This window comes from Exiguobacterium sp. s138 (assembly GCF_018618775.1).
Classification (GTDB): Bacteria; Bacillota; Bacilli; order Exiguobacteriales; family Exiguobacteriaceae; genus Exiguobacterium_A; species Exiguobacterium_A artemiae.
Genome location: NZ_JACSMW010000007.1, coordinates 56,458 through 114,128, shown reverse-complemented (window position 1 = coordinate 114,128; position 57,671 = coordinate 56,458). Strand labels below are relative to the sequence as shown.

Genomic DNA, 57,671 nt, shown 5'->3' with positions numbered 1-57,671 from the left:
TACAGCCATCCGTCTCAGCGAACAAACGATGAAGAACATTCGGCAGAACCTGTTTTTCGCCCTCGGTTATAATGCAATCGGGATTCCGGTTGCCTGCCTCGGACTGCTTGCCCCTTGGGTCGCAGGTGCCGCGATGGCATTCAGCTCTGTCTCTGTCGTCACAAATGCGTTACGCTTAAAACGTATTCCACTATCCAAAGGAGGAAACCAATCATGAAAGAAACAACTTTAACTGTCGTCGGAATGACGTGCAATCACTGTAAAGCAAGCGTCGAATCGGCGTTAAACGAACTCGACGGTGTCACGAATGCAACCGTCTCACTGGCAGACAACAATGTCACCGTCACACACGAAGACGTCGCGACAGAACGTCTTGTCGAAGCGATTGAAGAAATCGGCTATGACGTTCCGACCGCATAATTTTTTAGCCAAACTGCGTGAAACATGCAGTTTGGCTTTTTTATTTTGAAAAAAACGGGAATGGTTCTACAAGGAGGGGTTCGTATGGTACCGAAAATCGAATTCGTAGAACACTTCGATGACAACAAAGGAAAACGATTTAAAATCGAACTTTGGAATCTCGGAACCTTCACATTCAGTGCTGAATCAGCCAAAGGACCTGTCACCCGGTTTACGTCCATCGACATTCAATTCGTCCAGACTTGTGTAAGTCGGATGCGATCAATTGTCGATGCCCAAAAAGCGTTTCAGGAAGATCAACCTGTTTAATTCATCGCGTGACACATATAGCATGTACCCTTCATTTCAGAAGCGGTCATTCCACTCATGATCCCCGATCATGAGTTTTTTGTTTTTAAGTCAATGATTTTGTCTGTCGCTGTACTTTTTGAAGAAAAAGATTATCGGATTTCTGAAAACAACCGATAACAAATAAGACACTAAAAATCTTAATTCCAAGAAAATCGGGGGCATATCGTGCGCAATCCATTTAAAGCTAAATCATCGATGTCGGCCTATCAGGCGACAATCGGATTTCCAGACAAACGACTCATTACAAAAACAAGTGATCCGAGCTTAACGGGACGCTTAGAATACATGGGCTACACGGAAGAACATCTGCAAACACTAAAAGCAATGGCGCCTGTCGTCAACAGCATCCTCGATGAAGTACTCGAACAAGTCCTTGATCATTTACTGCTTCACCCTGAAATGGTACAGATTGCTCAAACTTCTTCGACACGTGAACGTCTGAAAAAAGTCTTCGCTGACTACTTCGGCAGTTTACTGACGGGAAACATGGATGATAAATTTCTTGCGATGCGGACACGGATGGGTAAAACCCATAACCGTAACTTTGTCCCGGTGACCTGGTTCATCGCTTCCTATGCGGCGTTCAATACGTTATTGATTCCGAAAATCGTCGAACATTTTCAACATGAACCGGCACAATTGACGAATGCGATTCTTGCACTGAACCACGCGATGAATCTTGATGCTCAAATCGTGACGAGCCAGTATGTCGATGCCCGCTTACACGAAGTCAGTGCAGCAAATGAATCCCGGAGCCGGCTCTTGCAGGATGTCGTACGCGTCAGTCAGGAAGTCGCAAGCACTGTCGAACAGACGGAAGGTGCAATTTCTGAAACAAGCCGTCGGGCAACACAAATCTTATCTGAAACGGACCAGACGGAAAAAACAAGCCGCAATCTGGTCGGACTGACCTCGGAAAACGAGACCCAGATGGAAAAGATGGAACATCAATTTGCTCAAGCCACGTCACAAGTCAGCACGTCATTGACGAGTCTCCAGCAACTGAAAACGACGTCAGATGAAATCGTCAAGATGACACAAGGTATCGAAGACATCGCCAATCAAACGAACCTGCTCGCCCTAAATGCTTCTATCGAAGCTGCTCGTGCCGGAGAGCATGGGAAAGGTTTCTCCGTCGTTGCGATTGAAGTCCGGAACCTGGCGGAAAACGCAAAACTGCTCAGCAGCAGCATCAACAGCCTGATCCAAAAAAATAATGGCAACATCAATGAACTCGTTTCGCAAATGGAAGACATCACACGATCAAACTCCGCTTCGCGTAACGAACTGCAACAAGTCAAGAGCGGCATCCATACCGTCAAACAGGAAATGGAGAACTACTTGGAGATGTTCGGCCGTAATAAAAATGATTTAAGCCAAATCGTACAAACGATTCAAGGTATCAGCCAGACGACGCAAGGGTTATCTGCCTTAACGACGGATTTGGTCGCCGCTTCTGAAGTGAATGCTTAAAACCAATAGCACATACAAAAGGGACCTGTCCGTCAGCGGAGAGGTCCCTTCGTTTATTTTTCCTGTTCAGCCGTCACAACCAATCGCTGATCGTATCCTTTTGATTGGGTAAACGTTCCGACACAGGTAATTAACGTCAAACGTTGCGCCAATGTCGCTCCGAAAATAGAGCCGACCGGTGCCTGATCAACGGGATAAGACATTACGTTCGTCACCACGTATGAAACCTGCTCTCCCGTTTTAGCGCTTACTTCAATCCGTTGTCCCCGTTTCGCTTTTGCCAAGTCATAAAAGACAGCCGGACCGTTCGTATCATCTAAATGTCCTGCCAAAATGACATTGCCGGTCTGATTAGCTTTGGCGCCATATCGGTACCAACCGACTTGATCCGTCTGCTCCGGAACATTCATCCGTCCTTTAGCATCTTTTCCAACGACTTCAATTTTTGCATTCACATCGATCGCCGGGATCTTCAAACGATTCGGGATGAATGTTTCGACTGCTTCTGTCTTTGCGTCAGACTTTAGTGCCGGTGACTCGACGACAGGTGTTGCCGGTTCCACAGAGCGTGGAGGCGAAGTTTCCTCCGCTCCGCCGCATCCTGCAAGCAACACGGTGAGTAACAATAAGAGATTACGCGTTTTGTTTACGACGGACGACATAAGCTGTCCCAACCAGCGCTGCTCCAGCAAGTGCTACGAGTGCCCAAGTTGTTGCCATTGATGACGTTTCCGTTGTTCCGCCAAGACCAGTGTCAGGCATTGCTGCCATTTCACCGCCGTCCGGAATCAAGAGAACGTCAAATGCCGGTTCTCCTTCAAGTAAACCGATTGCGAGTGCTGTATAGTTTTTACCGCTGTCGAGCTTGATGCCGTCGAGTGCTTTGACGACATCCGTCGCACCGGCTGGTCGTACTTCAAGGTCATACGTTCCGGCATCGAGTGTGCCGTAGTCTGAGACTTTCGAGAATTCAAGGTCGCTGAAGAGTGGATCTCCGCCTTTTGGTGCGACGTCAACAGCTGGTGCATCCGGTGCAAAGTGAGCGACACGGACCATTGATTTGCCGTCTTCCCCTTTGCCGTTATCTTCCATGACGGCGAGTTTGATATCTGCCAATTTACCGATTGCAGCTACAGAATAGAATTTTCCAGCTTCGATATTGAGTGTTTGAGAAAGTACAGGATCCTTTGTTGTACCGGCTGCGAAGACTTCTACTTTATGTTCTCCGGCTGGGAGTGTGAGATAGTCAGTGACTGCTTTGAATTCTGCTCCGGATACCGCTTTTTTGCCATCGACGGCGATATCCACTGCTGGAGCATCAGGTGAAGCATGAATTACACGAACCATTGCATCGTCCGCCGCGCCTACCGGGAGCACAAAAAGTGCGAATAGCAAAGCAGCTGTGACGAAAGATAAGAGTTTCTTCATCTTTTTTCCACCTTTCATGTCATGATGTATTCCGCTCTCAAACCAACAAATCCGTTTACTGCAGAACTATTACTTCTGTCCAAAAAATATTTTTATCGTGGTGACATCTTAAATTTAAAATAATATTTTTGGGCTGTAAATATCTGAGTGTGCTGATGTTGAGGACAACAGCACATTGCGTTTTCGCTTGAACTGGATGGAATAATCGCTGCCCGGAAAAAAAAGGTCAGATTCCGCAAAAACGGATCTGACCTTTTTGTTATCGTTTATTTAATGAACCCGATCATCATTTCACGCAAGACTTTTGCAGCTGCGATTGCCGTCATATCCGATTGATCGTACGCCGGACAAACCTCGACGAGATCGGCTCCGATAACGTCGACATCGGCACGGGCGATCATATGGACGACTTCAAGTAATTCCTTTGTCGTCACGCCGCCGATTTCCTGCGTGCCTGTTCCCGGTGCCGCTGACGGATCAAGGACATCGATATCGATCGTCACGTAGACCTTTTTACCGGCAAGCTTTGGTAAAACGGCTTTCAACGGTTCAACGATTTCGTATTTGAACAGGTTGTAACCGGACGTTTTCGCCCATTCAAACTCTTCTTTCATCCCTGAACGAATCCCGAATGAATAACAGTTTTCCGGTCCAATTAAGTTCGCAATCTTTTTAAGCGGTGTCGAGTGTGACAACGGTTCGCCTTCATACGAATCGCGTAAATCCGTATGCGCATCAAAATGCAGAACGACAAAATCATCGTAATGTTTATCAAAGGCTTTGACGACCGGCCACGTAACGAGGTGTTCGCCGCCCATTCCAAGCGGGAACTTGCCTGCCGTCAATAACGAGTCGACGTATTCTTCAATCATATCAAGTGATTTTTGCGCATTCCCGAACGGCAACGGGATGTCACCGGCGTCAAATAATTTTGCATCGGCGATATCACCGTCAAGATACGGACTGTATTCTTCGAGTCCGAGTGACACTTCGCGGATCCGGGCCGGACCAAACCGTGAACCTGGACGGAAACTGACCGTCCAGTCCATCGGCATACCGTACAACACACCTTTTGCATCTTCGTGAGTCGGTTGACTCGCGATAAATACCTTACCTGAGTAAGCTTCATCAAACCGCATGATTATTCCTCCATTCATAGAAAGGAGTGCCCCTGAAAACGGAACACTCCTGATGTGTAATTAGATCGTTAAATCTTTGACAAACTTCGGTAGCGCGAATGCAGCTGTATGAAGTTCCGGTGTATAATATTTCGTTTCGATCTCGTGGAAACGCTCTGGTGCGACTGCGAGCGGATCATGTTTTTTTGATCCGATCGTAAATGTCCACAGACCGCTCGGATACGTCGGAACGTTAGCGATGTAGAGTTTTGTAATCGGGAAGATTTCTTTCACGTCACGTTGTACATCACGGATTAACTCCGGTGTGAACCATGGGTTATCCGACTGAGCGACGAAAATACCGTCTTCTTTTAATGCTTTCGAGATTCCAGAATAGAATCCTTTTGTGAACAGGTTGACGGCCGGACCGACCGGTTCTGTCGAATCGACCATGATGACGTCATACTCATTGACCGCTTCTGCAATATGCATGAACCCGTCTCCAACGATGACTTCAACACGGGCGTCATCGAGACCACCTGCGATGTTTGGTAAATATTTTTTCGAGTATTCGATGACTTTTCCGTCGATTTCGACAAGAACAGCCTTCTCAACAGATGGATGCTTCAAGACTTCACGGATGACTCCGCCGTCTCCTCCACCGACGACCAAAACAGATTTTGGATTCGGGTGTGTGAAGAGTGGGACGTGTGCGACCATTTCGTGATAAACAAACTCATCACGATCTGTCGTCATGACCATTCCGTCAAGTAACAACATTGTACCGAACTCGTCCGTCTCAACCATCTCCAGGCGTTGAAACTCCGTTTGTTCGCTCTCATAAACGTGGTTGACACGGAATGTGATACCGTAATCTTCCGTTTGGTGTTCCGTGAACCATAACTTTAATTTTTGTTCCATTTGCGATAGAACCCCTTTCTTTCATCAAGACAAAAGTTGTTCGTATGCGAGTGGCGTTTACGGCGCTTCTTAATCATACAAATGCGAGTATACCGGACTTTGAAAGAAACTTCTATATAATTCGAAAAGATTCGACTGTTTTTTTAGTCGACGAACGTGACGATTTCATCCAGGCACCGACGCTGCTTCGACCGTTTTGGTTCATCCGCTCGGTAGCCGAATGCGACCATGACCGGTACGGTGAAAACAGACCGGTCGAGCACACCGTGCCGTTCGAGAATCTGTTCCACCGCCTGCTGATCGAATCCTTCAATCGGACACGAGTCGATGCCGATTTGCGCTGCTGTCGACATCATGTTTCCGAGCGCGATATAGGCTTGTTTCGCCGACCAATCGGTCATCGCCTTTTCATTATCCCCAATCTTGAAATCTTCTTCGAGGAACAGACCATACCGTTTTGTCCGGCCGGCTTTTGCTTCATCCGACAGACCGAGTACATCCATCATATGTTTCACGTGCGCCCCGTCCGGTTGCATCTGTCCACCTGTCCGGGCGAGGAAGATGACGTAGTGGCTCGCTGTCGGCAATTGACCTTGTGCGCCCCATGAGACGTCCCGAATATCATTTCGAACGGCTTCATTTTGCATGACAAGCAGATTCCATGGTTCGTATCCGAAAGAACTCGGTGAAAGACGGGCTGTTTCGAGGATAAATTGAAAATCATCCGCCAGTATTTTTTTAGTCGGATCAAATGATTTCGTCGCATGACGGAACTGAAAAGCATCGATAATCTGTTGTTTTGTCTGATCGTGATTCATGACTGATTCCTCCTGAGTAATATGATGACTACCTGATACGATATCAAACCCGTTTCACTCCGTCTGTTTTTTTGCTTCATCAATGTATCTTAAATGCATGTTACAAAATAGAAGAACCGGGAAATAATAAATAATCAAACTTTTTCATTCTGTCTGTTTCATCAATTCAAAGGCTTTATTCCAGGGTTTTTCTAGATTACAACGCTTTGTTTCTTGACCCCTCCCTTCCCATCATTACCCATTTTCGTTTGCCAGTCCGCTCCAACTTTGTTACGGTTAGAACTTGCGTGATAAGGTTTTGTTTTCAAATGACACGGGTATTACTAATGTCGTTGTCTAAAAGAGTTACAAAACTACATGTAAAATTCGAAAGAAGGTGTTGATCACGATGGAAAATAAACGAAAAAGTAAAATTACGAATGTCTTTATCATCTCTGTCATTTTCTGTGTGCTCTTTACCATATGGGGAATCTTGCCTGAATCACTCATTGGTGCCGCAAATCTCGGAAATGTCACAGGCATCGCCCAAAGCTTTGTTTCGAACGGCTTCGGCTGGCTTTATCTTTTTGGTATGAGTGCCTTTTTATTAATTGCTATCTTTCTCATTTTTTCCCGTTTCGGCTCAATCCGACTCGGTAAAGATTCCGATCGTCCGGAATACGGTTTAATTTCCTGGTTCGCGATGCTGTTCAGTGCCGGTATGGGGATTGGTTTAGTCTTTTGGGGTGTCTCAGAACCACTGACCCATTTTCATACCCCCCCGGTCGCGACAAACGACCTGACAGATGCTGCTCCACTCGCCATGCGTTATTCCTTTTTCCACTGGGGTCTGCATCCGTGGGCACTCTATGCGGTCGTCGCCCTCGCCATCGCTTACTCGACGTTCCGTAAAGGACGTCCGGCCACAATCGGTGATACCGTTGCTTCCCTGATGAAACCGAAGTACGAAGCGGCCGGTAAAGGAACGGTTGAAGTACTTGCGATTGTCGCGACAGCGTTTGGTGTTGCCACATCACTCGGACTTGGTGCCCAACAGATTTCCGGTGGTCTTCATTTCCTCGCCGACGGAATTCCAAACTCTTTCTCCACTCAGTTAATCATCATTTTGGTCGTGTCCGTTCTCTACATGATCAGTGCCGCTTCCGGTCTTGATAAAGGAATCGTCCGCTTGAGCAACGCCAATATTGTCTTGGCGATCCTCTTGATGGTTGGGGTTCTGTTCCTCGGACCGTTCAGCTTCATCATGGATCTGTTTGTTCAAACGACAGGTGCTTACTTGCAAAACCTACCGACAATGAGCTTCCGGGCGTCAGCCTTCAATCCCGATGAACGAGGATGGATCAATGACTGGACAATCTTCTACTGGGCATGGTGGATTTCCTGGTCGCCGTTCGTCGGAACGTTCATCGCCCGTGTCTCAAAAGGACGGACGATTCGTGAGTTCGTTCTTGGTATCATGCTCGTACCGACGATTTTCGGTTTACTGTGGTTCTCCGTCTTCGGTGGATCCGCGATCTGGAACGAACTGTTCAATAATGTTGATCTCATTTCAACGGTCAACGAAAAAGGGGTCGAAACCGGTATGTTCGCCTTGTTCGAAACATTCGGTGGTCTCGGAACATTCCTCAGTATCATTGCTGTCTTCTTGATCACGACGTTCTTCATCACGTCTGCCGACTCCGCGACTTACGTTCTCGGTATGCTGTCTTCCGGCGGTAGTCTGTTGCCGAGTCTCCGCATCAAGTTGACTTGGGGAATCATCCAGTCATCGATTGCAGCTGTTCTCCTGTACTCAGGTGGACTCAGCGCCTTGCAGGCCGCAGCCGTTCTTGCCGCCTTCCCGTTCATCTTCGTCGTCGGGATGATGGTCATTGCCCTGTTCATGGATCTGTCCAATGAACCGGACGCTGCGAAATCAGCCGACGAGTTGAAAAAAGAAGCCTAACTGCAGTCAGACCCTGTCTTCCGTCATGCGGAAGTCAGGGTCTTTTTGGTATGCTGAATATAAGAAAAGGGGTGAGGACTTGCGCGTCAAGAAAAAATGGTTTATTCCCATCGGCATTCTCGCTCTCAGCAGCTGGTTTTTGTACCGGGAAAATAATCAAATCGACACGACGGCAGTAACGGTTCAATCGGATAAATTACCTGCCGCGTTTAATGACTATAAGATTTTACAGATTGCCGATTTGCATGGTAAATCCTTTGGTTCCCGTCAAAAGGTTCTTTTGAAAAAAGTGAATAAACTGCAGCCGAATGTCATCTTAATGACGGGTGACTTGATTGATTCCAGACGAAACGGAGAAGAAGAAGCCCTCCTGCTGATGAAACAACTGACACCGGACTATCCGGTTTATTTCGTGACAGGCAATCATGAAGTCCGTCTGAATTTGACGATTTTACCGAAGCTTGAACGACTTGGTGTCACCGTTCTTCGCAATACGTCCGTTCCGCTTGAACGAGACGGTCAGTTCATTGAGTTGCTTGGAATTGACGATCCGACGACGACCCGTTGGAGTGAAGGACTGCAGGAGCCGGACGGCATCCGTCAAAGTCTCGATCAAGCCCAGTCGACTGCCGAGACCCGTTCCTTCCAGCTGTTGATGGCGCACCGTCCGGAATATTTGCCGTTATATGCGGAACGCAAGGTGGACCTCGTATTATCCGGTCATGCCCACGGCGGACAGATCCGCCTGCCGTTCACGGACGGGATGTATGCCCCCGGTCAAGGGTTTTTCCCTGACCTGACCGCCGGACAACATACGATGGAGAACACACGGCTGATCATCAGCCGCGGTCTCGGTAACAGTTTATTTCCGTTCCGAATCTTTAATCACCCCGAATTGATTGTCGTAACGTTACGCAAATAATCAATCAAAAAAAAGTGCCAACTCTTTCACAGAGTCGGCACTTTTATTTTAAGCGAGTGCTTCATGCAATTCCGGTTCAGCATTTTCCCACATCTCCGGTTTATGTGTCTGCAGGAAGTCACGCAATAAGTGTTTCGACGTTTCGTCCATATGATCGACGACAATCCGTCCTTTTAACGATTTATCCATCTTATTGACATGATCCGCCAAGATCTTAAAGCCGCGACGTGCTTCGACATCGACTAACAGGTCACACGCTGCGACGCCGCCGTAATAAAATCCTTCCGGTTTCCGGCCGACCGTCACCCAAACGATCCAGTACAGCTTTCCGTTTGGTGAATCCGCCTTGTCCGTCGTGAATTTAATCCGTTTCTCGATGGCTGCTTTCGCATGCATCGCACCCATATCGATATAGGCTTCACCGTCTTCCGGTGAGATGATGACCGGTGACATGCTGTTCAGACTAAGTGTTCCGACACCAAATCCACCATGCCCGTCCGTTGAGTTATCTGAAATGATATTGAAGTTAATTTTCTTTTCCATCGTTTACTTGTCCCCTTTTACTACTGTTGCTTCTATCATACCGCATCCAACAGTCGGTGCAAGCCTTCGTTTACCGTTTGAGTATCTCGAGCTGCTCCCGGGTGACACGACGGATCGTTGGTAACCGCAGACATTCGAGGGACGTGAGCTCTTCGTGAGCGGGTGGATTCAGCTCTTCCAGTTGCACCAATGCCCGGTCATACAATGTTTGCGAGGCACGACCGAACAGAACAATCCGCTCCAGTGATGAACATTTCGAACGAATCGCCCGTAATTGCTTGGCCAGTTCCCGAATCCGCTCTGCCAACTCGTCTTCGATGTCAGGTGTCGGTTTACGATTTTGAAAAATCGGTTTGAAGCGGTCCTCATCCCGAAGCAACGTCAACATCCCGTAGCGTTTTGCTTCTTCATTTCCGACAAGCGCTGCCAATTCCTTATCCGTTACGAGCCGTCCAAATGGAATATTTTGATCAAACAAAACATCTGCGACTTCGAGACCTTTTGCGCCTGATAACGGGTATGTGTTGTCTTCTGGTAAAGCGCGGTCAAAAATCAGTAGCGTATGGATTTTTTTACGAATCACCGGTTCCATTTCCATGCTCTCACCTCATCCTCATCATTTCTTAAGTACCTATTTCTTGCTTCCGACAGACTACTCCTGTTCTATACCCATCTTTTCCAATTTCCATGTACGGTTTGACGGAACCCGGGTGACGTACGGTATACTGATGGCGTATTGTACTTATGCCAGAAGGAGGAATTTTACATGCCTTACGTTACCGTAAAAATGTTAGCCGGACGCACGGTGGAACAAAAACGCGCGTTGATCGAGAAAGTCACAGCGGCCGTTTCTGAATCCGTCGATGCACCAAAAGAAAATATCACCGTTTTCATCGAAGAGATGGAAAAAACCGATTACGGTCAAGCCGGCGTCATGTTTTCTGACAAATAAACACTCTTCAGGAGGAATGATCTAATCCATCGTTCCTCCTGTTCCATATACTTATGACAGAAAGGATGAATCATCATGGCAACCTTCAGCTTACTGGGTGCGACAGGACGAACCGGTCGACCGTTGCTTGATCTTTTGCTCGAAGAAGGGCATAAGGTCCAAGCCCTCGTCCGTTCAAGACAACACGAATTACCGCACCATCCCAACCTGACAATTTTGGAAGGTGATGCGACGGATGCTGATGCTTTGGAACGTGTCATTCAAGGGACGAGCGCCGTCTTCAGTTGTTTAGGAACGGATCAAAAACAGATTCTTTCGGTCGCCGTACCGCATCTCGTCACGAAGATGAAAGAACAGCAGATCGAACGAATTGTCTTCGTCGGGACAGCCGGCATCCTTGATGCTTCGGAAGAGCCGGGAAAATACCGGTTCCAGTCCAGTGAATCCCGCCGGCGCTCGACGATTGCGGCTGAAGACCATCTGAAAGCGTATTTAACGTTAAAGGATGCGGATGTCGACTATACGATCATTTGCCCGACACAACTCGTCGAAGAAGATGCAATCGAGGACGTCTTGATTGAATCCAATCGATTCACGCATGAAACCGGACCGATTCCAAGAATGAATGTCGCCCGCTTCGCTTACGAAGTGTACGCCGAAGGACTGTTCCATCATGAACGGGTCGGTATTGCTTCACGCGGCTAAAAATAGTAGAAACCAAAAGCAGGACCCGATTTCTAGTCGGGTCCTGCTTTGTTTAAGAAATGACAGCTCTGCCAGTCGTATACGATTTAGAGTAAGATACTGACGACGATTGCCGTCAAGACACTGACGAGTGTTGCTCCGTAAAGTAATTTCAGTCCGAAGCTCGCTGCAACACTTCCTTGACGATCGTCGAGTCCTTTGACAGCACCCGCGATGATCCCGATTGACGAGAAATTGGCGAATGAAATCAAGAAAACGGAAACGATTCCAAGTGTCCGTGCCGAGAATTCTTTTGCGTATTCAGGCAGGCTGAGCATCGCGACGAATTCGTTTGTAATCAATTTCGTGGCCATGATACTACCGGCACTGACTGCTTCCGCCCATGGAATCCCCATGATGAAAGCGAATGGTGCGAAGATGTAACCGAGAATATCCTGGAACGAGATACCGAGAACCATCAAGAAGATATCGTTGACCATGCCGATCAAAGCATTGTATCCGATCAACATCGCACCGACGATGATGGCAACTTTGAATCCATCCATGATGTATTCGCCGAGCATTTCGAAGAACGTTTGTTTTTCTTCAACGATTTCCAAAATGTCTTCTTTTGGATCAACTGTATACGGATTGATGATTGAAACGATCATGAATCCACCAAATAAGTTCAAGACGATTGCTGTGACGACATATTTCGGTTCGACCATCGTCATGTATGCACCGACGATTGACATTGAAACCGTCGACATCGCCGACGCACATAATGTATACAAACGATTCGGCGGTAATTTACCGATTTGCTTTTTAACCGTAATGAAAACTTCTGATTGACCGATTGCTGCTGATGCTACGGCGTTATATGACTCAAGTCGTCCCATTCCGTTAATTTTCGAAAGGACGAACCCGACTCCGCGCATTAAGAGCGGCAGGATTTTCGTGAACTGCAAAATTCCGATTAAAGCCGAGATGAAAACGATTGGCAACAGGACGTTGATGAAGAATGGTTGCGCGCCTTCATTCGCTAATCCACCGAAGACGAAGTTGATGCCGATCGCGGCATAACTGAGCAATTTTTCGAACACTTGAGCGATCCCTTTAATGACGATATAGCCGAATGACGTGTTCAACAGAATATATCCCAGGACAAGCTGAAGCACTAGCATGACCGCAAGCGGTTTCAATTTGATGCTTTTACGATTACTGCTGACAAGGTATGCCAAACCAAACACGATGACAAGTCCCAGTATTGCGATTAAATATTTCACGAACTATCCCTCAATCCATAGTTTATTTTATCAGTTGTACATAAGTACGAGGTCTGACGTTCAATCTCTTTCCCAAGTACTACAATAATCAACATTCGAAAGAACTGCAAGGGGTAAAGTTCATTTAGTAACCGCTTTCGTCATTTTCATAAACTTTCAATACAATGTTTTCCATCCGTTCCCGAACATTGCCCTGACTGATGTTTGCCTTCCCATATGCTTTCCAACCGGGATAAACATTGAGGGTGTCCGGTTCAAAGTCAAAAACAGCTGTTAAATCCCATTTCCGATCGTACGAAAATCCACTGTATGCAATATATTCAGATAAAAATTGATCTGCTGCTTCGACCGATTTAAGCAACGCCAGATTTAATCGGCAATGGGCGACATCTGCTTCAATGGGTCCAACACAGCCACTAATCCAATCGACTACGTTATACTTTTCAGTTGATTCGTATAACACATTGACCGGATGAAAATCACGGTGGATGAATCGAACTTGTTGACTCGTTGCTAGCGGTTCTGCCACAGCCCGTTGCCACATCTCCTTTTGAACTGCCTAAAAAGGAACCGTTCGCTTTGTCACGTATGATGCATACTGGTACCGGGCTTCTGGAACCGGCAGTTGATGAATCGCAACTAACGTTTTTGCCAATTGTTTGAGATACGCTCGATTTAACGGTTCGAGTCGGACTTCTCCCGGTAAACACGTCATTTGAATCCATGGGGGAATCTCCCCCTCCCACGTCAATTGATAATTTTCGACATCCGGTCCTAATCTACCTGTCGCCCGTAACGCAAAGACCTCGTGCGCGACGAGGTCCGGTTCCTGCTCTAGCCAGGCAGGATATGAATTCGAAAAACACTATCCCACGCTCGAAACACGTACGAGGAAGTCGCTCCTTTTAAAGGGATAACCGCTTTCCCTTCCAAGCCGGCATACTTTAAGATGGTTGCGATGATATTGTTCATATTTCTTCTCCAAGTAACAATTGATCGATTTGCATCTTCTCGTTCGCAAATTCCCGTAAGTCATGCAGGATTTCCTGCGGGAAAAATAGCTTTTCATCCGTTTGCCGTGAGTTGGCAATCGCTTGAACAAGCGGTGAGACTTGCGAAATCTCTTTCATCTGACCATTTTTCATCTGCAGCATGATCGGTTGTTTACTGATTTCGCCATTATCTCCATATAAGTCGTACGGCAGACGGCTGAGCTTGTCTTCGAGCAGATAATAAGTGGGATCGAGCCCGATTTTTTCAAATAACGTACACAGTTTCTCATGGACAAGGGCGCGTTTTTCTGCCGGATAATCGACGTATTTAAATAATTTCCGGTCAACGAACCGTCGCGCCAGATCACTTAACACCGTATCCTCTTCTTCCGCCCACTGTTGGAAGTAGAAATAGACGATGGTTTCGTCTAGTGCCAGATAGTTTTTTAAGGACATCTCCTTCGTAAAGAGCGGACTTAAATGAACCGGATCAATCGTAAACGCGTACTCGCTCGTATACAGTTCTTTTGCCCGTTCAAGAATCGCTTTTAATAAATAGTCGCTCGACCGTGTGACCGGATGGAGATAGACCTGCCAGTACATCTGATAACGGCGCATGATGTAATCTTCGATCGAGTGCATCCCGGATTGCTTGACGACCATCTGATTCGGTGCCGGACGCAGGACACGCAGCATCCGTTCGAGATCAAACTTTCCGTAGCTGACACCGGCAAAATGGGCATCCCGCAACAAGTAATCCATCCGGTCGACATCAAGCTGGGAACTGATCATCGTCACAAGCAATTGATTCGGATGGGTTTTATTGATGATTGAGGCGACTTCTTCCGCAAACCCTTCCCCGACCTGATCGAGGACCTGTTTGATTTCCGTATCCCCGAGGATGATTCGTTCTGTCCATTCTTCGTGATCGACACCAAAGACGTTTTCGAAAGCATGGGAGAACGGTCCGTGCCCGACGTCGTGTAACAGGGCCGCGACCAGTGTCAGCTCCCGGTACTGGTCGTCCCAGTCCGCCCGGCCGTTAAAGACGTCAATCAGTTGCCGGGTAATCTCATATACACCAAGCGAATGATGGAACCGTGTGTGCTCCGCTCCATGAAATGTCAAAAATGACGTTCCCAGTTGTTTGATCCGGCGCAAACGCTGAAATTCCTTCGTTCCGATCAATTGCCAGATCAATTGGTCGCTGACATAGATATAGCGATGAACGGGATCTTTGAATACTTTCGTTTCCTTTAATTGTCCCAGTGACTGATACATACACTCTCTCCTTTAATGGCTCGTTCTCTGTCGTTATAGTTCATAGTTCGGTTTGAAACGGTCCGTTCCTGTTGCTTCACTGGCTTCTTATTAAAAAGTTTACATTGTCGTATGCTATAATAATGTCGCAAATCTAGAAAAAAAGGAACGAGCCTATGGGAATCGAACTCTTAAAACAAGAACATTATCGTATTTTTGATCAAACGTCACTCGGAAACACCTTTCATGCCACACAATCGTTTGCGATGGACGATACATTGTGCGCCTCCGTCGCTACAGAAGGTGCCGCCATCCGTTCCTGGGTCCACCACGAAACGGTTGTCCTCGGGATTCAAGATGCACGCCTCCCTCACCTCGATGATGGGATCGACGTCTTACACGCCCATGGTTTCCAGCCGGTCATCCGCAATTCCGGCGGGCTTGCCGTTGTCCTTGATGCCGGTGTTCTGAACATCTCGCTTGTCCTTCCGGAACGTGGCGGAATCGATATCGACAGCGGTTATGAAGCGATGCTCGCACTTGTCCGTCGGATGTTCGCCGAAGAGACCGATGCTATCAATGCCGGCGAAGTCGTCGGATCCTATTGTCCGGGATCGTATGATTTATCGATTGCCGGCAAAAAGTTTGCTGGGATTTCACAGCGGCGTGTCCGCGGTGGCGTCGCCGTTCAAATTTATCTCTGCGTGAACGGCAGTGGCAGTGCCCGGGCGCAACTTGTCCGTGATTTTTATGCTGCCGCCCTGCAAGGGGAAACGACCAAGTTCGTGTATCCGACAGTCGTTCCGGAAACAATGGCCTCTTTAGAAGAGCTATTGCAATGTCCTTTGACGGTCGAAGACTGCTTGGTACGTGTTTACCGCTCTTTGATGGAACTTGGCGCGACACTCACGCCGTCTGTCCTGAGCAAAGTCGAAAACGAACGCTTCGGTGTAAACCTGGGTCGGATGTTGGATCGAAATGAAAAAGTCCTAGGTTGATAAAGGAGAGAACGAACATGGTACGTTTTATTACTGACAGCGGTGCCGATGCACCCAAAGAATTACTCGACGCGTACGGCTTCACGGTGATGCCGTTCGGCGTATTGATTGACGAAGAAACATTTTTCGACGGCGAATCGATTTCACCGGTCGAACTATATGAAAAAATGCGGAACGGGGCGGCACCAAAGACGTTTCAGGTCGAAGTGTCACGGATGGTCGAAGTCTTTACAGAACACTTTAAACAAGGTGAACCGTTTCTCTATCTGGCATTTTCCAGTGAATTGTCCGGGACGTATCAAACGGCGACGATGCTCGCAGCAGAACTTGCTGAAACGTATCCGGATGTCCCCTATGCGATCATCAATACGAAAACAGCCTCGACCGGTCAAGGACTGTTCGTGTTAGATGTCGCTGAGTTTTCAAAGACACACAACTTCGAAGAAACCAAAGCGTATGCCGAGCAAAAAGTAAATACAATCCGTCATTTGTTTACGGTTGAATCGCTGGAATACCTGATGCGCGGCGGCCGTGTTTCGCGGGCCAGTGCCTTCATCGGCGGTCTGCTGTCGATTCTTCCGCTTTTGACGGTCGAAGACGGGAAACTGATTCCGAAAGAAAAGATCCGCGGTCAGAAAAAAGTCATGAACCGGATTGTCGAATGGATGGAAGAAGCACGTCCATCCATTGATGGACACCGGATCATCATCGGTCATGGCGATTCAATCGAACGGGCGGAACAACTGAAACAGTTGATCGAAGCCCAATTCTCACCGAGTGAAGTCTTGATTACGATTGCCGGAGCGGCGATCGGTTCTCACACTGGTCCCGGATTAATCGTCATCGGCTATGATTTACCGGCCTGATTCGTCATTAAAAAAATCCGAATGTCCCCACCTCTTCTTATTGACAGAGGGATGGGAGCATTCGGATTTTTTTGTACTTTATTCATAATCTATGATTTACGAAACCTGTTAAATTATGTTCGGTTTCATTCAGATTTTCCTGATGCGACCGGCTCTCCTTGATTCAAGTTGACCGTCAATGGTTTCGCCGTTCCTTTACCCGAGAAGTTTTCAATCAAGTCTTTTACATCGATGCCGGATGACGCTTTAAGCGTCTCCTGTAACGAGGCCATCAAGTCGGTCGCGTATCCGGTCACCCGGTTTGCACCGCCGCCCTCGCCGCTCCCTGTATCAACGACTGTAATCTTGTCGATGTTGCCGAGTGGTGCCGCGACTTGTTTCGCATATTCCGGCATCATCCGGACGACCATATCGAGAATCGCCGCTTGTCCGAACTGTTCGAACGCTTGCGCGATTTTTTCTTTTGCTTCGGCCTCTGCAAGACCTTTCAGACGGATGATATCGGCTTCTGTTTCCCCTTGTGCCCGCTCTGCTTCCGCTTTGGCCAGACCATCAAGACGAATTCGTTCAGCGTCGGCTTTCGCAGAAGCTTCAATCCGGTATTTCGTGGCATCGGCTTCCGCATATTGTTTCGCCCGGTCGGCCTGGGCCGCCTGCTCGATGGAGTAACGGTCCGCGTCAGCTCGTTTTTTCACTTCCGCATCGTATTGTTTCTCACGGCGGAGAATTTCGCGTTCTTCGAGTTCAATTTGTTTCTGACGTTCGATGATTTTGATTTGCATTTGTTGTTCCGTGACTTCCTGCTGAGCGCGGGCATTCTCAAGATCATACGCTTGGTCGGCTTTTGCTTTCGCGATATCCTGCTCACGGCGGTAATCGGCCATCTTCAGCTGGTTTTCCTTTTCCGCTTCCGCAATTTCCGTCGCCCGTTCCAGTTCAGCTTTTTTCGCATCTTTTGAGGCTTCTGCCCGTTTAATCCGTGTTTCTTTTTCTGCATCGGCTGTTGCTATATCGGCATCGCGGCGGACCTGGGCAATGCGGGGTTTCCCGAGTGATTCCAAATAACCGTTCTTATCGCGGACGTCTTTGATCGTAAACGATACGATGATCAGTCCCATTTTCGCTAAATCCTGTGACGCGACCCGTTGGACTTCCTGCGAAAACTTATCACGGTTTTTGTAAATCTCTTCAACTGTCATCGAACCGAGGATTGACCGTAAGTGCCCTTCAAGGACTTCCCGCGCTTCGCCTTCGCGGTCTTCTTTTGATTTCCCGAGAAATTGTTCGGCTGCCGTCGCGATTTCCGAAATCGAGCTGCCGATTTTGATGATGGCTGTCCCGTCTGCCATGACCGGAACACCCTGCTCTGTATAGACTTCCGGTGTCGTCACTTCGAGCTTGCTCGACAGCAGACTGAGCGGGGATGCTTGCTGAAAGACAGGTAAGATAAACGCTCCGCCGCCACGGATGATTTTGACCCGGTTGCCGGATTCATCCGTGTTGACGGTCGGACTGTTCCCGAGATAACTCCCGGACACGATCAACGCTTCTTCCGGTCCGACTGTGCGGTACTTTGTGACGAATAAGGCGATCAGCGCTAAAATCAGTGCACCGGCTATGATTGCTACAATAATAATCGGATTCATGAAAACATCTCCTCTTTCCACTGCGTAGGGTAGGTCATGACATGCGCCACGCCTTGTTTAATTTCAATGATGATGACTTTTGTTCCTTGTGCCAGAGCCGGACCTTCAAAAAGAACGGCGGATTTGGCAATTCGTCCTGACACATCATCGACGAGAATTTCACCGTAACCGTCCTCCGGAATCGGGAGGATGACGATGGCACTGCGTCCCTCAAGCGTCTGTTCCGAAAAACTGATGGATTGCTCCGCTTTCGCAAGCGGTACAAAAATGAATAAATGCAACAAAGACGTCAAGATGAGACTGATACCGGCACTGATTAGCAAAATAACAAGCGAACCAAGTAACGTCAGGTGTTCCAGCCCGAATCCGAAAGCGGACGTCAAAATGACAAAGGACAGGATTAACGTCGGATGAAAGATTTGATCGATGCCCGGAATCAAATCGGAAAAGACGACAGACAATAAAACGCCGCAGGCAGCAGCGGCAAGTGCATACAGATAAAGCGTACTAACGTCCATCTTCGGTCACCTCGATAAACGGATTCGATCCATACAGTTGCCGATAGGCTTGAAGATACGCATGTCGATTTTCTTCATATAACAATTCGGCTAATTCTTTCTCCCGTGGACTGTCTGCTTCCTGATACCGGCGGGCATACTTTTTTTGTGCCGCATAATGCCGCGCGAGCAAACTTTCGAGTGTCCGAGGGTTGTTTGATTCAGATACCGGCCGTGTATCTGAAAAAGATCGTTTTTTCATCCGACTGCTCCTCTCTTCTGTGCTGAGCTCCTCTTTATTTACGGTTTACTTTTGGAAATAGTTTCAAAATGACTGATTTTTTCTGACAACATTTTTTCCAAATACGGTCTTCAACAAAAAAAACCGATTCCCTCAAAGAGGAATCGGCTTCAGCGAATCTATCTTTTTATTGTGTTCTGCGCACAATCAGTAATGTATAGACGAGCAGTGCCAGACAATCGAGCGTCATGATGATCAAGCCCATCGGTAACGCCGACTCTTCCCCCATCACGCCGACAAGCGGTGAGACAAGTGAGCCGACAAGCATCGGTAACAAACCGAGCAACGCGGACGCACTTCCTGCTGTCGAACCATAATTCTGCATTGCCAAGGTAAAACCGAGCGTCGAAATCATCCCGACACTCGAGACGACGAAGAACAGCGGAATCATGACGAGAATCAAGGAATCGGATAACGTCAGGGCAAGAAACAGACAGATTCCGGCCATAGCGACGACTGTCAAGGCAATCCGCATCATCTTTTCACTGTCGACGCGTCCGGCCAACCGTCCGGCAGTTTGTGCTGCCAAAATGATTCCGATGCCGTTCAGACCAAACAGGAAACTGAATTGTTGCGGGCTTGCGCCGTAGATGTTTTGTAAGACGAACGGTGAACCGGAAATATAAGCGAACATCGCGCCCATGGCAAAGGCTTGGGCAAAGGCATACCCGATGAAGGTCCGGTCCGATAACAGCCGTCCAAACGTTTGGAACGTCGTCTTCAAATTCCCTTCAACCCGGTGATGGACAGGCAGGGTTTCCGGCAACCGGAACGCCACGGCAATCAGCATTAACGTACTTAAGACGGCCAGCAGATAAAAGACGATACGCCAATCGCCGAACCGTAAAATCTGTCCGCCGATGATCGGTGCCAGAATCGGTGCCGTTCCGTTGACCAGTGATAATGCCGCAAAAAACTTCGTCAGTTCGGGTCCTTCGAATAAATCGCGGACAATCGCCCGTGAAATGACGATCCCCGATGCACCGGCTGCGCCTTGGACAAACCGCAGTGCAATCAGCACTTCAATCGTTGGCGCAAAGGCACAGGCAAGTGATGCCAGTAAATACGCAGATAACGCCAGGAGCAACGGACGTTTCCGTCCCCGGACATCACTGAGCGGACCGACGATGATCTGCCCGAGTGCCATCCCGAGCATACAGGCCGTCAAGCTGAGTTGAATCGAGGACGCACTGGCGCCAAATGAACGCGACATATCGGGAAATGCCGGTAAATACATGTCAATCGACAGTGGACCGAGTGCGGCGAGTGATCCTAAAATCAGGATTAGAGTCAATCGTTTCGTTTGAATCGGTGAAGTGTTCGTCATGATTTTCCTCCTTTATTTAAGATGTCACATAATCCAAATCGTGTAAGACATACGCCAGGAAAAAGACGACGGATGGATTTTCATAGACCGTTTGGACTTTCTTCAACTGGGCCCGGTAACCGGTCTCATATTCCACACCATTCAATTTCCGTTCCATATTCATCTTGATCAACGCATCGAGCTTATCGACGACATCAACCATCTGTCCTTCGTACGTCTCGTCTTTCGCTTCGACGACGAACCGATGAAATTCTTTTCGCATTGAAGACGGCAACAGATTAATCAACGCTTCGCCTTCCGTTCGCTCATAGGCTTCAAAAGCCGCTGCCGTGACCGGCGTCGCATGCTTGACGGGACCGAGGACGTCACCTGTCGTCCCTTCGACCAAATCATGACATAACAGACGCGACACGACTTCTGCCGTATTGATGTTGACTCCGTACTTTTTGGACTCAATCAAGCCGTTAAACAATCCGAGTGACGCTGCGCGAAACGCATGGGTTGCATCATTGTCATCAATCGTATTGAATCGTCCTTTCCAGCGGCGGATCGTATCCATCATCAAGACGTTATCGATGAAACGCGACATATCATCTTTTGCCCAAACTGATGCGGTTAACGTCCGGATGGCAGGCGACGGATGGATTTCGAGTGCCGCTTTGAGCTCATTCGTCTTCGCAAGGAAAAATGCGGATCCCGTTACTTCCGCTTCCCTCTTCGCAAACAACATCGCATCAAATGTATCAATCGCTTCGACAAGCTGTCCTTCCGGCGAGTCATCTTCTGCGAACACCAGATAATTCGTAAAATCCGGTTGAAGGGACTTCGACAGCAACGCTACGAGTTTTTCACTCGCCTGCCGCTCCATCGCCTGGATGTGCGCATGCAAGGTCGGTTCTTTTTTTGTCCGGTGTTTAATCGGTCCTGTGATGACCTCATTCATATCGTGGAACAGGGCTTTCCCGAGTAACGTCAACCGATCGTATTTGATGTCTGTCGCCTCTTCTTCAAGATAACTCGCCATCAAACTGAATAACGCGACGCGGAAGCTGTGACTTGCCGCATTATCTGGAAAACGTGGTGCGTATTCATCCCAGCGCGGGACATTTTGCATCCGTGTCAGCATACGAATAAAATTACCGTTTTGCATTGTCATCTCTCCTCATAAAAAACGGACAGAGGAATGATGACCCTGTCCGTTTCGAATTATTATTTGTCTGTTTTCGGACCGCTTCTGAACCAACCGAGTACTAAAATCAAGGCGAGGACGACCCAGAAAATCGTCTGCCAAAGCGTACTTTCCGGAAATTCATGCGGTAAAACGTGAATCGACGGATGCGCAAGCGTCATAACGACCAACTTGACGCCGACCCAGGCAACAAGCCAAAAGGCCGCTTCTTCGATACCTGGTCGTTTTTGTAACAAGACAACAAACCAGCTGGCAAAGTAACGCATGATGACAAGTCCGATGATTCCGCTGAAGAAGACAACCCAGAATTGTCCTGTGTTCAAACCGCCAATTGTTCCGCCAATCATCGGTAACGTCGTTGCCATCGCAACGGCTGCAAGCGTTGAATCGACCGCAAACGCCAAGTCGGAGAATTCGACTTTGACGACTGTCCACCAGAAATTCGGTGATGCTTTTTTAGCAGAAGCGGACTCCGGAATCTGATGTTTGTTCGAACGGGCTTCAACAATCCCCTTGAACGCCACATAGAACAAATAAATGGCGCCGAGCGCCTGCAACTCCCAAATCGTCGCTAAGTACGACGCAAAGAAAATCGCCACGAAACGCAGGACAAGTGCTCCGATCAATCCATAAAACAGTGCTTTTTTACGTTGATCGTCCGGTAACGGACGCACGAGAACAGCCATGACCATGGCGTTATCGGCTGACAGCAGACCTTGTAAGATGATTAAAACAAGTCCAACCGTCGCATACTGTGTAATTAATCCAATATCCATAAAAACGAATCCCCTTTTTGTTCAGTAAGTTTATTATAAGGCCGCTTATCTAAAAGCAAAAGACTGAACACTTGAATCTGACTGTTCTTTTTACCCGAACTTCCGGATGATTAGACAAAAAAAGACTCCCCCGGAAGGAGAGCCTGATGAAGATTACAGATTTTTTTCGACTTTCTTTTCAGCATCGGGATTTGATTTCGTCTTTGGAGAAGAGAACCAGCCCCAAAGTGCGAGACCGACCATGACGGTCCAGAAGAAGATCTGCCACGGTGTACTGTGGGCGAATCCTTCCGGGAGTTTCATCGCTTCAAAAATCGTTCCTTCGATGGATGCATGGTATTTCGGATGCTCGAGCGCGAGGACGGCAAGCTTGACCCCGACCCAGGCGACGATCGCGAAGGCTGCCGTTTCAAGACCCGGACGTTCCGCCAGTAACTTGACGAAAACGCGGGCTGCAAAACGCATCAGGACGACACCCATCAGTCCACCTGTCAGGATGACGACGAAGTGACCCGTGTTCAATCCACCGATTTCACCGGTTCCCCAGTTCGGAAGGGCGACGGCAAGGGCGACGGCTGCCAAAATCGAGTCCACCGCAAACGCAAGGTCAGCGAATTCGATCTTCGCGACTGTTTTCCAGAACTCGCCTTTCGAGACCGGCTCCTCTGATTTCGGCTCAGCGTCGAGCTCGTTTTCTGCTCCGTGATTCTCACCGATCCGCCGGGCCTTAACGGTTTTATAAATATGCCGCAGCCCCATGATCAACAGATAGGCGGCACCAAGTGCTTGGATCTGCCAGATATCGACGAGGAATGAGATCGCGAACAATGCTGCAAATCGAAGAACGAATGCTCCTGCCAATCCATAAAATAAAGCCTTTTTCTGCTGTTCGCCCGGTAAGTGTTTGACCATGACGGCCAGGACGAGTGCGTTATCCGCCGAAAGTAGTCCCTCTAAAGCGATTAAGACGAGGACAACCCAGGCATATTGAAGTACTAACTGCCAATCCATCTACTTCATTCCTTCCTGTTTACGATTTTTCATTGAAAATCAATTTTCATTAGATACGTCATTTACACGTTCACATGAACACATACTATATTATAATATACCCGATTGCAAGCAAGTTATACCTGTAAATACGTAAACTGTTTCTTCCGAGTCTTGTAAGTTTTATTTTTAGGAAGGTTCGTGATAAAATTCATAGCAACGATACGTCGCGACAACACATTCACGGAATCACCAGACTTGCTCGTCTCTAGCATTCCTGTCATGTTATTACTACTTGCACTACTACAAAAGGACAAAGGGGCCGATACGAATGTCTACCTACCCGGTTACACTGCCAACCAAAGAAGAGCGCCACAAGCTGTTTGGCTCTGTTCCTCCTATTAAAGGAACGAAGCCGACTGAAAAAGATAAAATGATCGACTTGCAGAACACACCGAAGAACTTCCTCTTCGCACTCGATGCTGTAGGAATCTCAAACGTCAAACACCCGGTCGTCATTCAAGACGGCGAAACAACACAAGCAACGATTGCGACATTTGAACTTTCGACTTCACTTGTCCAGGACCGTAAAGGGATCAATATGAGCCGTTTGACGGAACAACTGGATCAGTACCACAACGAAGGTTGGGTCGTCACAAACGAATCACTCATCCAATTCGCCCGCGAACTGGCGGAGCGCATGGAACAATCCGAAGGACAACTGACAATCCGTTACCCATGGTTCTTCACACGCAAAGCGCCGGCAACAGGACTCAGCGGATTGATGAACGCGGAAGTCTGGCAGACGGTCAGCGTCAACACAGAAACAAACGAAGCAACTTTATCAGTCGGTCTGACAATCAACGTCACGACACTCTGCCCATGTTCAAAAGAAATCAGCGAATACAGTGCACATAACCAACGCGGTTACGTGACAATGGAAGCTTCATTACGCGATGAAGCCGATGATTTCAACTGGAAACAGGAACTTCTTGATGCAGCGGAATCCAATGCATCAGCACCTCTGCACCCGGTCCTGAAACGTCCGGATGAGAAGCGTGTTACAGAGATGGCTTATGAAAACCCGCGTTTCGTAGAAGATATGGTGCGCTTAATCGCTGCCGACCTTTACGAAATGGACCCGATTGCATCGTTCTTCGTCGAATGCCGTAACGAAGAAACGATTCACCAGCATGATGCGATCGCTCGAATTACATTCGATAAAGATGCTCAATAATAACTAACGAAACTCCAGACGATCTTCGGATCGGTTGGAGTTTTTTTCGTTGTCCTCCTTTTCGGTAACGTTTACACTTAGGACGAATGGAGGGATGTCATGTTTGAACTCATACCCTTTTTACTGGAACGGCTCGGCATCATGATCATTTTAGCGTTCATCCTCGCCCAGTGGGGACCGACGCGGCGTTTACTGAAACAGCCGGAAGCCGGCTGGCAGTTTGGGTTGCTGATTCTAATTTTCGCCACCTATGGGATTTTGAGTAATTACACGGGAGTCAAGGTCGATTTAGCCAAGTTCTTACCGCACACTTGGCTCGAACAGGTTGACGGTACATCAGCAATCGCCAACACACGGACGATGATTGTCGTCATCAGCGGATTGCTCGCCGGTCCGATCGGTGGAACGATCACCGGTCTCCTCGTTGGGATTCACCGCTATACACTTGGCGGGTTTACCGCTTTCGCCTGCGCCCTCTCGACCGTCGTCGCAGGCGGTGTCAGTGGATTACTCCGTCCCTACTGGCGCGACCGTCTCGGCAGTCGGGCATTACTGCCGATTTGCCTGACGGGTTTTTTAATGGTTTTCGAAATGTCATTGATTCTTCTGTTTTCCGACCCGTTCCCGGCCGCCCTCGAACTGATCCAGTTCATCTTTCTTCCGATGACCGTCGTCAACGTCCTCGGCGTCTGGCTGTTCTTATCGATCATCCGTCTCGCCGCGCGGGAAGAGGAACACGTTCGGGCCCGTGAAGCGGAACGGTCCCTGCATATCGCGGATTTGACCTTACCTCATTTGACACGCGGCTTAACTATCCAAACCGCGGAAGCCGTGGCAGATATTTTATTACAACAGACACGCGCCGATGCGGTCTCCTTGACGGATCAATCAGTCATTTTGGCACATATAGGTGTCGGCAGTGACCATCACCAATCCGGCGGGCACTGGACGACCCGTCCGACGGAGCATGTTTTGACAGACGGACAACTGAGGCTTGTCACCGATCGGGATGAGATCGGTTGTCCAAAAGCAGATTGCCCGTTACAGGCGGGCATCATTGCTCCGTTAACAATCGGCGAAACGACAATCGGGACACTCAAAGTGTATTATCCTCATCCTGAATTGCTCGACGCCGTCGAAGTCGAATTGATCGAAGGACTGGCCAAGCTCTTCTCGACCCAACTCGCCCTCGGGAAAGCCGAGCGGCAAGCCGGTCTGTTAAAGGATGCTGAAATCCGGGCCCTCGAAGCACAGATCCATCCACATTTTTTATTTAATGCCATCAATACGATTTACGCGTTATGTCGGACAGATGTCGAACAGGCACGGACCTTATTGCTCAAACTGTCGACGTTTTTCCGCAGCAACCTGCAGGGTGCCCGCTCGACGAAAATTCCGCTCCAAAAAGAACTGGAACATATCGAAGCCTATATCTCACTGGAAGCGGCCCGTTTTCCGAGCCGCCCGTTCGTTGATATTGATTTAGAGGACGGGACGGAACAATTACTTGTTCCGCCTTTCGTACTCCAACCGTTGATCGAAAATGCCTTCCAGCATGCGTTTAGTCCTGGTCAAACCGGATATGTCGGCGTCACGGCCTGGTTAACCGCGGATCAACTCGTTTTGGAAGTCGTCGATAACGGACGCGGGATCGACGCGGAACGCCTGACACGCCTCGGTCGGGAAGTCGTTGAATCCAACGGTACCGGCACTGCCCTTTTCAATACAGCCGAACGGATTAAAAGTCTGTATGCTGAAAACGGGTCGTTCCGGTTGACTAGTCAACCGGGAGAAGGTACGACCATCACCATCCATCTGCCCATCGAAACAGGAAAGGAGGTTTCCCATGCGCACGATCCTAATTGAAGATGAGCCGCTTGCCCGGGACGAGTTGCGGTACCATGTCGTCCGGGCCGGACTCGACGTCATCGCAGAAACGGGCCACGTCGGTGAAGCCGAGCAACTCGTTCGGACGTTGCAGCCGGATCTCGTGTTTTTGGATATCGAACTGATTGACGGGAGCGGACTCGATGTCGCGAAACGCCTGCAATCGATGCCGCACCCACCTGCGATTTTATTCGTGACAGCGTATGATACCCACGCCCTCGAAGCCTTCGAACTGAACGCTTACGATTACATTCTCAAACCTTACGATCCGTCACGGATCAGCCGGGCCATTGAAAAAATCATGCGCAAACCGGCGCCGAAAACACCGCGGATTGAACGATTGGCCGTTGAATCCGGGGATCAGTTAAAATTACTTTCCCCTGAAGATGTCGACTACATTGTCGCGGAAAACGGAAAAACGAAGCTTGTGACGCGTTCCGACGCCTATCCGTCGAACGATACGTTGCAGGAACTCGAAAAAAAATTATCGGGTCACCGCTTTCTTCGTGTCCATCGTTCCTACCTCGTCAATTTGGCAGCCATCGAAGCGATCGAACCGTGGTTCAACGGGGCCTATACAATCAAGATCCAGCAGATTGATGTGCCGGTCAGCCGGACGTATGTCAAAGTCTTAAAGGAAGCTCTCGGGATTTGAGAGCTTTCTTTTTTCCGTTCACCGCTCTTTTTCGACATGTCATCGGTCAAAACGAACGGTTCATCCGACAAACAAAAGAAAGCGCTTCCAAATCAAGTACACTTTTCTCATACCAGTTTATGAGGAGGTCCACGCATGAGCGCTACACCTATTGTTATTGCCGTCATTTGTATTTTATTGATCGTTTATCGTCTCTATGGCACATTCATGGCTGTCAAAGTCTTAAAAATTAAAGAGGACCGGGAAACACCGGCCCATAAGTTTGCGGACGGAAAAGATTACGTCCCGACCAACAAATGGGTTTCGTTCGGTCACCACTTTGCAGCAATCGCCGCTGCCGGTCCGCTCGTCGGTCCTGTCCTTGCCGCTCAGTTCGGCTATTTACCGGGCCTCTTATGGCTTTTGATCGGTGCTGTCATCGGTGGTGCCGTCCACGATATGGTCGTTTTGTTCGCTTCCATGCGTCAGGATGGGCAGTCGTTATCGGAAGTCGCTAAAAAAGAGCTCGGGCCGGTTGCCGGTTTTTGTGCCGGTCTCGCTATGCTCTTCATCATCACGATTACGATGGCCGGACTTTCAATGGTCGTCCTCCATGCTTTGGAACATAATCCATGGGGCACGTTCGCTGTCTTCTCGACCATTCCGATTGCCATGGGTGTCGGTATCTATTTACGAAAAGGCGGCAATCTCGCCTTGGCTTCCGTCGTCGGTTTCCTATTGATTCTTGCTGCAATCGGTTTCGGTCCCCAGTTGACTGACACGTTCATCGGAACATGGTTCGACCTGTCGTCACGTCAACTCGCGATTGCGTTACCGATTTATGCCTTCTTCGCTGCAGCACTGCCGGTCTGGTTGTTGCTTGCACCGCGTGATTACTTATCAAGTTTCATGAAAATCGGTGTTTTCTTTGCCTTGATCGTCGGTGTCTTCATCATCAATCCGGATATCCGTTTCCCGGCGTTCACGAAATTCGTCAACGGTGGCGGTCCGATCATTGCCGGTCCGGTCTGGCCATTCATCTCGATCACGATTGCCTGTGGCGCGATTTCCGGTTTCCACGCTTTCGTCGGCTCCGGAACGACACCGAAGATGATCAATCGTTGGAGTGATATCAAACCGGTCGCCTTCGGTGCGATGCTTGTTGAGTGTCTCGTCGCTGTCATGGCGTTGATTGCCGCAACGTCTCTTGAAGTCGGAGATTACTTCGCCATCAATTCGACACCGGAAGTCTTTGCGACACTCGGTATGAGCACCGTTTACCTTGATGAATTATCACGGGAAATCGGACTCGATCTCGCCGGACGGACCGGTGGAGCCGTTTCACTGGCCGTCGGTATGACGTTCATCTTCCGGGCCATTCCCTGGTTCCGTGAAATTGCCGGCTTCTTCTTCCAATTCGTCATTCTGTTTGAAGCGGTCTTCATTTTGACGGCGATCGATGCCGGAACACGCGTTGCCCGCTACTTGATCCAAGATTTCTTCGGTGAATTCTACAAACCGTTAAAACGGGTCGACTGGATCCCGGGTGCGATTTTCGCCAGTGCGCTTGGTACGTTCTTCTGGGGGTACCTGCTCTTCTCCGGCGACATCGGTTCGATTTGGGCCTTGTTCGGTGTCTCCAATCAGTTGATGGCGTCGATCGGCTTAATTATCGGAACGACAATCATCCTGAAGATTGCCGACAAAAAAGTGTATGCCTTGACGACATTCATTCCGCTTGTCTACTTGCTTGTAACAGTGACGTTCGCTGATATCTGGATGGTCGCCAATGTCTATGCGAATCCGGCTTCTGCCGGCTTCAGTATCCTGAATACGATTCTGTCGGTCACGATGGGGATCTTAGCTATCGTCATCACGATTTCAGCGGTCCGGAAATGGATTGAATTGCTCAACTCACCGCGTTGGGAAAAAGTGAAAAAATCAGCTTAATTAAAACCGCCTGGATTGTACATGGATTTCGTGTATCCATCCAGGCGGTCTTTTTATCAAAATCAGACGAGAATACTCCCACTTCTAAACGTTCAGGGCGAGGCCCTAGTGCAAGTGGGGGATGAATCGTCTTCGGGCAAGGCGTGTCTTGCGACACGTCAATTGCCCGACACTCTTGGTTTGAAAACAATTAAAATCAGGAATAAAAAAATAGTCATGTTCTTTGAAAACTGAAGATATAGGGTTGTGACAGGAAGTTCGTCTGTCACGTAAAATCTTCAACGTTCACCTTGCGGATGACCGAAGTAGCGAAAACCAAGCAGAGTAGGCATCCGCATAAAAGAAACGGACAAGATCAACGTTCAACCGTCGGGACGACGGGGTTAGCCTGATAAATTTTTGACCGCTAGGTTGAATAACTCAGGAATCCTCCACCTCTTAGCGAAGCGTAGGTGGAGGTAGTTCAATTTCGAACACTCAAATCGGTTGCCCGAACCGTACCCCACGGCGAGACATCGGCTTTGACGACTAATTTTTTTGCATCCTCGTACCCTTTTCCTGTTCCCTGTTCCACATAATACTGGTTTAATTGGGGAATCGTGACGTACTTGTCGTAATAATCTCCGGCAACGGAACCGAAAAAGCGGTCATTTGAGATACGGTCGATCTTGGCATAACCATCAGAATCCGTTGTAAACGTAACGTAGACCAATCCTTTTTTGACGGAATCCGCAGGTTTCAAATCAGGATACTGCAACATGACATATTCACCATAGACCGGGCTGAACGGATCATACGGTTCCGCCCGAAAGCGGTAACTGTCACCGAACCAGGAAATGGAGTAAAAACTGAGGATCACACCGAGGACGACGATGATTTGCAGGACTGGAAACAGATACCGTTTCATGACGGAACCCCTCCTTCATGACGTTTTCGAATCCACCACAGGACACCGGCAATCAGGAAGACGAGCAATGCACCAACGAGGAAGAACAACGACATATCGAGGCGATCCCAGGCATAGATGAAATAAATCGTCAGTTGGACGGCGATGAAGTAAACGAATGGAATCGTCAGGCGACGACCTTGGCGCTCCTGCACAATCAAATAAACAAAGGCAATGATTTCGACGAGCGCAGCAATCAAGATGGCCTGTTCGTCCAACCAAAGGAATCCGAACAAACCGAGCGGTAAAATCCAAAGTAACGGACGGAATTTTTGGTAAATCAAGTAGCCGATTGCGAGACCGAAAACAGCAAGTGCGACGGCTTCTCCTAAAGGAATGACGGAGTCCGTCGTTTCGGCACGGACCGTTAAATAAACCAGTGAATTGATGGCAGCGACAATCAGATACAGATGGTATAGAAAATGACGATCGCTGTCTTGTTTAACGACGAGTAACAGCGGGACAAGCACGAATAAGGTCCAGATTGGCCAAAGGACACCGTCGTAAGAGACAAGGGCAAACAACTCAAGTCCCGACAGATAAAGAAATAACCAACTGAGAATCAGGGACGGGAAGGACTGGCTGAAATAGAACCAGGCAAGCGATACGATCACGACGAGGACAATCGATGTCCAGTCGAGAAACGTGGCATGCTCCGTTCCAAATCCGCCGACTCCGGTAAAGATATTCAAACCTGAGATGAAGGCAACAATCGCATAGGCCGGATGACGCCACGTAAAGAAATGGGCGAGCGCGGCGAGGAAGACGGCCCAACCGATAAACGAACCTTGCATGGACATATGAAAACTCTGGACGGTGACGATGAGCGCTCCGGCAAAGGCAACCAGTCCAAGAATCCGAAAAGCAACCGGATTCCAAATCGTCCGTCGTTCCGATACATCGGCCAACACATAACAACTGACCATGATGACCAACACTAAACCAATTTTAATGAGGGCAGGAATCGCTTGCCAATTGGCAGCCAAGAAACTGAGCAAAGCTAACCCGACAAAGGTCAATCCGACAATCAACAACAACGGCACACGTTTCTTTTTTTGACGGTGACCTTCATACGCTTTAATCCGGTCGACTGTCTCTGCATCAATCAAACCCGCCTGTTGCCACTCCATTAATTTCGTCTGTCGTGCCATCACCAACACCTCCCGATTACAAGCTGCCAGTCTACACTTGTATTTTCCCGTTTCTTATTTTATTCAAGCAACATTCATTAGAAATCTGGTTGAAGATCGCGTCTTTTTCCAAAAAAGACGACCATCCTCGAAAGAGGACGGTCGTTTTTAAAATCATATTTTGAATCGTGATACGAGGACTTGCAATTCTTCCGCCATATCAGACAAGGTTTTAGCCGATTGTGAAATATCTTCCATCGAGCCAAGCTGTTCTTCCGTCGTCGCTGCGACGCGCTCGGATGCTGCAGAATTTTCATCTGCGATATGAGCGATTTCCGTTGCGGATGCCGAGACTTCCTGGACGTTGGCAGCAATCTCTTCGACCGTTGCCGTGACATCTTCGATCCGCGGTGTCATTTCTTGCGTCCGCAACATGATTTGTTTGAAACGAACGGCTGAATCTTCCGTCGTTTCGAGTCCCGCTTTCGTATGATGCGAAACTTCTTTCATCAGGAAGACCGAACGTTCCGTTTCCTGTTTGATGTTTTGAATCAGATGGGAGATTTGTTTCGTCGATTCCTGCGACTGTTCCGCAAGCTTCCGCACCTCACTGGCAACGACGGCAAACCCTTTTCCGTTCTCACCCGCCCGTGCCGCTTCAATCGCCGCATTTAAGGCCAGTAAATTCGTCTGGGTCGCAATGCCGTTGATGACATCAACAATTTTCCCGATTTCGTTCGAACGATGGGCCAGCGACTGGATGACCTCACCAAAGTTCTCGACCGATGAATCGATTGCTTTCATCTGTTCGACGTTTTTTGTGACCGCGGCCGTTCCGTCTTCTGCTTCTGAAGCGGTCGCCCGTGATAGTTCCGACACATTCGTCGAGCTCTCGGCAATCCGCATGACACCCGATGTGATGGCTTGCAGCGAAACCGCATTCCCGTCGAGCTGGCGTTTCGATTGACCGGCTCCGGCCGCCATTTCCTGAATCGAGCCGGCAATTTGTTCCGAAGCTGCCGTCGTTTGTGCGGCATTCGCCATCAGTTCCTCGGAAGAAGCCGCGACCTGACCGATTGATTGATCAAGATTTGAGATGATCCCGCGCAGTGACAGAATCATCGTGTTAAAGCTTTCCGCGACTTTTCCGATTTCGTCGTTCGATTCGACGACGACTTCTTCCGTTAAGTCACCTTCCTGAATCCGCTCCGCACTTTTCGTCAAGCGGTTCAGCGGGCTGATGATCGAACGCAGGATAAAGAACAGCAGGAGTCCAGCCAGGAGAAACGTACCGGCAATGACACCTAATGTCGTCCATAAAATACTGGCTGTTTCGTCCGTGATTTCACGGTCGTACAACGTACCGGCGACTTTCCAGCCGGTCAGACCGTTCGTCATGAAGTCCATCTGTTTGTCTTCATCTTCAAATAAGTAAGAGAAGCGTCCTTCTTTCCCGGCATAAAGAGGTCCGACCCAGTTGCCAGTTGCTGTTTCACCCGGTTTTAACGTCGGATGAGTGACGAAATTTTTCTTTGAATCTAAAATCGTGACATATCCTTCTTTCCCGATTTTGATTTTCTTGGCGATGTCGGCAATCCGGTCGACATCGACGTCGATTGCGATGACACCACGTCCGTTTCCACCTGTTTGCGAGAGCGTCACCATCATCTTGCCCGATGCAGCGTCAACGTATGGATCCGTGATGACGACTTTTCCACTGGCGTCTTCGGCTGCTTTGTACCATGGACGCTCACGCGGATCATAATCATCCGGCATCGACTGCTCCGGATAAATCGTCATCTCGCCGGATGTCGTCGCATAATAAATATTAGCGGCTTGCGGATGCGTATCTAAGTATTCGGTCATTTTTTCTTTTAAGTCGAGATTCTGTTTGCCTGATTGATACAACGTCCCGTCAATCCGGTCCGCAAAAAAGGCGACATCCCGTCGCATCGGATCGATGATATTCATGATTTCATCATTCATCCGATCGACACCGGCATGAGCCGACTGTAAAATTTCATTCATGATTTTTTGTTTGGACTGGCTGTAAGAAACAAAACCGATCAATAAAGAAGGAATCAATAATAAGAGCATCGATGTCAGGATCAACTTTTGTTTAATACTCAACGTGCGTTTTTTCTTCTGTTCCATATCCAACTCCCATTCTCGAGCTACGTACTCGCCGTTCTAGTTTCTTTATCGGTTAAAATGTATACTTTTTCACAGAAAATCAAAAAAAAGAAGCAGATCCGTTTAGGAATCCGCTTCCAATTTTTCAGCAATCACGCTTCTTGATCGCCTTTCCAGTTCATCATCCCGCCTTCGACGTTGATGACGTCATAGCCGTACTGTTCGAGGAACCGTCCGACGTTTTCGCTCCGGCCGCCTGCTTTACAAATTAGATAGTACGTTTCGCCTTCCTGCAACTCGGTATACCTTTCTCCGATTTCAGACATCGGCATAAAGCGGACATTCGGAATATGACCGGCATCGTATTCGTCCTGTTCCCGGACATCTACGACGTGTAATGCTTCACCCGCTTCAAGCTTTTCTTGCAGTTCATCGACATGAATCGTTTTCATAATAATCCTCCTCTTATTTCATCTTTGTCCAGTGTAGCAAAACTGACGTCGAAACAGAACAAAAGAGACCAGCCGAAGCTGATCTCCAGTTCTTATTCTCCGGATGCCCGATCCAGTGGTTGACGCTTTTGTTTATGCATTCCCCGTGCATAATACACAGCAATCAAAATCACGTACCAGAGCGGTCCGACAATCAGTGCAATCCGTGTTCCGGCATCAAATGCCATCAGGACGATGACACCCACGAGTGCGGCTAACGCAAGATAGTTCGCAATCGGGAAGAACGGAACTCCGAATTCAGCTGATCCGTGCACTTTACGTGCCCGCATCTGAGCAATCAAAATCATCGCCCATGTCCAGACGGCTCCGAATGTCGCAATACTTGTGACGATTGCAAAGACATCGTCCGGCAAGAAGTAGTTGAGTGCGACACCAACCAGCAGGGCAACGCCAGAAAGGATCGTCGCAAGTGCCGGCACACCGTTTTTAGAAATCTTCGCAAAACGTTTCGGCGCTTCCTGATTTTGTGACAAGTTCATCATCATCCGGGCTGTTGAGAAAATCCCTGAGTTACATGACGATAAAGCCGCCGTCAAGACCACAAAGTTAATGATTCCGGCAGCTGCCGGAATGCCTAGTGAATCAAATAATAAGACGAATGGACTGCTGTTATTCTGTCCGACTTGATCCCATGGATAAATCGAAAGAATGACGAACAGAGCACCGATGTAGAAGACTAAAATTCGTAAGAAAACATTGTTGACCGCTTTACGGATTGTTTTCTTCGGATTTTTTGCTTCACCTGCTGTGACCCCAATCACTTCAATCCCTAAGAAGGCAAACATGACCATTTGCATCGCAAGTAGAACACCGCCGAACCCGTTCGGCAGGAATCCGCCATGTGACCAAAGATTTGAAATCCCGACCGGCGTACCGCCGTTCCCGAATCCGATGACAATCGTCAGCGTTCCAAGAATGATCATTGCGACGATGGCAACGATTTTGATTAATGCAAACCAGAATTCGAATTCCCCGTAAAACTTAACGGCAATGAAGTTGATGCTCGTCATCAAAATCAGTGCACCAAGCGCCCACATCCAAGTGGGTGAATTCGGGAACCATTCCTGCATATAAATCCCGACGGCCGTAATTTCGGCCATACATGTGAAAATCCAGAGCAACCAATAATTCCACCCTGTCAAGAAACCGGCAAGCGGGCTGACATATTTTCGGGCATACTCGGCAAAGCTGCCTGATACCGGTTCACGGACTGCGAGTTCCCCAAGAGCCCGCATGATAATGAAGATAATGAGACCACCGATTAAGTACCCGATCAGTATTCCTGGTCCAGCTAATTGAATCGCTTTTGCGGATCCGAGGAACAGTCCGACACCAATCGCCGCCCCCAGCGACATCAGTGTAATGTGACGTTCTTCTAATCCCCGATTCAGTTCTGTCTGTTGTTTCATCTGTACGACGTCCTTCCCGTCTCTGTTTGTTTCTTAGCAGTTCCCCTAACCGCTACGTTGTCAGTATAAAGAAATTGTGTCCGTTTTGTAAACGTTTTCAAGAGATATTTTCTCCGAATCCCACATACTCGAAATATTCTGATTTATGTAACGGTACATAAAAGGAGCAACCACCTATACCGAATAGTATACATGACTGCTCCTTTCATAAGGGTTACAAATCTTATTCAACCTTTGCCAAAGGTGTTTTTCTCATCGCTGTCTTCTTTTCCGTCAAACGGAACAACCCGTTTAACAGCAGGGCTGTTACCGATCCTGCGACAATCGGACTGTCTGTCAGGACACGGACCTGATCCGGAAGTGACGCGACAATCGCCGGATTCATGCTGATGCCGAGTCCGACACCAAGTGCAAGCGCGACCGTGATCACATTATCGTTTTTAGCAAAATCAACACGGGATAAAATCCGGATTCCGCTCGCTGCGACCGTTCCGAACATCACGAGCATCGCTCCGCCGAGAACCGGTTTCGGAATCAGTGTCGTAAAGGTTGCGACTTTCGGCAAGAAACCGAGCACGATCAAAAAGAATCCGGCAAAGACGATAACTTTCCGTGTTTTGACACCCGTCAACTGGACAAGACCGACGTTTTGACTGTACGTCGTATATGGGAAACTATTGAAGATTCCGCCGATGATCGTTGCGGCTCCTTCCGCCCGGTACCCACGGGCTAAATCTTTATCCGTCAGTTTTTTGTCGGTGATTTCTCCGAGCGTCAAGAAGACGCCTGTTGATTCGACCATCGAAACGAGTCCGACCAGCGTCATCGTCAGAATGGCTGTAGCATTAAAGGTCGGGACACCAAAATAAAATGGTGTCACCATTTGGAACCAGGATGCTTCAGCGACCGGGCTGAAATCAATCATTCCCATTCCGAATGCAACGAGCGTTCCGATCAGGACGGCAATCAGCACAGCTGCCGCTTTTGAAAAAACCGTTCCGTAACGGTTAAAGACTAAAATCAGGACAATCGTCAGTCCGGCAAGTGCCAAGTACCGCATATCACCAAAATCCTTCGCGCCTTGTCCGCCGCCGATATCATTAATCGCCGCCGGAATTAACGAAATGCCGATGATCGTCACGACAGAACCGAGCACGACCGGCGGAAACAAAATCGCAATCCGGCTGAACCAACCGGAAATCACGAAGATAATTAAACCGCTGGCAATCAACGCACCGTAAATGGCCGTGATGCCCTGCAAACTGCCAATCGCAATCATCGGACCGACAGCTGTAAATGTACAGCCGAGGACGACCGGTAAACCAACACCGGTATATTTCGTCACGAACACTTGCAACAATGTCGCTACTCCACACATAAATAAATCAATCGCAACGAGATACGCCAGTTCTTCACCGGATAACCCGATTGCACTGCCGACAATCAGCGGAACAATCGCGGCTCCCGTGTACATCGCGAGTACATGTTGCAGACCTAGACTCGCCGCTTTGACGTTCGATAACGTCTTCATACTGTCACCGGGTCGACGAATGTCGCCTCTCCTGCTTCGAGCTTTTTAATACGGGCAAGCGATTCAACACGGAATCCGGCATCCAGCAATTTCTGACGTCCCGGTTGGAATGATTTTTCAATGACGATACCGAAGCCTGCGACTTCTGCTCCGGCCTGTTCGACGAGTTTTGCTAATCCGAACGCCGCTTCCCCGTTTGCGAGGAAGTCATCGATGATCAGGACGCGTTCTCCGGCCTGTAAATATTGTTCTGCGACCGTAATCGTACTCGTCTGTTGTTTCGTAAACGAATAGACTTCTGCTGAAATCGTTCCTTCGTTTAACGTTAACGACTTCGTTTTCCGGGCATAGACCATCGGGACACCAAGACGAAGCGCGGTCATCATCGCCGGTGCGATGCCACCTGCTTCAATCGTCAAGATCCGCGTAATACCGGCATCTTTGAACCGGTCCATAAATTCATAGGCAATTTCCCACATCAAGGTCGGATCGACCTGGTGGTTTAAAAAGGAATCGACTTTTAATACTTGATCCGATAAGACTAATCCTTCTTGTTTAATCATTTCTTCCAAACGTTTCATAACTGATTTCTCCTTTTTGAACGAAAAAAAACGTACAGTCGCTACCCGGGGGCAGCCACTGTACGCTAAAAAGAGAGCAGTAACTCACCACCCGTAGTCGGATCGTTACGGCGATCCGGTAGAGACTCGTGGGCCAATCCCCACTATTATACGAGCGTTGCTATACGTTTATTCGTTGATGCGTTATGTGTTCCATTTTACGGAGTTCACTGAAAAAGTAAAGTCTTTTTCGAAAATGGATTACGCTTGGCGTTCTTCGACAGCTTGTGCCGCTGTAATGATCGCCAGTTTGTAGACGTCTTCTTCGTTACATCCGCGCGACAAATCGTTGACCGGTTTGTTGAGTCCTTGCAGAATTGGTCCGATTGCTTCAAAACCGCCAAGACGCTGGGCAATCTTATAGCCGATGTTTCCAGACTCAAGGCTTGGGAAAATAAAGACGTTTGCTTGACCAGCAACATCTGATTCCGGCGCTTTTGATTTTGCGACACTCGGGACGAATGCTGCGTCAAATTGTAATTCACCGTCGATTGAGAGTTCAGGTGCACGTTCTTTTGCCAAACGTGTTGCTTCGACAACGCGCTCTGTTTCCGGTGATTTCGCTGAACCTTTTGTCGAGAAGCTGAGCAACGCAACTTTCGGATCGATTCCGAATGTTTTTGCCGTTTTCGCAGACGCGATTGCATTTTCAGCTAAATCGTTAGCGTCCGGTGCGATGTTGATTGCACAGTCGGCGAACACATACTGCTCGTCGTCACGAACCATGATGAAGACACCTGATGTCTTTTTATAGCCTTCTTGCATTTTGATGATTTGAAGTGCCGGACGAACCGTATCACCTGTTGCGTGCATCGCACCGGAAACTAGACCTTCTGCTTTTCCTGTGTGGACGAGCATCGTACCAAACGTGTTGACGTCTTTCAGGATGAGGGCGCGGGCTTGTTCTTCCGTTGCTTTTCCTTTACGACGCTCAACGAATGAAGCAACGAGTTCTTCGATTCCTTCATATGAAGCCGGATCAATCGTTTCAAGATCTGCAACATCAATGTTGTTTGCTGAAGCTGTCTCTTCGATTTGACCGCGTGGTCCGATGACGATCGGTGTAACTAAACCGTCTTTTTTCAAACGTACAGCTGCACCGAGAACACGTGCATCGATTCCTTCAGGGAAAACGATCGTCGGCTGGTGGGCTTTGACTTTTGTCTCAAGCATTTCGAATAATTGCATGATATTAGCTCCTTTTGTGGCGAATAAGTGTCGGTTTTTGTTGTTGTTCCATTCCATTGTTCATTATACACAGTTCTGTTTCGTTGTTAAAACAATTTGCAAAAAAGTGTTTTTTCTATTCTTATACCTGACTTTTTGAATACTATTACAGTATCTTTTTTAATATAGTACAGGGAAAAACAAAACCTCTTTATCACACCCTTTTACCTCATACCCCCCTTTCCGTTTTTGTATGTCGGGTCCGCTCCAAAAACGAACCCGTTTTCTTACGGGGAAACCAAAAAGATATGGTAAGATTGAACATGGATTAACACGTTCACCATTACAGATTCAGGAGGTTTTCATATGCAACATCAATCATCCGAACCAACCGTTACGCAACAAGCCGCCGAAACACTCGATGGCTGGTATACATTCCATGATTTCCGCCGGATTGACTGGGCCCGTCTGAAACAGGTCGATGCTTCCGTCCGGACGAAGATGGTACAGGAGTTCCAGGCATTCTTGGGCGAACTCGCACAAGTAGAAGATCAAAAAGAAGGCAGTCATGCCCTCTATACGATCATCGGTCAAAAAGCGGATCTCGTTCTGATGGTTCTGCGTCCGACAATGGAAGAGATTCAGGACGTTGAAGTGAAGATGCAGAAGCTTGATCTATACGACTATCTGATTCCGACGTATTCCTATGTGTCTGTCGTCGAACTCGGTACATACCGCGGTTCAGGAGAAGGTAACCCGTATGAAAACCCGTACGTCCGCGACCGTCTCTATCCGATTCTGCCGAAATCGAAACACATCTGCTTCTATCCGATGAGCAAGTCACGCCGCGACGGCGACAACTGGTACACGCTTTCGATGGAAAAACGAAAAGAACTCATGTACCGTCACGGAATGATCGGTCGGAGCTACGCCGGCAAGATTCAGCAAATCATCGGTGGATCAACCGGATTCGATGACTGGGAATGGGGCGTCACGCTGTTCGCCAATGATATTCTGCAGTTCAAGAAAATCGTTTATGAAATGCGTTTTGACGAAGTCAGTGCCAAATACGGTGAGTTTGGTGAGTTCTTTATCGGGAACCGCCTCGAAACAACAGATCTCGAAGCACATTTCGCACTTTAATCTGCTAAATCACGTTTCATAGGAAAACCCTACGGGAATATACTCTTTGCGGCCACAAAAACTGTCAGATTTGTACCTGAAGGAGGAATTACCATGGGGAATGCTATGAACCGATCAACGCGATCGCGTGAATTGCAATTCGCTGTGCTTTCAAAAGAGCTAAAGCCAGTCGCGGAACGCGTACTGGACCGCTATGAGCAAGCATTATCGAAGTTAAATAAAACACAACCTGCCAAGCGCTGAAGCTATTGCTTTTGTCGCTCTATCGTACCGGTAAACAGATCAAAATCTGTTTACCGGTTTTTTTGCGAACAAAAAAATCTATCCGTTTCACGTTTCTCTGCTCGAGTCGCGTGAAGCGGATAGATTCTTATTGTCTTTACAGCCCTTTATAAGCCCCGATTGCAACAAAAATCCAGGCTGCGATGAACAGGACGCCACCGATCGGCGTCACAGCCCCAAGTTTCGTCACACCCGTCAGCGCCATCACGTACAGGCTGCCTGAGAAGAAAACGATTCCGGCAAGCATCAGCCAACCGGCCAATGAGAACTGAGAAATCGATACTTTCAATAACATCCCGCCGAGTGCGAGAATTCCGAGCGAGTGAACCATTTGATACAAGACACCCGTCTGCCAGTTCGCAAGCATCCGCTCTGATAACATATCTTTTAAGGCATGCGCACCGAAAGCTCCCAGTGCCACGGCGAGCATCATCGATAATGCTCCGATCATGATGAAAATTTTCATTCCTTATCTCCCCCTAAACGTCGTGCTGGTAAATTCCATTCATAATAATAGGATAGCATACGTAAAATTGTGATCAGACCGAGTAATGTGAACAAATGGAGTGGATTCGTCAATTCGAACCGGTCAATCACAAGTGCCGCCATGACGGCCCACATCGCATAGATTTCTTTATGCAGGACAAGCGGTTTACGTCCGGCGAGTAGATCGCGGATGACGCCACCACCGACTCCTGTTAAAACAGCTGCCGAGATCGTTGCCGATAACGGCAGGCCTTTAGCTGAAGCCATCAACGCACCTTGAATCGCAAAGGCGGATAAACCGAGTGCATCAGCGAGCACCCCCCACCGCGTCCAGTGCGGTAAAAATAATTGCGGTAAAATGAAGATCAGCAACGCGACCAAAATCGCGATTAAAAACAGTCCGCCTTGCGACCAAAGCGCAGAAACCGGGACACCAATCAACAGGTTGCGGATGGCACCACCGCCGAAGGCCGTGATTAAAGCAAGCAGCCAAACGCCAAACAAATCATACTTTTCTTCCATCGCGACAATCGCGCCACTCATCGCAAACGCCACCGTGCCGATGATATTCAACAAGTCCCAGGACATACGCACATTTCACCTTTCCCATTAGAAATTCCAATACTTACTATACGCTCTTTTTCGATTCCGGCAAGCTTATTTTTTCTGTCACCGATTCGACCGTTTGCAAGTGTCGTTTTTAGGTAAAGTAACCTATACTGAAACAAACTGTACAGGAAGCGTAGGTGGAGGTATGAAACGTTGGGCGCTTTATCGGATTTTCATCATCGTAACGATGTTCGCTCGTTACATCTGGACGATTTATCGATTCACCCGGAAGAACCGACCCGGTACGAATAATGAAGAATTTGAGCGCATCATGATTACGATTGCGCGTGACTATAAGAAAAAAGCCCTTCGTCTCGAAGGACTCCTCATTAAACTCGGTCAGTTCCTGTCGATTCGGGCCGACCTGTTTCCTCCATCCGTTTTAATGGAGCTGACGGAACTTGTCGATAAAGTCCCGTCAAGCAAACTCGGTGAATCCCGGAAAATCATCGAAGAGGACTGGGGAACAGCGATCGAAGATATCGTCGATGATATTTCCCCCCGACCGATTGCTTCTGCTTCGATCGGTGAAGTCTACAGCGCAACCCTGAAATCCAATGGACGCAAAGTAGCGATTAAAGTGCAACGGCCGAACATCGAACAAATTATCAAAACCGATTTCCGGGCGATGCGACTCGTCATTGCGATGCTCCGCCGGACGTCGCTCAATAAATCAACCGATTTGCAGAGTCTGTACCGTCAAATGGTCTTCGTCATCGGAGATGAGCTGAACTATCGGACAGAATTAAAAAACGGTCTCTATTTCAAAAAAATGTACGAAACGAATCCGGTCATCTATATTCCAGATTACTTTGAAGAACATTGTACGAACCGCGTCCTTGTCATGGAATGGATTGAAGGGACACGCATCACGGATCTTGATTACTTAGCGGAACATAACATCGACCGCGATGAACTGGCCCGGAACCTGTTCCTGAATGCCGGGGAACAGTTATTGTTCGGCGGAAAATTCCATGCCGATCCCCATCCGGGTAATGTCCTTGTCCAAAGTGACGGCCGGATCGTCCTGCTCGATTTCGGGATGATCGGCGCGACGACGGCTGATGATATGCGGGCGATTCAACGTATCTTGCAATCCTTCGTGACGCTCGACTATGATGCCATCGTCGACGGACTCGAAGATCTACGCTTTTTATTACCAAACGCCAACAAACAAAACATCCGGCAAGCGATTGAAAAAGCCGTTACCTTCTATCTTGAAAGTGACATGGAAAACGTTGATACGAAGTTGATTGAAAAAGTATTATCCGATATTGAATTACTGGTCAGAAACGAACCGATCCAACTACCGGCAGAGTTTGCCTTTTTCGGCCGGGCAGCCTCAACGATTCTCGGAATTCTGCAAATCCTATCACCTAAAATCAATTTGCTCGAACTTGCTAAACCGATGGTCCGGAGATGGCTCGATGACGAAGGGAAAAATCAAAACCGTTACTTGCAAGTCGCTGCTTCCTACGGGGCACGATTACTGGCTTTCCCCCGCCTCGTCAACGATGCCTTGAGTGAGCCGACGCGGTGGCGACTGTTTGAACAACAGAAGTTTTCCCGTGTCGCTAACATAGAATCGTTGAAAATCCGGCAATGGACCAGCTCCCTTGTCGGGATCGTCAGCCTTCCGGTCAGCTACACCGGCTATTTTCTCGCTCATTATGATTTGATGGGCATTTCGCTCGCCATTGCCGTCGTTGCTTTATGGAACGGTCGACGCATCGGACGGCAAATTGTCCGGATTGCCGACGAACCGTTTAAATAATGACTGAAACGTCCTCTTGAGAGGGCGTTTTTTTATTTTGAAATAATTTTTTTTCGTTCTTCTATGTTTTTCGGATCTGTTCCCGGGGTACAACTTCAAGTAGATAGAAAGAAATTTAAAAGAGGTGAAACACTTGATTGATATCTTAATTGCGCTCGTACCTGCCTTGATGTGGGGGAGTCTTCCATTGGTTGTCTCCAAAATCGGTGGTTCGACGGAACAACAAATTATCGGAACGACACTTGGGGCTTTAGCGTTCGCCATCATCACGTTCTTTTTCGTCAGCCCTGAACTTTCGACGACAGCCTGGGTCGCCGGATTCTTCTCCGGTGCTTTTTGGGCCCTTGGCCAAATGAATCAGTTCGCAGCTTTTAAACAGATGGGCGTCTCGAAAACGATGCCGATTTCAACCGGGATGCAACTCGTCGGGACGTCTCTGTTCGGTGTTCTTGCTTTTGGTGAATGGTCGAACCGGACTGCTTTGATCCTCGGTATCAGTGCACTCGTCTTAATCGTGGCCGGTGCCGCTTTCACTTCTTATAAAGAAGATAAAAGCAAACAGGATGAAAATATCGGAAAAGGTTTACTGTTGCTTCTCGTTTCGACAGTCGGTTATGTCGGCTATGTCGTCATCGCCCGCTGGTTCAACATCAACGGCTGGGAAGCTGTCTTGCCGCAAGCCATCGGTATGGTCATCAGTGCCGTTCTATTGTCTTTACGTAAAGGAAACCTGTTCACGAAAAAAACAGCCGGCAACACGATCGGCGGTCTCATGTGGGCAGTCGGTAACATTGCTCTGCTGTTTGCTACCGCCAAAGTTGGTGTCGCAACGAGCTTCTCGCTGTCACAAACCGGTGTCGTCATCTCGACGATCGGTGGTGTCGTCTTGTTAAAAGAAGCGAAAACAAAAAAAGAAATGGCATTTGTCATCATCGGCTGTATTTTAGTCGTCGTCGGTGGCATTATGATTGGATTTACGAAGCAATAATAAGGAGGAGTTCATATTATGTACAACAGTCTAAAAGGTAAAGTCGCGGTCGTCACCGGTGGATCAATGGGGATTGGTGAAGCCATCATCCGCCGCTATGCGGAAGAAGGAATGCGTGTCGTCATCAATTACCGGAGTCACCCGGAAGAAGCGAAGAAAATTGCAGAAGACATCAAACAAGCGGGCGGAGAAGCCCTTACCGTTCAAGGGGATGTCTCGAAAGAAGAGGACATGATCAATCTCGTTAAACAGGCGGTCGACCACTTCGGTCAGCTTGATGTTTTCGTCAATAATGCCGGCGTCGAAATGCCGTCACCTTCTCATGAAATGTCACTTGAAGATTGGCAAAAGGTTATCGACGTCAACTTGACCGGTGCCTTCCTCGGTGCCCGGGAAGCTCTTAAATACTTCGTTGAGCATAATGTCAAAGGGAATATCATTAATATGTCGAGCGTACACGAAATCATTCCATGGCCGACGTTTGTGCACTATGCTGCGAGCAAAGGCGGCGTCAAACTGATGACCCAAACACTTGCAATGGAATACGCACCAAAAGGCATTCGTATCAATGCGATTGGACCGGGCGCGATCAATACACCAATCAATGCCGAGAAGTTCGAGGATCCGAAACAACGTGCCGATGTCGAAAGCATGATTCCGATGGGGAATATCGGAAAACCGGAAGAAATTTCTGCAGTCGCCGCATGGCTTGCTTCCGATGAAGCAAGTTACGTGACAGGGATTACCTTGTTTGCGGACGGCGGCATGACACTTTATCCATCATTCCAAGCTGGACGCGGGTAACCCCGCGTTTCTGCTTCTCTTAAAAGGGAGGAACCTTCATGTCGAACTTTTTTACTCTGCTCAGGCGTGGGAATAAATCGGCTCTCGCTGCTGCCATCGTCAATACGGTTATCGCTCTTATCAAATTCGTCGCTTACATCTTGACGGGAAATATCGCCATGTTTGCAGAAATGATGCATACAATCGGTGACGCAGCCAACCAGTTTTTTGTTTATGTCGGATCGGCATTAAGTAAAAAAGCACCGACCAAGCGGTTCCCGAATGGATTCGGTCGACTCGTCAACCTTGTTTTACTGGCCGCCATCCTTGTGGTTGCCATTCTTGCTTACGAAACCATCCGTGAAGGTGTCCTGCACATCCTGCATGCTCCGGGTGAAAAAACCAGCGGCCTTTGGATCATCCTGACTGCACTCGGAATCGGTGTTGTGCTCGAAGTCGGTGTGTTCTACAAAGCAATGATTGAAATTGCCCATGAGACGGGATTAAAATCCCGTGGTCTGACGCTGGTCGGTCAAAGCTTCGCCAACTTATCGCAGGCAAAACCGGCGACACGACTCGTCTTCATGGAAGATTTAGTCGCGACGCTCGGTGGTGTCATCGCCATCATTGCCGTCCTGATTTCGCATTATACGTCGTTTTATCAGGCAGAAGGAATTGCTTCGATTTTGATCGGCTTGATGATGTTCTATGTCGTCTATAATGTCTTTATTCAAAATGCTGCCGGTGCGCTTGGTGAGATTGATGAAGTACTGACTGCAAAAATCGGAGAAATCCTGATGCGTGATCCGGACGTTCGTGATATCGAAAAACTTGAAGTCATCAAAGAAGGGGATCATTTCCACGTCGAGATTGAGATCGAAGTTGATCCCGGACTGACAATTGCTCAAGCAGATGATATTAAAGATCGTCTTGAACTACAGATCCGGATTCTCAAAGGAATCACGGATGTGACGATTTCCTTTGATGAAGATGATAAGATTCAACATTATCAGCCGCCTACACAACCGTAATGCACAAAGAAGCTGACTCAAAATTCAATCTCTACAAAGATAAGGAGGGCAGAATAATAATCTGCCCTCCTTATCTTTTTGGCGTCATCCTCTTTTCAGTCAGTTTGCCGCCCGGACGAATCCGGCTTCTTTTGCTTCCCGTTCACTGCAAAACATCTCTTCCGGGTTCACTTCATCATAGGAACGTCCCCCTCGGATATGATAGATTTTCTTTCCTTGGCGGTTGATATTACCTTTGATGTCGGCGCAGTCTGTTGGCTCTGCCGGTGTTCCTTTCATGACCGAAGTATCGAATCCGCGGTCCGTCGCATATCCGTCTGTCTGCCAGATTCCTAACTTTTCCTCTTTTGCTTCGTCTTCGATTTCCTGAAATGTCTCGACGTACCGGGTGTCCGGTTCATAAATGTAGGCGACCCGTGCCAATCCTTTTCGCAATAATTCCTGATTGATCATCTTCCCGTCCGCCCAAACGTACGCCAGCAATCGACCATACCGGTCTGTTTTCGATTCATCGCGTTCGAGCAATACCTCACTGCCTGCCGGTAACGCTTCTTTTGTGAAGCGTGATGCTTCCGGACCATACGGTTGAACTGGCTTTTCCGGATTCACGGTTTCCGGTGTGTCGATCAATAAAAAGCGGACATCTTCCGTTTGACCATTCTTCAGCCGGACTTTCACCGTATCTCCGTCGATGACACGCTCGACGGTCGCTTCCGTCACTTTCGCTTCATCCGGTTGCGGGATGCCCGTCTGTGGATCATCCGGTTCTGAATCCAGTGCGCATCCGCTCAAAAATAGGATCGTCATTACTAAAAACAGTTGAGATAATATTCGTTTCATAAGTTGCCCCCTCTCATCGGATTCAAAAAGGCGCCGACATCAGGCGCGTCGACGCTTTCCAGTCTAAATCGTATCTCCTGTTACTTGTGCTGCTTCCCGATTACTTTGCTTCGAGGACCTTTTCGACATCCGTACGGTTCGTATACAGCGTATAAAAGGCTTCGGCAACATTTTTCGGATCCAGTGCCGTTCCGCGTTTAACTTCACCGGCAATCGTCACGGTCCCGACATAGACATTGTCGTCTTTCAACGTATCATGCAACATATGCGTCAGTTGACGGACACCGGCTTTCCCGATCGACAGACCCGGCAAAGATTTAATCGCATGTAGTGCTGCTCCGCCGCCTGTGATTAAGATGGCTCCGTCTTTTCGTGCCACCATATCCGGTGCGACGATTTGTGCAGCATGCAATGCTCCGAGAACATCAATTTCAAATTCTTTCGTAATCTGCTCTGCTGATACCTCAAGCACAGAAGCTTGGTGCAGGATCGACGCGTTATAAACGAGGACATCCACTTGTCCGTACTGTTCTTTCGTCCATTCCACGAGCGATTCGAGATCGGCACGGCGTGAAGCATCACATTCGACACCAACTGCTTCGATCCCTTGTTCTTTCAGCTCCGTGATGACGGCTGCCAGTGTTTCCTGTGTCCGAGCGGCACAGACGACTTGGAAACCTTCTTTACCGAACCGCTTACTGATTTCGGCTCCGTTTCCCGGACCGGCTCCGATGACGATGACTGTTTTCATATTCTGTTCCCCCTTATTTTTCCTTTTACTCTATTCCCACATTTGATTTGATTTACTCAAAAATCAAGCAGCGAGGGCCCTTTTTCTTCTTTTTCCGGAGCGACTCCCATGAAGCGGGCCAACATCGGATCGACTTCGGGCGGTTTCGGTTGAGTGGTCGGCGTGATGACCGAAGGCTCCCTAACGCTTTGCGGTTGATCCAGCAATAATTCACAGTAGGCCTTCATCGCCGCGATTTGTTCGATTTGTCCCGTCCCGCTCGACTGCTCGATTTTTGACATCGTCTGCCGCATTTTTTCAATGACTTGTTGTTCTGTAATCATCTTGCTCACCTCATATGATAGATTGAATGTATTAACTGAAAAGGAAGTGTCCTCCATGATTCGTACTGCTCTAATTGGCTTTGGACTTGCCGGTGAACATCTGCACGCCCCGTATCTCACAGCACCTGATTATCAACTGGTTGCGGTTCAGTCCAGTCGTCCGGAGGCAGTCGCTACGCGTTATCCGGATGTGCCGGTCTATTCTTCGCTTGAAGAGTTGTTGGCTGCTGAAACGATTGAACTCGTTGTGATCGCGACACCGAACGCCGAACATTATCCCCTCGCCAAGACGGCACTTTCAGCCGGCTGTCATGTCCTCGTTGAGAAACCATTTACGGTCACGTTACTGGAGGCCGAACAGTTGACGGATCTTGCCCGTCAACAAAATCGATTACTGACAGTTTACCATAACCGCCGGTACACAAAAGACTTCCGGACATTGCTCGAACTGGTTCAAGCTGATGAACTGGGTGTCGTCCAGACCTTCGAGGCGCACTATGACCGCTATCGTCCGACCGTTCGGGCACGCTGGCGGGAACAGGACGTCCCGGGCGCCGGTCTGCTTTACGATTTAGGTTCCCATTTAATTGACCAGGCGTTGATGTTGTTCGGTGAACGACCGGATCGCGTCTTTTGTGATCAGACGATCCAACGTCCGGACGGTCCGGTCGAAGACTACACGCATCTGATTCTCGCTTTCGGAACGCGCCGCGCCATTCTGCATATCGGATCACTCGTTCCGTCACCCGGTCCTTCGCTCGCCGTCCACGGTACAAAAGCGAGTTATTTCGTCGACAGCGTCGATACGAAACGGTCGACTTATACGTGGGGAAGACCTGAACAGCCTTTGGAAGAACGCCCCTTCGTCGATTCCGGTTTTGCCGACTACTATCATGATTTGGCACACGCCTTGCGTCAGGAGTCCCCTCTTGCCGTCACAACGGAACAAGCTCTGCTCGTCATGAAAATTATTGATTGTGCTCAAAAAAGTGTAAAAGAGGGTACATGGATAGAAGTAGATTAAAATAATCCATTTCAGACGAACAGGGGGAAATATGCATGTTTTCAAGTACGGAACGAACCGCATGGCTGGAAGAGATGGGACAGGAATTGCTTGATGTATTAGTCATTGGTGGTGGCATTACAGGTGCCGGGATTTTACTCGATGCTCAAAGCCGGGGTATGCGGACCGGGTTGATTGAGATGCAGGATTTCGCAGAAGGGACATCAAGCCGCTCGACGAAACTCGTGCACGGGGGCTTACGTTACCTGAAGCAATTTGAAATCAAGTTAGTCGCAGAAGTCGGGAAAGAACGGGCCATCGTCTATGAAAATGCGCCGCACGTCACGACACCTGAATGGATGATGTTACCGCTTGTCGAAGGCGGGACATTCGGCAGCTTTTCGACGTCGATCGGTTTGCGGGTCTACGACCAATTGGCAGGTGTCAGACGCCATGAACGACGGACGATGTTATCAAAAGAAGAAACACTCCGATATGAACCGCTGTTACGGTCGGAACATCTTGTCGGAGGCGGACGGTATGTTGAATATAAAACAGACGATGCCCGATTAACGGTCGAAGTATTAAAAGCTGCGGTCGGATACGGCGGACGTGCCGTGAACTATACGAAGGCTGAGTCTCTCGTCTACCATAACGGGAAAGTCGTCGGTGTCGAAGTACAGGACGTCTTAACCGGTAAGACCTATACGATCCGGGCGAAAAAAATCATTAATGCAACCGGTCCTTGGGTCGATGAATTACGCGAAAAAGACGGTTCAAAATCCGGCAAATCGCTTCATCTGACGAAAGGAATCCATCTCGTCATCGATCAAGCCCACTTCCCGCTTCAACAAGCGGTTTACTTTGATGTTCCAGACGGCCGGATGATTTTCGCGATTCCCCGCGAAGGAAAAACGTACGTCGGTACGACAGACACGAACTATCAGGGTGATATTCTCGAGCCGGGTGTAACGGAAGAGGACCGCGATTATATCCTCGATGCGACCAACAAGATGTTTAACGTTGATCTTCAGCCGAAACATGTCGAGTCCACTTGGTCTGGTCTGCGTCCGTTAATTCACGAAGACGGAAAAGATCCGAGTGAACTGTCACGAAAAGATGAAATCTTCGTTTCGAAATCCGGTCTGATGTCGATTGCCGGCGGAAAATTGACAGGCTACCGTAAGATGGCGGAACGGATCATTGATATGGTCGCAGATCAGTTCAAGGAAGAAGAAAACCGGATTTACCTGGCTTCCCGGACTCATGATATCCTGCTTGGCGGCGGTCATCCTGACGGCAGTAAAGGATTTGCCCGTTACTTGAAAGAACAGCAGCCGAAAGGTGAAGCGCTTGGACTCTCTCCAAAAGAAGCGACCTGGTTGATTCAACGTTACGGTACGGATGTTGAACGTGTCTTTGAATTGATCCGTTCGCGCGGCAGTGAGGCGGAACGTTATCAACTTCCCCTTCACTGGTTCGGAGGATTATTATACGGACTCGAAGCGGAACTCGTCATGCAACCGGGTGATTTCCTGAACCGGCGTGCCTCTGCTGTCTTCTTCGACTTCCCGAATGCTGAAAAATATGCCGACGGTGTTCTCGCTCTAATGCGAAGCGAACTCGGCTGGTCAGCGGAAGAAGAAGCGAAAGCCAATGCCAGCATCCAACGTGAGTTTGATGCCGTTCGAATCAAAACGTCTTTACCATCTTAATCTTCTGTTTATCACAACAAAAAATGCGACCCCTCACGGGATCGCATTTTTTTATTTGTCGTCTGAAGCTGCGAGTTCGGCAGCCGGCATATTTCCAGGTTCCAGATTCGAGTTCTTTCGGGCAAAGGCGAAGTACAGGACAAGTCCAATCGCCAGCCAGATGAAGAAAGCAATCCATGTTTCGAGTTTCAAGTTGAACATCAAGAAGAGACAAGAAGCGATTGCTGCGATCGGCACGTACGGCATTCCCGGGCATTTGAATGCACGTGGAAGATCCGGTTGTGTTTTACGAAGGATCAAGACCGCAACAGAGATTAAGACGAATGCTGCGAGTGTCCCCATGTTAACGAGGTTTGCGATGACATCGAGTGGAACGAGTCCTGCGACTGTCGCACTACCAAGACCAATCATCCATGTTGCTTTGAACGGTGTTTTGTATTTTGGATGTACTTCCGAAAATACTTTCGGGAACATGCCGTCACGTGAGATGGCGAACGCTAAACGTACCATTCCGTATGTCATGACGAGGATAACGGTTGTAATCCCGAGGATGGCACCTAAATCGATGAATCCTGCAACCCAGTTTTGTCCAGCCATTTGAATGGCGAGTGAGACCGGGTGATCGACACCCGCAAATTTTTGGTACGGGACGATTCCTGTCATGATGGCTGCAACGATGACGTAAAGAACTGTACAGACAGCAAGGGAACCGATGATACCGCGTGGCAAGTTCTTTTGCGGCTCACGTACTTCTTCTGCTGCCGATGTAACAGCATCAAATCCGATGTAAGCAAAGAAGACGATGGCTGCTCCAGAGAATACGCCGCCCCATCCGAACGGTGTAAATGGTGCCCAGTTCGTAGGTTCAACATAGCCGACACCAACGACGATGAATAAAACAACGACTGCCAATTTAATGATAACCATGATGTTGTTGACACGTTTTGTTTCCTTGATTCCCATTGATAAAAGACCTGTAATTGCGAGTAAAATCAGGAAGGCCGGTAAGTTGAAGAATGTTTTAGCACCTTCTACCGCGCCAGGAGCTGCTGAGAGTGCTGTCGGAAGATGAATACCGAATCCACCGAGTAAGGACTGGAAGTAACCTGACCACCCTGCCGCAACGGCACTCGAGGCGAGTCCATATTCCAAGATTAAGTTCCAACCGATGATCCAAGCGAAAATTTCTCCCATCGTGGCATACGTATACGTGTAGACGGAACCACTGACCGGAATCGTCGAAGCGAATTCCGCATAAGCGAGTGCTGCTAACCCACAGGCAATGGCAGATAAAATGAATGAGACGATAAGACCAGGTCCTGCTGTCAATGCTCCTGTTCCGGTTAGGACGAAAATCCCTGTACCAATGATGGCGCCAATTCCTAAAAACGTTAAATCCATTGCGCCAAGATTTCGAGCAAGTCCACTGTTACGCTGACTCGCAGCAATCATAGCGGAAACATCTTTTTTCCGCGTCAAACTCATGATGATACTCCCCCTGTTGTGTGTTTAGTTCGAATTACAAAAAAGTTTTGCAATTACTTAATCCAAAATTTACGAAGTTTTCAGATAAATTGATATAGGTCATTAGACCCATTTGTAAATTGCGTTTCGCTTACATAATTATTTATCCATAAAAAAATCCCTTCGCAACCCAGGATGAACTGGTATTCAGAAGGAATCTTTGCCTAAAAAAAGGTCTTCGGAAATAGTATTCAGCGGGTAGCTAACCAACTTAAAAACACTTGAAAATCAAGCGTTGTCCGCGCTGCATAGGTACTTGACCACCGTTGAATTTGACGGGTGAATTCAGCGTCCGATACACCGATTGATTCGATGATGACGACGTCTGCATGATGATGCAGGATATCGACATCAATTCCCGCATCCATGTCGGCCCGTGCGTGAATTTTGGCGGTAATTTGACCTTGAATCGCAAGGACGTTTTCGAGATCATCCTGGCTTTTGATATGCTTGGCTTTCAACTTTTTTTTGTACGGAGAACGTTCCCGGACATAATATTCCTTCCCTTGCATCGTCACATAACCGAGATACGGATCTTCATGTGCCTGCATTGCCTTTTGTGAAGTCACGATCCGACGACCTTGGTGAACCGTTTCGACTTCCTGCAAATAAACCGGTACAAACAGTGACGGAACGGACGACTGGGCTTGTTTCATCTCAAGAATCAGGTCCTCATGCTCTCCGCCTGTTCCTTCGACCAAAATATAGTAGCGCTCAAGACCAATCGAAGCCGTTCCGCTGTCGAGCTTATAAACGATATCCTTGATGGTGTAGAATCCCTCTTCCTGCCGGTCCTCAGCATCGATCGATGCGATATACTCCGGCCAAACCGCTTCAATCGCTGCGTACGTGGAAGAATCAAGCCGCTTCATATCCGGCAAGTCGGCGAACCGGCGTTGTCCGTCGACAATCGTCGTCCGCTCTCCGAGTAATTCCGCCTTCTTTTTCTCTGCTTTTTTGATCAGTTTACGGATCGGTCCTTTTGTATTGTCGGTCGTAAAACAGACTTTTCCCGGATTTTTCCCTTTCGCATATTGGCGTAAGTCATCTAAGTAGTGTTGAACATAGGCGGCGATGGCCGGCTTGGCATCATACCCGGCTTCTTCCGCAAACAGTTGGACCGATACGGCCATCCGGATTAAATCGTACAGATAGGATCCGAGATACCCTTCGTCAAAGTCATTAACGTCATAAATGATTTCCCCTTTGGCATTGCCGTGGACCCCGAAATTTTCGAAGTGAAGATCGCCTTGAATCCAGGTCGGTGTCTCCGGCGGCGTATCAAATCCGAGCGGAATCCGGGTCACGTCATAATAAAACAGGTGGGAACTGCCGCGGAAAAAGAGAAACGGACTGACACTCATCTTTTGATACTTCGTTTGCCGTGCCGCTTCATCGAGTCCGCGGACTTCATGATCGTAGAAATCGAGTACTTTCGAGATGGTCAGCTGCCGAATTTCCTCATAGACTTGCGTGAACATGGAAAACCCTCCTTTGTCTAGAAAAAAAGACAGCAAAACGAATCCGCTTTGCTGTCTTTTACCTTCATTCGAAGTGCTTTTTATATTCCCCGTATCCAGCCGAATCAAGCTCTTCTACCGGAATAAATCGGAGTGCTGCTGAATTGATGCAGTAGCGGAGACCTCCGAGTTCAGTCGGACCGTCATCAAAGATATGACCAAGATGACTGTCGGCATTCGCAGAACGGACTTCTGTCCGCGTCATGCCGTGACTCGTATCGAGTTCGACTTCCATCTTGTCCTCTGAGATCGGCTTCGCGAAGCTCGGCCATCCGCAGTTCGAGTTAAACTTGTCTTTTGACGTAAAGAGCGGTGTCCCGTCGACGATATCAACGTAGAGACCCGGTCGCTCCTCATCCCAGTATTCATTGCGGAAAGCGGGCTCTGTCCCGTTCTCCTGCGTAACTTTATACTGGATCGGTGTCAGGCGTTGTTTCAACTCCTGCTCCTTGCCTTGATCTTTCCAGGCTTCCTTGACGAATTTGGCACGTCCCGATCCGACACTGTACATCTGATAACGGAACGGATTTTTTTTATAATAATCCTGATGATACTCCTCTGCCGGCCAGAACGGTTTTGCCGGACGGATATCGACCGCTACCGGTTTCGAGAAACGACCGGACGCATCAAGCGCCGCTTTCGAACGTTCTGCCGCCTGCTTTTGATCTTCGTCGACATAAAAAATGGCCGGTTCGTAAGACTGACCGCGGTCGTTGAACTGTCCGCCGCCGTCCGTCGGATCAATTTGCCGCCAAAAAATTTCAAGCAACTCATCATATGTGATGACCGACGGATCATACGTGACTTCCACCGCTTCTAAATGTCCTGTCGTTTCAGAACAGACCTCTTTATAAGTCGGGTTTTCTGTATGACCACCTGTATAACCGGAAATGACTTGTTCGACACCATCATATTTATGAAATGGTTTGACCATGCACCAGAAACAGCCACCTGCGAATATTGCTTTTGCCATCTAGCTTCCCCTCCTCTGTATAGGTCTATTTTAACGCGTTCCGTGCGGCTACCCTACTATCTTGCTCAGTCAATCTTCGGGGTTCGCTTTTAAGCGGCGCATGACAAAATAAATCGCCGCAAACACTAAAATCAATCCACCGAACGAATACCACATATTATTCATGCGGTACAGCATCTGATAGATCGCTAACGTCACAAGTAAAATCGCAATCGGGATGAATGCCCGTTTAAAGTGATACCAATAGTTCACTGAGGTCGCCTCCATTTTTCTTTTATCTTAATCGATTTCTCACCGTTTGATACGTTTTCCGAATGATTCTTTCTCAAAAGACACAAAAAAAGTCGACTCCGCTTGAAACGGAATCGACTTTTTCAATTACGGACGCGGATGCTCCGGGAATTCCATTTCTTCATAAGGAACGACCGATGTCCGGTTTTTAAATTTATGACCTAACCAAAAGGCAAGGAATAACGGGATACCGACATATGTTGCGGCAATTCCCACCCAGTCAATTTGATCCGCGAGGAACGCGGCGTAGTTTTGACCGACGATGACGAGGAAACAAAGTCCGAACGCAAAGAGCGGTCCAAACGGGAAAGCAGGTGCCACGTACGGCAAATCACTGAGCGAATGACCTTGCGCAAGGAATCCTTTGCGGAAACGGTAATGGCTGATCGCGATACCGAGCCATGCGATGAAACCGGTCATCCCTGATGCATTCAACAGCCACAGATATACTTGACCGCCGAACATCGATGTCAGGAAGCAAAGTGCTCCGATGGCACCGGTCGCAAGCAACGCATTGCGGGGAACACCGTTTTTTGAGACCTGTGCGAACAATTTCGGTGCATCCCCTTGGCGTGCCAACGTATACAGCATCCGTGTCGACGCATACATACCGGAGTTTCCTGCCGATAAGACAGACGTCAGGATGACAGCGTTCATCAATGCAGCTGAGAACGCAAGACCGGCTTTTTCAAAGACAAGTGTAAACGGACTGACTGCTACATCGGTAATATCATTCGAAACGAGGTTCGGGCTTGTGTACGGAATCAACATTCCGATGACGAAAATCGCAAACACATAAAACAGAAGAATCCGCCAAAAGACTTGTTTCACGGCTTTTGGAACGTTTTTCTTCGGATCTTCCGACTCACCGGCTGCGATTCCGACAAGTTCTGTTCCCTGGAAACTGAAACCGGCAACCAGAATGATACCGATGACGGCCGGGATGCCTCCGACGAACGGCGCATCACCTAACGCAAAGTTTTTAAAGCCGACCGGTGCTTCAGATGTGAAGACACCGAAGATCATCGCGACACCGACAATCAGGAAGATGATGACAGTGACTACTTTGATCATCGCGAACCAATATTCCGCTTCCCCGAAACCTTTAACGGAGAAGTAATTTAAACCGATCATCAATAACAGGAACAAAGCACTGAAGTAAAATCCGGGAACATCCGGGAACCAGTAACTCATGACGATTTGCGCCGCAACGAGTTCTACAGCGATCGTAACTGCCCAGTTGTACCAGTAGTTCCAACCGAGTGCAAAGCCAAACGACGGATCGACGAATTTTGCGCCATAGGTTGAGAAGGAGCCGGCGACCGGCATGTAAGCTGCCATCTCACCAAGACTTGTCATCAGGAAGTACACCATGATTCCGACGACCGCATACGATAACAGGGCACCGCCCGGGCCGGCAGCCGCAACGGACGCACCGGAAGCAATGAATAAACCGGTTCCGATGGCACCGCCGATCGCAATCATCGACATGTGACGGGCTTGCAGACCGCGTTTTAATCCTTCTTCAGTTGAATCGAGTTTTCTTTGGGGTTGTAAAGTATTCATCTTATTCGCTTCTCTCTTTTTTAAATTTTTGAGAGGACACTTTTTGAATCGAAAAAAAACAAAAAGCGCCCTCACCTTCCAGAAGGAAGATGAGAACGCAACATAGTAAAATGGATGCGCCCCATTCTACCGTCGTGAAAGATAGCTCCCCACAAGCCAAATCTGACCTGTGACAGTATTAGACCTGTTCGATCTAATCCCAATCGATCATCTTCAAAGCGATGATTGATTTCGGCAATTCTTCCTTTTCAGTCACCTCATCTGCCGCTTGACGACATCCGTGACTGTACTTATAAGAACTGCAACCTCCATCCCACTGGTTGAGTGAGAACTAATTAAGTTAGTTATAATTTCGTTATTACTTCGTCATGTTACACAAAACGTCTTTAAATTGTCAATTCTTTTTTTGAAATGTCGGCTATTCATGGTAAAAATCCGTAATTTTTAGTACACTAAATTATAGAAGTTAACCGAGAGAAAGGATGTTGCTTGAATGCCACAAGAACGTGATCAACTGACCTATCGATTAGAGGAACAAATGCGGGTCATTCTCCGGACATTACGCCGCGAACTCAACCGACTGTTTGAAGGAACCGCGACGCGGAGTGAATTTTTCATTTTGCGCAGCCTGTCCGAAAATGGTCCCCAACGTCCGACTCTACTCGCAGAACAGTTTGAGCTTGCGACAAGTCAGGTAACGGCTTTGACTGATCGTCTGTATAAAGCCGGATTCGTCACGCGGACGCGTTCGACGGACGACAGAAGATCGATTGTTTTAGCATTGACGGCCGAAGGTGAAGCCGCTTTCCGCGAACTTGAAATCGTCCGCCGGAAATATCTCCAAGACCGTTTTGGTACACTCACCGAAGAAGAGCTTCATGCGATGGTCCAGGTCTTCGATAAGATCCTTTTAACGATGGATGAAGAGGCTGTTTCTTCCTAAAAATTGTTTTAAAAAAATATTTATTTTTTCCGCCGACAAAGTTCACTTGACTGTGTACTTTGTCTTTTTTGTTGACTTCATCATCTTCCGCTAAATATTTTTCCATTTCTTGCCGTTATTAAAAGGGGTATATTAGAAGTAACTTATTGAAAATGCGTTTATGAGGAGTTGGGAGGATTTGTTGTCCATCATGAATAATTTCATCATCAATTTTTGTCTACTGTTTACAACGATTACTCTTTTGTTTCTGCCTTTTCGAAATCATCC

General features: G+C 48.3%; 58 protein-coding genes, 1 pseudogene and 2 riboswitches (2 of these 61 only partly in view). Of the genes and pseudogenes, 24 read left to right on the top strand and 35 right to left on the bottom strand.

Going from position 1 to position 57,671, the window contains the following annotated elements; all coding sequences use genetic code 11:
• The 4 genes from KNP91_RS13655 to KNP91_RS13640 all read left to right on the top strand — a co-directional run.
• Positions 1–217 carry the final stretch of a heavy metal translocating P-type ATPase gene (locus KNP91_RS13655; RefSeq protein ID WP_214850540.1) on the top strand. Its footprint begins 1,916 nt before the window's first position, so 217 of the gene's 2,133 nt are visible here — the last part of the coding sequence; the start codon falls outside the window, past its left edge; the stop codon is at positions 215–217.
• Positions 214–420: a cation transporter gene (locus KNP91_RS13650; protein ID WP_214767056.1), complete on the top strand. Its 207-nt coding sequence runs from the start codon at positions 214–216 to the stop codon at positions 418–420. Before KNP91_RS13655 ends, KNP91_RS13650 begins: the two co-directional genes overlap by 4 nt.
• 84 nt (positions 421–504) lie before the next feature.
• On the top strand, positions 505–729 hold the full coding sequence (locus tag KNP91_RS13645) for a hypothetical protein (protein ID WP_012369166.1): 225 nt from the start codon (positions 505–507) through the stop codon (positions 727–729).
• A 207-nt stretch (positions 730–936) separates the two neighbouring features.
• A complete protein-coding gene (locus KNP91_RS13640) occupies positions 937–2,244 on the top strand; it encodes a globin-coupled sensor protein (protein ID WP_214767058.1) in 1,308 nt (435 codons plus the stop codon).
• Between the two features lie 53 nt (positions 2,245–2,297).
• Here the strand turns inward: KNP91_RS13640 and KNP91_RS13635 are convergent, their stop codons facing one another.
• The 5 genes from KNP91_RS13635 to KNP91_RS13615 all read right to left on the bottom strand — a co-directional run bounded on the left by KNP91_RS13635 (position 2,298) and on the right by KNP91_RS13615 (position 6,529).
• Positions 2,298–2,918: a class F sortase gene (locus KNP91_RS13635; RefSeq protein WP_251136063.1), complete on the bottom strand. Its 621-nt coding sequence runs from the start codon at positions 2,916–2,918 to the stop codon at positions 2,298–2,300.
• Positions 2,878–3,672, bottom strand: a complete 795-nt coding sequence (locus KNP91_RS13630) for a DUF4397 domain-containing protein (protein WP_026829490.1) — start codon at positions 3,670–3,672, stop codon at positions 2,878–2,880. Before KNP91_RS13630 ends, KNP91_RS13635 begins: the two co-directional genes overlap by 41 nt.
• A 266-nt stretch (positions 3,673–3,938) precedes the next feature.
• Positions 3,939–4,811 (bottom strand): agmatinase, encoded by an 873-nt coding sequence (gene speB, locus KNP91_RS13625; protein WP_028107152.1) that lies wholly within the window; start codon positions 4,809–4,811, stop codon positions 3,939–3,941.
• Between the two features lie 60 nt (positions 4,812–4,871).
• On the bottom strand, positions 4,872–5,711 hold the full coding sequence (gene speE / locus KNP91_RS13620; protein WP_012369161.1) for a polyamine aminopropyltransferase: 840 nt from the start codon (positions 5,709–5,711) through the stop codon (positions 4,872–4,874).
• A 143-nt stretch (positions 5,712–5,854) separates the two neighbouring features.
• A complete protein-coding gene (locus tag KNP91_RS13615; RefSeq protein ID WP_214850537.1) occupies positions 5,855–6,529 on the bottom strand; it encodes an NAD(P)H-dependent oxidoreductase in 675 nt (224 codons plus the stop codon).
• A 388-nt stretch (positions 6,530–6,917) separates the two neighbouring features.
• On the opposite strand from KNP91_RS13615, the gene KNP91_RS13610 reads away from it, so the two are divergent.
• Together KNP91_RS13610 and KNP91_RS13605 are read left to right on the top strand one after the other, a co-directional pair.
• The gene (locus tag KNP91_RS13610; RefSeq protein WP_214850533.1) at positions 6,918–8,474 is read left to right on the top strand and encodes a BCCT family transporter; all 1,557 of its coding nucleotides are present in this window, start codon (positions 6,918–6,920) and stop codon (positions 8,472–8,474) included.
• A gap of 79 nt (positions 8,475–8,553) precedes the next feature.
• On the top strand, positions 8,554–9,396 hold the full coding sequence (locus KNP91_RS13605; RefSeq protein WP_251136062.1) for a metallophosphoesterase: 843 nt from the start codon (positions 8,554–8,556) through the stop codon (positions 9,394–9,396).
• Between the two features lie 48 nt (positions 9,397–9,444).
• On the opposite strand, the gene KNP91_RS13600 is transcribed toward KNP91_RS13605, so the two are convergent.
• Both KNP91_RS13600 and KNP91_RS13595 read right to left on the bottom strand, forming a co-directional pair.
• Positions 9,445–9,939, bottom strand: a complete 495-nt coding sequence (locus tag KNP91_RS13600) for a YwhD family protein (RefSeq protein WP_012369156.1) — start codon at positions 9,937–9,939, stop codon at positions 9,445–9,447.
• 70 nt (positions 9,940–10,009) lie between these two features.
• Entirely contained in the window at positions 10,010–10,537 is a 528-nt protein-coding gene (locus tag KNP91_RS13595) for a hypothetical protein (RefSeq protein WP_214767068.1), read from the bottom strand.
• Between the two features lie 138 nt (positions 10,538–10,675).
• On the opposite strand from KNP91_RS13595, the gene KNP91_RS13590 reads away from it, so the two are divergent.
• Together KNP91_RS13590 and KNP91_RS13585 are read left to right on the top strand one after the other, a co-directional pair.
• Positions 10,676–10,891, top strand: a complete 216-nt coding sequence (locus tag KNP91_RS13590; RefSeq protein ID WP_261966348.1) for a 2-hydroxymuconate tautomerase — start codon at positions 10,676–10,678, stop codon at positions 10,889–10,891.
• Between the two features lie 75 nt (positions 10,892–10,966).
• A complete protein-coding gene (locus tag KNP91_RS13585) occupies positions 10,967–11,596 on the top strand; it encodes an NAD(P)-dependent oxidoreductase (protein ID WP_214767073.1) in 630 nt (209 codons plus the stop codon).
• Positions 11,597–11,682: 86 nt separating this feature from the next.
• On the opposite strand, the gene KNP91_RS13580 is transcribed toward KNP91_RS13585, so the two are convergent.
• The 3 genes and pseudogenes from KNP91_RS13580 to KNP91_RS13570 form a co-directional block, all read right to left on the bottom strand.
• Positions 11,683–12,861, bottom strand: coding sequence for a NupC/NupG family nucleoside CNT transporter (locus KNP91_RS13580; protein WP_214850527.1), 1,179 nt, complete (start codon positions 12,859–12,861; stop codon positions 11,683–11,685).
• Positions 12,862–12,985: 124 nt separating this feature from the next.
• Positions 12,986–13,576 (bottom strand): annotated as a pseudogene (locus KNP91_RS15745) (aminoglycoside phosphotransferase family protein).
• Between the two features lie 253 nt (positions 13,577–13,829).
• Positions 13,830–15,134, bottom strand: coding sequence for an HD domain-containing protein (locus KNP91_RS13570; protein ID WP_012369150.1), 1,305 nt, complete (start codon positions 15,132–15,134; stop codon positions 13,830–13,832).
• 155 nt (positions 15,135–15,289) lie between these two features.
• Between KNP91_RS13570 and lipL the strand changes: the two genes are divergently transcribed.
• Positions 15,290–16,111 carry an octanoyl-[GcvH]:protein N-octanoyltransferase gene (lipL, locus tag KNP91_RS13565; protein WP_214850524.1) on the top strand — a complete coding sequence of 274 codons (822 nt, stop codon included), beginning with the start codon at positions 15,290–15,292 and terminating at the stop codon, positions 16,109–16,111.
• A gap of 17 nt (positions 16,112–16,128) precedes the next feature.
• A complete protein-coding gene (locus tag KNP91_RS13560; RefSeq protein ID WP_012369148.1) occupies positions 16,129–16,977 on the top strand; it encodes a DegV family protein in 849 nt (282 codons plus the stop codon).
• A 125-nt stretch (positions 16,978–17,102) separates the two neighbouring features.
• On the opposite strand, the gene KNP91_RS13555 is transcribed toward KNP91_RS13560, so the two are convergent.
• The 7 genes from KNP91_RS13555 to KNP91_RS13525 all read right to left on the bottom strand — a co-directional run bounded on the left by KNP91_RS13555 (position 17,103) and on the right by KNP91_RS13525 (position 23,724).
• A complete protein-coding gene (locus tag KNP91_RS13555) occupies positions 17,103–18,623 on the bottom strand; it encodes a flotillin lipid rafts scaffold protein FloT (RefSeq protein WP_012369147.1) in 1,521 nt (506 codons plus the stop codon).
• Positions 18,620–19,141 carry an NfeD family protein gene (locus KNP91_RS13550; protein WP_012369146.1) on the bottom strand — a complete coding sequence of 174 codons (522 nt, stop codon included), beginning with the start codon at positions 19,139–19,141 and terminating at the stop codon, positions 18,620–18,622. Before KNP91_RS13550 ends, KNP91_RS13555 begins: the two co-directional genes overlap by 4 nt.
• A complete protein-coding gene (locus tag KNP91_RS13545; protein WP_012369145.1) occupies positions 19,131–19,382 on the bottom strand; it encodes a hypothetical protein in 252 nt (83 codons plus the stop codon). The genes KNP91_RS13550 and KNP91_RS13545 overlap by 11 nt, the downstream gene beginning before the upstream one ends.
• Before the next feature lie 166 nt (positions 19,383–19,548).
• Positions 19,549–20,748, bottom strand: coding sequence for a Bcr/CflA family multidrug efflux MFS transporter (locus KNP91_RS13540; protein ID WP_012369144.1), 1,200 nt, complete (start codon positions 20,746–20,748; stop codon positions 19,549–19,551).
• Between the two features lie 16 nt (positions 20,749–20,764).
• Entirely contained in the window at positions 20,765–21,898 is a 1,134-nt protein-coding gene (locus tag KNP91_RS13535) for a YfbR-like 5'-deoxynucleotidase (RefSeq protein ID WP_012369143.1), read from the bottom strand.
• 59 nt (positions 21,899–21,957) lie between these two features.
• Positions 21,958–22,713, bottom strand: coding sequence for a TerC family protein (locus KNP91_RS13530; protein ID WP_012369142.1), 756 nt, complete (start codon positions 22,711–22,713; stop codon positions 21,958–21,960).
• A gap of 153 nt (positions 22,714–22,866) precedes the next feature.
• Positions 22,867–23,724, bottom strand: coding sequence for a TerC family protein (locus tag KNP91_RS13525; protein WP_214850521.1), 858 nt, complete (start codon positions 23,722–23,724; stop codon positions 22,867–22,869).
• 310 nt (positions 23,725–24,034) lie between these two features.
• Here KNP91_RS13525 and folE2 point away from each other — a divergent pair, with 310 nt between their 5' ends.
• From folE2 to KNP91_RS13505, 4 genes are all read left to right on the top strand, one after another.
• Positions 24,035–24,940, top strand: coding sequence for a GTP cyclohydrolase FolE2 (gene folE2 / locus KNP91_RS13520; RefSeq protein ID WP_012369140.1), 906 nt, complete (start codon positions 24,035–24,037; stop codon positions 24,938–24,940).
• A 99-nt stretch (positions 24,941–25,039) separates the two neighbouring features.
• Positions 25,040–26,806: a LytS/YhcK type 5TM receptor domain-containing protein gene (locus KNP91_RS13515; protein WP_214850517.1), complete on the top strand. Its 1,767-nt coding sequence runs from the start codon at positions 25,040–25,042 to the stop codon at positions 26,804–26,806.
• A complete protein-coding gene (locus KNP91_RS13510; RefSeq protein ID WP_214767080.1) occupies positions 26,787–27,482 on the top strand; it encodes a LytR/AlgR family response regulator transcription factor in 696 nt (231 codons plus the stop codon). Before KNP91_RS13515 ends, KNP91_RS13510 begins: the two co-directional genes overlap by 20 nt.
• A gap of 135 nt (positions 27,483–27,617) precedes the next feature.
• Positions 27,618–29,411 carry a carbon starvation CstA family protein gene (locus KNP91_RS13505; RefSeq protein WP_214767082.1) on the top strand — a complete coding sequence of 598 codons (1,794 nt, stop codon included), beginning with the start codon at positions 27,618–27,620 and terminating at the stop codon, positions 29,409–29,411.
• 463 nt (positions 29,412–29,874) lie between these two features.
• On the opposite strand, the gene KNP91_RS13500 is transcribed toward KNP91_RS13505, so the two are convergent.
• The 8 genes from KNP91_RS13500 to pta all read right to left on the bottom strand — a co-directional run bounded on the left by KNP91_RS13500 (position 29,875) and on the right by pta (position 38,880).
• The gene (locus tag KNP91_RS13500) at positions 29,875–30,318 is read right to left on the bottom strand and encodes a GDYXXLXY domain-containing protein (RefSeq protein WP_012369136.1); all 444 of its coding nucleotides are present in this window, start codon (positions 30,316–30,318) and stop codon (positions 29,875–29,877) included.
• Positions 30,315–31,508, bottom strand: a complete 1,194-nt coding sequence (locus tag KNP91_RS13495) for a DUF2157 domain-containing protein (RefSeq protein ID WP_012369135.1) — start codon at positions 31,506–31,508, stop codon at positions 30,315–30,317. The genes KNP91_RS13500 and KNP91_RS13495 overlap by 4 nt, the downstream gene beginning before the upstream one ends.
• Before the next feature lie 153 nt (positions 31,509–31,661).
• Entirely contained in the window at positions 31,662–33,641 is a 1,980-nt protein-coding gene (locus KNP91_RS13490; protein ID WP_214766637.1) for a methyl-accepting chemotaxis protein, read from the bottom strand.
• A 131-nt stretch (positions 33,642–33,772) separates the two neighbouring features.
• Complete coding sequence (locus tag KNP91_RS13485) at positions 33,773–34,072, bottom strand: rhodanese-like domain-containing protein (RefSeq protein ID WP_214766639.1); 300 nt, start codon at positions 34,070–34,072, stop codon at positions 33,773–33,775.
• A 92-nt stretch (positions 34,073–34,164) separates the two neighbouring features.
• Complete coding sequence (locus tag KNP91_RS13480; RefSeq protein WP_012369132.1) at positions 34,165–35,541, bottom strand: amino acid permease; 1,377 nt, start codon at positions 35,539–35,541, stop codon at positions 34,165–34,167.
• A 223-nt stretch (positions 35,542–35,764) separates the two neighbouring features.
• Positions 35,765–37,072 (bottom strand): nucleobase:cation symporter-2 family protein, encoded by a 1,308-nt coding sequence (locus tag KNP91_RS13475; RefSeq protein ID WP_012369131.1) that lies wholly within the window; start codon positions 37,070–37,072, stop codon positions 35,765–35,767.
• Complete coding sequence (locus KNP91_RS13470) at positions 37,069–37,653, bottom strand: xanthine phosphoribosyltransferase (RefSeq protein ID WP_012369130.1); 585 nt, start codon at positions 37,651–37,653, stop codon at positions 37,069–37,071. Before KNP91_RS13470 ends, KNP91_RS13475 begins: the two co-directional genes overlap by 4 nt.
• 74 nt (positions 37,654–37,727) lie before the next feature.
• A riboswitch (purine riboswitch) is annotated at positions 37,728–37,827 on the bottom strand.
• 66 nt (positions 37,828–37,893) lie between these two features.
• Complete coding sequence (gene pta / locus KNP91_RS13465; RefSeq protein WP_131503249.1) at positions 37,894–38,880, bottom strand: phosphate acetyltransferase; 987 nt, start codon at positions 38,878–38,880, stop codon at positions 37,894–37,896.
• 345 nt (positions 38,881–39,225) lie between these two features.
• On the opposite strand from pta, the gene hemQ reads away from it, so the two are divergent.
• Both hemQ and KNP91_RS13455 read left to right on the top strand, forming a co-directional pair.
• Positions 39,226–40,002, top strand: coding sequence for a hydrogen peroxide-dependent heme synthase (gene hemQ, locus KNP91_RS13460; RefSeq protein ID WP_012369128.1), 777 nt, complete (start codon positions 39,226–39,228; stop codon positions 40,000–40,002).
• 105 nt (positions 40,003–40,107) lie between these two features.
• Positions 40,108–40,245, top strand: a complete 138-nt coding sequence (locus KNP91_RS13455) for a hypothetical protein (RefSeq protein ID WP_200868745.1) — start codon at positions 40,108–40,110, stop codon at positions 40,243–40,245.
• 136 nt (positions 40,246–40,381) lie between these two features.
• Here the strand turns inward: KNP91_RS13455 and KNP91_RS13450 are convergent, their stop codons facing one another.
• Together KNP91_RS13450 and KNP91_RS13445 are read right to left on the bottom strand one after the other, a co-directional pair.
• Entirely contained in the window at positions 40,382–40,750 is a 369-nt protein-coding gene (locus tag KNP91_RS13450) for a DUF423 domain-containing protein (RefSeq protein WP_012369126.1), read from the bottom strand.
• Positions 40,747–41,358: a trimeric intracellular cation channel family protein gene (locus KNP91_RS13445; protein WP_012369125.1), complete on the bottom strand. Its 612-nt coding sequence runs from the start codon at positions 41,356–41,358 to the stop codon at positions 40,747–40,749. The genes KNP91_RS13450 and KNP91_RS13445 overlap by 4 nt, the downstream gene beginning before the upstream one ends.
• 166 nt (positions 41,359–41,524) lie before the next feature.
• Between KNP91_RS13445 and KNP91_RS13440 the strand changes: the two genes are divergently transcribed.
• The 4 genes from KNP91_RS13440 (at position 41,525) to KNP91_RS13425 (ending at position 45,955) form a co-directional block, all read left to right on the top strand.
• Complete coding sequence (locus tag KNP91_RS13440; RefSeq protein WP_214850515.1) at positions 41,525–43,153, top strand: ABC1 kinase family protein; 1,629 nt, start codon at positions 41,525–41,527, stop codon at positions 43,151–43,153.
• A gap of 136 nt (positions 43,154–43,289) precedes the next feature.
• Positions 43,290–44,141 (top strand): GRP family sugar transporter, encoded by an 852-nt coding sequence (locus tag KNP91_RS13435; protein ID WP_214850562.1) that lies wholly within the window; start codon positions 43,290–43,292, stop codon positions 44,139–44,141.
• Positions 44,142–44,159: 18 nt separating this feature from the next.
• Positions 44,160–44,945, top strand: coding sequence for a glucose 1-dehydrogenase (locus KNP91_RS13430; protein ID WP_214850512.1), 786 nt, complete (start codon positions 44,160–44,162; stop codon positions 44,943–44,945).
• A 38-nt stretch (positions 44,946–44,983) separates the two neighbouring features.
• Positions 44,984–45,955, top strand: a complete 972-nt coding sequence (locus tag KNP91_RS13425; protein WP_214766649.1) for a cation diffusion facilitator family transporter — start codon at positions 44,984–44,986, stop codon at positions 45,953–45,955.
• A 99-nt stretch (positions 45,956–46,054) separates the two neighbouring features.
• On the opposite strand, the gene KNP91_RS13420 is transcribed toward KNP91_RS13425, so the two are convergent.
• The 3 genes from KNP91_RS13420 to KNP91_RS13410 form a co-directional block, all read right to left on the bottom strand.
• Entirely contained in the window at positions 46,055–46,795 is a 741-nt protein-coding gene (locus KNP91_RS13420) for a thermonuclease family protein (protein ID WP_214850510.1), read from the bottom strand.
• A gap of 100 nt (positions 46,796–46,895) precedes the next feature.
• Complete coding sequence (locus KNP91_RS13415) at positions 46,896–47,546, bottom strand: SDR family NAD(P)-dependent oxidoreductase (protein ID WP_012369119.1); 651 nt, start codon at positions 47,544–47,546, stop codon at positions 46,896–46,898.
• A gap of 56 nt (positions 47,547–47,602) precedes the next feature.
• Positions 47,603–47,869: a DUF5327 family protein gene (locus tag KNP91_RS13410; RefSeq protein WP_012369118.1), complete on the bottom strand. Its 267-nt coding sequence runs from the start codon at positions 47,867–47,869 to the stop codon at positions 47,603–47,605.
• Positions 47,870–47,924: 55 nt separating this feature from the next.
• Between KNP91_RS13410 and KNP91_RS13405 the strand changes: the two genes are divergently transcribed.
• Entirely contained in the window at positions 47,925–48,893 is a 969-nt protein-coding gene (locus KNP91_RS13405) for a Gfo/Idh/MocA family oxidoreductase (protein ID WP_214850508.1), read from the top strand.
• Between the two features lie 35 nt (positions 48,894–48,928).
• Positions 48,929–50,587 (top strand): glycerol-3-phosphate dehydrogenase/oxidase, encoded by a 1,659-nt coding sequence (locus KNP91_RS13400; protein WP_214766657.1) that lies wholly within the window; start codon positions 48,929–48,931, stop codon positions 50,585–50,587.
• A gap of 51 nt (positions 50,588–50,638) precedes the next feature.
• Here the strand turns inward: KNP91_RS13400 and bcaP are convergent, their stop codons facing one another.
• The 5 genes from bcaP to KNP91_RS13375 form a co-directional block, all read right to left on the bottom strand.
• A complete protein-coding gene (bcaP, locus tag KNP91_RS13395) occupies positions 50,639–52,072 on the bottom strand; it encodes a branched-chain amino acid transporter BcaP (RefSeq protein WP_012369115.1) in 1,434 nt (477 codons plus the stop codon).
• A gap of 230 nt (positions 52,073–52,302) precedes the next feature.
• Positions 52,303–53,592: a DUF2252 domain-containing protein gene (locus KNP91_RS13390; protein WP_214850505.1), complete on the bottom strand. Its 1,290-nt coding sequence runs from the start codon at positions 53,590–53,592 to the stop codon at positions 52,303–52,305.
• Positions 53,593–53,656: 64 nt separating this feature from the next.
• A complete protein-coding gene (gene msrA / locus KNP91_RS13385; RefSeq protein ID WP_012369113.1) occupies positions 53,657–54,604 on the bottom strand; it encodes a peptide-methionine (S)-S-oxide reductase MsrA in 948 nt (315 codons plus the stop codon).
• A 69-nt stretch (positions 54,605–54,673) separates the two neighbouring features.
• Complete coding sequence (locus KNP91_RS13380; RefSeq protein ID WP_012369112.1) at positions 54,674–54,856, bottom strand: hypothetical protein; 183 nt, start codon at positions 54,854–54,856, stop codon at positions 54,674–54,676.
• 126 nt (positions 54,857–54,982) lie between these two features.
• Positions 54,983–56,461: an amino acid permease gene (locus tag KNP91_RS13375; protein WP_214766661.1), complete on the bottom strand. Its 1,479-nt coding sequence runs from the start codon at positions 56,459–56,461 to the stop codon at positions 54,983–54,985.
• Positions 56,462–56,595: 134 nt separating this feature from the next.
• Positions 56,596–56,780, bottom strand: a riboswitch (Lysine riboswitch).
• A 174-nt stretch (positions 56,781–56,954) separates the two neighbouring features.
• Between KNP91_RS13375 and KNP91_RS13370 the strand changes: the two genes are divergently transcribed.
• Positions 56,955–57,404 carry a MarR family winged helix-turn-helix transcriptional regulator gene (locus KNP91_RS13370; RefSeq protein WP_131503233.1) on the top strand — a complete coding sequence of 150 codons (450 nt, stop codon included), beginning with the start codon at positions 56,955–56,957 and terminating at the stop codon, positions 57,402–57,404.
• A 190-nt stretch (positions 57,405–57,594) separates the two neighbouring features.
• Positions 57,595–57,671, top strand: the beginning of a protein-coding gene (locus tag KNP91_RS13365; protein ID WP_251136058.1) for a GGDEF domain-containing protein. Its footprint extends 1,015 nt past the window's final position; 77 of the gene's 1,092 nt are visible here — the first part of the coding sequence; the start codon lies at positions 57,595–57,597; its stop codon lies beyond the right edge, outside the window.

Coding starts and splice junctions, on each gene's coding strand:
- KNP91_RS13650 (WP_214767056.1), top strand. CDS start 214: ATGAAAGAAACAACTTTAACTGTCGTCGGAATGACGTGCAATCACTGT.
- KNP91_RS13645 (WP_012369166.1), top strand. CDS start 505: ATGGTACCGAAAATCGAATTCGTAGAACACTTCGATGACAACAAAGGA.
- KNP91_RS13630 (WP_026829490.1), bottom strand. CDS start 3,672: ATGAAGAAACTCTTATCTTTCGTCACAGCTGCTTTGCTATTCGCACTT.
- speB (WP_028107152.1), bottom strand. CDS start 4,811: ATGCGGTTTGATGAAGCTTACTCAGGTAAGGTATTTATCGCGAGTCAA.
- speE (WP_012369161.1), bottom strand. CDS start 5,711: ATGGAACAAAAATTAAAGTTATGGTTCACGGAACACCAAACGGAAGAT.
- KNP91_RS13615 (WP_214850537.1), bottom strand. CDS start 6,529: ATGAATCACGATCAGACAAAACAACAGATTATCGATGCTTTTCAGTTC.
- KNP91_RS13610 (WP_214850533.1), top strand. CDS start 6,918: ATGGAAAATAAACGAAAAAGTAAAATTACGAATGTCTTTATCATCTCT.
- KNP91_RS13600 (WP_012369156.1), bottom strand. CDS start 9,939: ATGGAAAAGAAAATTAACTTCAATATCATTTCAGATAACTCAACGGAC.
- KNP91_RS13595 (WP_214767068.1), bottom strand. CDS start 10,537: ATGGAAATGGAACCGGTGATTCGTAAAAAAATCCATACGCTACTGATT.
- KNP91_RS13585 (WP_214767073.1), top strand. CDS start 10,967: ATGGCAACCTTCAGCTTACTGGGTGCGACAGGACGAACCGGTCGACCG.
- KNP91_RS13570 (WP_012369150.1), bottom strand. CDS start 15,134: ATGTATCAGTCACTGGGACAATTAAAGGAAACGAAAGTATTCAAAGAT.
- lipL (WP_214850524.1), top strand. CDS start 15,290: ATGGGAATCGAACTCTTAAAACAAGAACATTATCGTATTTTTGATCAA.
- KNP91_RS13560 (WP_012369148.1), top strand. CDS start 16,129: ATGGTACGTTTTATTACTGACAGCGGTGCCGATGCACCCAAAGAATTA.
- KNP91_RS13555 (WP_012369147.1), bottom strand. CDS start 18,623: ATGAATCCGATTATTATTGTAGCAATCATAGCCGGTGCACTGATTTTA.
- KNP91_RS13550 (WP_012369146.1), bottom strand. CDS start 19,141: ATGGACGTTAGTACGCTTTATCTGTATGCACTTGCCGCTGCTGCCTGC.
- KNP91_RS13545 (WP_012369145.1), bottom strand. CDS start 19,382: ATGAAAAAACGATCTTTTTCAGATACACGGCCGGTATCTGAATCAAAC.
- KNP91_RS13540 (WP_012369144.1), bottom strand. CDS start 20,748: ATGACGAACACTTCACCGATTCAAACGAAACGATTGACTCTAATCCTG.
- KNP91_RS13535 (WP_012369143.1), bottom strand. CDS start 21,898: ATGCAAAACGGTAATTTTATTCGTATGCTGACACGGATGCAAAATGTC.
- KNP91_RS13530 (WP_012369142.1), bottom strand. CDS start 22,713: ATGGATATTGGATTAATTACACAGTATGCGACGGTTGGACTTGTTTTA.
- KNP91_RS13525 (WP_214850521.1), bottom strand. CDS start 23,724: ATGGATTGGCAGTTAGTACTTCAATATGCCTGGGTTGTCCTCGTCTTA.
- folE2 (WP_012369140.1), top strand. CDS start 24,035: ATGTCTACCTACCCGGTTACACTGCCAACCAAAGAAGAGCGCCACAAG.
- KNP91_RS13515 (WP_214850517.1), top strand. CDS start 25,040: ATGTTTGAACTCATACCCTTTTTACTGGAACGGCTCGGCATCATGATC.
- KNP91_RS13510 (WP_214767080.1), top strand. CDS start 26,787: ATGCGCACGATCCTAATTGAAGATGAGCCGCTTGCCCGGGACGAGTTG.
- KNP91_RS13505 (WP_214767082.1), top strand. CDS start 27,618: ATGAGCGCTACACCTATTGTTATTGCCGTCATTTGTATTTTATTGATC.
- KNP91_RS13500 (WP_012369136.1), bottom strand. CDS start 30,318: ATGAAACGGTATCTGTTTCCAGTCCTGCAAATCATCGTCGTCCTCGGT.
- KNP91_RS13495 (WP_012369135.1), bottom strand. CDS start 31,508: ATGGCACGACAGACGAAATTAATGGAGTGGCAACAGGCGGGTTTGATT.
- KNP91_RS13490 (WP_214766637.1), bottom strand. CDS start 33,641: ATGGAACAGAAGAAAAAACGCACGTTGAGTATTAAACAAAAGTTGATC.
- KNP91_RS13485 (WP_214766639.1), bottom strand. CDS start 34,072: ATGAAAACGATTCATGTCGATGAACTGCAAGAAAAGCTTGAAGCGGGT.
- KNP91_RS13480 (WP_012369132.1), bottom strand. CDS start 35,541: ATGAAACAACAGACAGAACTGAATCGGGGATTAGAAGAACGTCACATT.
- KNP91_RS13475 (WP_012369131.1), bottom strand. CDS start 37,072: ATGAAGACGTTATCGAACGTCAAAGCGGCGAGTCTAGGTCTGCAACAT.
- KNP91_RS13470 (WP_012369130.1), bottom strand. CDS start 37,653: ATGAAACGTTTGGAAGAAATGATTAAACAAGAAGGATTAGTCTTATCG.
- pta (WP_131503249.1), bottom strand. CDS start 38,880: ATGCAATTATTCGAAATGCTTGAGACAAAAGTCAAAGCCCACCAGCCG.
- hemQ (WP_012369128.1), top strand. CDS start 39,226: ATGCAACATCAATCATCCGAACCAACCGTTACGCAACAAGCCGCCGAA.
- KNP91_RS13455 (WP_200868745.1), top strand. CDS start 40,108: ATGAACCGATCAACGCGATCGCGTGAATTGCAATTCGCTGTGCTTTCA.
- KNP91_RS13450 (WP_012369126.1), bottom strand. CDS start 40,750: ATGAAAATTTTCATCATGATCGGAGCATTATCGATGATGCTCGCCGTG.
- KNP91_RS13445 (WP_012369125.1), bottom strand. CDS start 41,358: ATGTCCTGGGACTTGTTGAATATCATCGGCACGGTGGCGTTTGCGATG.
- KNP91_RS13440 (WP_214850515.1), top strand. CDS start 41,525: ATGAAACGTTGGGCGCTTTATCGGATTTTCATCATCGTAACGATGTTC.
- KNP91_RS13430 (WP_214850512.1), top strand. CDS start 44,160: ATGTACAACAGTCTAAAAGGTAAAGTCGCGGTCGTCACCGGTGGATCA.
- KNP91_RS13425 (WP_214766649.1), top strand. CDS start 44,984: ATGTCGAACTTTTTTACTCTGCTCAGGCGTGGGAATAAATCGGCTCTC.
- KNP91_RS13420 (WP_214850510.1), bottom strand. CDS start 46,795: ATGAAACGAATATTATCTCAACTGTTTTTAGTAATGACGATCCTATTT.
- KNP91_RS13415 (WP_012369119.1), bottom strand. CDS start 47,546: ATGAAAACAGTCATCGTCATCGGAGCCGGTCCGGGAAACGGAGCCGAA.
- KNP91_RS13410 (WP_012369118.1), bottom strand. CDS start 47,869: ATGATTACAGAACAACAAGTCATTGAAAAAATGCGGCAGACGATGTCA.
- KNP91_RS13405 (WP_214850508.1), top strand. CDS start 47,925: ATGATTCGTACTGCTCTAATTGGCTTTGGACTTGCCGGTGAACATCTG.
- KNP91_RS13400 (WP_214766657.1), top strand. CDS start 48,929: ATGTTTTCAAGTACGGAACGAACCGCATGGCTGGAAGAGATGGGACAG.
- bcaP (WP_012369115.1), bottom strand. CDS start 52,072: ATGAGTTTGACGCGGAAAAAAGATGTTTCCGCTATGATTGCTGCGAGT.
- KNP91_RS13390 (WP_214850505.1), bottom strand. CDS start 53,592: ATGTTCACGCAAGTCTATGAGGAAATTCGGCAGCTGACCATCTCGAAA.
- msrA (WP_012369113.1), bottom strand. CDS start 54,604: ATGGCAAAAGCAATATTCGCAGGTGGCTGTTTCTGGTGCATGGTCAAA.
- KNP91_RS13375 (WP_214766661.1), bottom strand. CDS start 56,461: ATGAATACTTTACAACCCCAAAGAAAACTCGATTCAACTGAAGAAGGA.
- KNP91_RS13370 (WP_131503233.1), top strand. CDS start 56,955: ATGCCACAAGAACGTGATCAACTGACCTATCGATTAGAGGAACAAATG.